The 57,671-nt window shown below is 50.3% G+C and carries 51 protein-coding genes (2 of these 51 running past the window's edge); 39 read left to right on the top strand and 12 right to left on the bottom strand.

Features of this window, described 5'->3' with window-relative positions; genetic code table 11:
• A protein-coding gene (locus tag ACX93W_RS18195; RefSeq protein WP_459393799.1) for an Rpn family recombination-promoting nuclease/putative transposase crosses the window boundary here: on the bottom strand, positions 1-8 show its 5' portion. It extends 1,048 nt beyond the left edge of the window; only the first 8 of its 1,056 coding nucleotides appear in the window; its start codon is at positions 6-8; its stop codon lies beyond the left edge, outside the window.
• Between the two features lie 190 nt (positions 9-198).
• Positions 199-510 carry a thioredoxin family protein gene (locus ACX93W_RS18200; RefSeq protein WP_459393800.1) on the bottom strand — a complete coding sequence of 104 codons (312 nt, stop codon included), beginning with the start codon at positions 508-510 and terminating at the stop codon, positions 199-201.
• 352 nt (positions 511-862) lie between these two features.
• On the opposite strand from ACX93W_RS18200, the gene ACX93W_RS18205 reads away from it, so the two are divergent.
• The 3 genes from ACX93W_RS18205 to ACX93W_RS18215 all read left to right on the top strand — a co-directional run bounded on the left by ACX93W_RS18205 (position 863) and on the right by ACX93W_RS18215 (position 3,256).
• Positions 863-1,654 carry a TerC family protein gene (locus ACX93W_RS18205; protein ID WP_459393801.1) on the top strand — a complete coding sequence of 264 codons (792 nt, stop codon included), beginning with the start codon at positions 863-865 and terminating at the stop codon, positions 1,652-1,654.
• A 33-nt stretch (positions 1,655-1,687) separates the two neighbouring features.
• The gene (locus ACX93W_RS18210) at positions 1,688-2,272 is read left to right on the top strand and encodes a thymidine kinase (RefSeq protein ID WP_459393802.1); all 585 of its coding nucleotides are present in this window, start codon (positions 1,688-1,690) and stop codon (positions 2,270-2,272) included.
• 105 nt (positions 2,273-2,377) lie between these two features.
• A complete protein-coding gene (locus tag ACX93W_RS18215; protein ID WP_459393803.1) occupies positions 2,378-3,256 on the top strand; it encodes a DUF72 domain-containing protein in 879 nt (292 codons plus the stop codon).
• 6 nt (positions 3,257-3,262) lie between these two features.
• On the opposite strand, the gene ACX93W_RS18220 is transcribed toward ACX93W_RS18215, so the two are convergent.
• A complete protein-coding gene (locus ACX93W_RS18220) occupies positions 3,263-4,087 on the bottom strand; it encodes a S1C family serine protease (RefSeq protein WP_459393804.1) in 825 nt (274 codons plus the stop codon).
• Between the two features lie 245 nt (positions 4,088-4,332).
• Here ACX93W_RS18220 and thrC point away from each other — a divergent pair, with 245 nt between their 5' ends.
• Positions 4,333-5,730: a threonine synthase gene (gene thrC / locus ACX93W_RS18225; protein WP_459393805.1), complete on the top strand. Its 1,398-nt coding sequence runs from the start codon at positions 4,333-4,335 to the stop codon at positions 5,728-5,730.
• Between the two features lie 139 nt (positions 5,731-5,869).
• Here thrC and ACX93W_RS18230 read toward each other — a convergent pair whose 3' ends face one another.
• Positions 5,870-6,739, bottom strand: coding sequence for a helix-turn-helix domain-containing protein (locus ACX93W_RS18230; RefSeq protein WP_459393852.1), 870 nt, complete (start codon positions 6,737-6,739; stop codon positions 5,870-5,872).
• A 185-nt stretch (positions 6,740-6,924) separates the two neighbouring features.
• On the opposite strand from ACX93W_RS18230, the gene ACX93W_RS18235 reads away from it, so the two are divergent.
• The 6 genes from ACX93W_RS18235 (at position 6,925) to ACX93W_RS18260 (ending at position 13,334) form a co-directional block, all read left to right on the top strand.
• Complete coding sequence (locus tag ACX93W_RS18235; RefSeq protein ID WP_459393853.1) at positions 6,925-7,983, top strand: Gfo/Idh/MocA family protein; 1,059 nt, start codon at positions 6,925-6,927, stop codon at positions 7,981-7,983.
• Entirely contained in the window at positions 7,980-8,837 is an 858-nt protein-coding gene (locus tag ACX93W_RS18240; RefSeq protein ID WP_459393806.1) for a sugar phosphate isomerase/epimerase family protein, read from the top strand. The genes ACX93W_RS18235 and ACX93W_RS18240 overlap by 4 nt, the downstream gene beginning before the upstream one ends.
• A gap of 21 nt (positions 8,838-8,858) precedes the next feature.
• Positions 8,859-9,749 (top strand): sugar phosphate isomerase/epimerase family protein, encoded by an 891-nt coding sequence (locus ACX93W_RS18245; RefSeq protein ID WP_459393807.1) that lies wholly within the window; start codon positions 8,859-8,861, stop codon positions 9,747-9,749.
• Positions 9,750-10,036: 287 nt separating this feature from the next.
• Complete coding sequence (locus ACX93W_RS18250; RefSeq protein WP_459393808.1) at positions 10,037-11,758, top strand: methyl-accepting chemotaxis protein; 1,722 nt, start codon at positions 10,037-10,039, stop codon at positions 11,756-11,758.
• 238 nt (positions 11,759-11,996) lie between these two features.
• On the top strand, positions 11,997-12,929 hold the full coding sequence (locus tag ACX93W_RS18255) for a manganese-dependent inorganic pyrophosphatase (protein ID WP_459393809.1): 933 nt from the start codon (positions 11,997-11,999) through the stop codon (positions 12,927-12,929).
• Between the two features lie 99 nt (positions 12,930-13,028).
• Positions 13,029-13,334 (top strand): DUF6509 family protein, encoded by a 306-nt coding sequence (locus ACX93W_RS18260; protein WP_459393810.1) that lies wholly within the window; start codon positions 13,029-13,031, stop codon positions 13,332-13,334.
• Positions 13,335-13,444: 110 nt separating this feature from the next.
• On the opposite strand, the gene ACX93W_RS18265 is transcribed toward ACX93W_RS18260, so the two are convergent.
• Positions 13,445-13,597: a hypothetical protein gene (locus ACX93W_RS18265; protein WP_459393811.1), complete on the bottom strand. Its 153-nt coding sequence runs from the start codon at positions 13,595-13,597 to the stop codon at positions 13,445-13,447.
• A gap of 248 nt (positions 13,598-13,845) precedes the next feature.
• Between ACX93W_RS18265 and ACX93W_RS18270 the strand changes: the two genes are divergently transcribed.
• A complete protein-coding gene (locus ACX93W_RS18270; protein ID WP_459393812.1) occupies positions 13,846-14,214 on the top strand; it encodes an ArsR/SmtB family transcription factor in 369 nt (122 codons plus the stop codon).
• A gap of 118 nt (positions 14,215-14,332) precedes the next feature.
• On the opposite strand, the gene ACX93W_RS18275 is transcribed toward ACX93W_RS18270, so the two are convergent.
• On the bottom strand, positions 14,333-15,454 hold the full coding sequence (locus tag ACX93W_RS18275) for an ABC transporter permease (protein WP_459393813.1): 1,122 nt from the start codon (positions 15,452-15,454) through the stop codon (positions 14,333-14,335).
• Between the two features lie 4 nt (positions 15,455-15,458).
• A complete protein-coding gene (locus tag ACX93W_RS18280; protein ID WP_459393814.1) occupies positions 15,459-16,388 on the bottom strand; it encodes an ABC transporter ATP-binding protein in 930 nt (309 codons plus the stop codon).
• Between the two features lie 223 nt (positions 16,389-16,611).
• On the opposite strand from ACX93W_RS18280, the gene ACX93W_RS18285 reads away from it, so the two are divergent.
• From ACX93W_RS18285 to ACX93W_RS18360, 16 genes are all read left to right on the top strand, one after another.
• Positions 16,612-17,702 (top strand): IS630 family transposase gene (locus tag ACX93W_RS18285; RefSeq protein ID WP_459393815.1). Its coding sequence is split into 2 segments (ribosomal slippage): positions 16,612-17,127 and positions 17,130-17,702, totalling 1,089 coding nucleotides; the frame shifts between segments, so codons are not numbered across the junction.
• 139 nt (positions 17,703-17,841) lie between these two features.
• Entirely contained in the window at positions 17,842-18,414 is a 573-nt protein-coding gene (locus ACX93W_RS18290) for a GNAT family N-acetyltransferase (RefSeq protein WP_459393816.1), read from the top strand.
• Positions 18,411-19,907 carry a methyl-accepting chemotaxis protein gene (locus ACX93W_RS18295; RefSeq protein WP_459393817.1) on the top strand — a complete coding sequence of 499 codons (1,497 nt, stop codon included), beginning with the start codon at positions 18,411-18,413 and terminating at the stop codon, positions 19,905-19,907. Before ACX93W_RS18290 ends, ACX93W_RS18295 begins: the two co-directional genes overlap by 4 nt.
• Before the next feature lie 190 nt (positions 19,908-20,097).
• Positions 20,098-20,733, top strand: a complete 636-nt coding sequence (locus tag ACX93W_RS18300; RefSeq protein WP_459393818.1) for a PadR family transcriptional regulator — start codon at positions 20,098-20,100, stop codon at positions 20,731-20,733.
• Positions 20,734-20,737: 4 nt separating this feature from the next.
• A complete protein-coding gene (locus tag ACX93W_RS18305) occupies positions 20,738-22,513 on the top strand; it encodes an ABC transporter ATP-binding protein (RefSeq protein ID WP_459393819.1) in 1,776 nt (591 codons plus the stop codon).
• Entirely contained in the window at positions 22,479-24,347 is a 1,869-nt protein-coding gene (locus ACX93W_RS18310) for an ABC transporter ATP-binding protein (RefSeq protein WP_459393820.1), read from the top strand. The genes ACX93W_RS18305 and ACX93W_RS18310 overlap by 35 nt, the downstream gene beginning before the upstream one ends.
• 63 nt (positions 24,348-24,410) lie before the next feature.
• A complete protein-coding gene (locus ACX93W_RS18315) occupies positions 24,411-25,337 on the top strand; it encodes an AEC family transporter (RefSeq protein WP_459393821.1) in 927 nt (308 codons plus the stop codon).
• 206 nt (positions 25,338-25,543) lie between these two features.
• Complete coding sequence (locus ACX93W_RS18320) at positions 25,544-26,248, top strand: ABC transporter ATP-binding protein (RefSeq protein ID WP_459393822.1); 705 nt, start codon at positions 25,544-25,546, stop codon at positions 26,246-26,248.
• Positions 26,232-27,266, top strand: a complete 1,035-nt coding sequence (locus ACX93W_RS18325) for an efflux RND transporter periplasmic adaptor subunit (RefSeq protein WP_459393823.1) — start codon at positions 26,232-26,234, stop codon at positions 27,264-27,266. The genes ACX93W_RS18320 and ACX93W_RS18325 overlap by 17 nt, the downstream gene beginning before the upstream one ends.
• 16 nt (positions 27,267-27,282) lie before the next feature.
• A complete protein-coding gene (locus ACX93W_RS18330) occupies positions 27,283-30,144 on the top strand; it encodes an ABC transporter permease (RefSeq protein WP_459393824.1) in 2,862 nt (953 codons plus the stop codon).
• A 9-nt stretch (positions 30,145-30,153) separates the two neighbouring features.
• A complete protein-coding gene (locus tag ACX93W_RS18335) occupies positions 30,154-31,038 on the top strand; it encodes an ABC transporter ATP-binding protein (RefSeq protein WP_459393854.1) in 885 nt (294 codons plus the stop codon).
• A 581-nt stretch (positions 31,039-31,619) separates the two neighbouring features.
• Positions 31,620-32,381, top strand: a complete 762-nt coding sequence (locus tag ACX93W_RS18340; protein ID WP_459393825.1) for an SDR family NAD(P)-dependent oxidoreductase — start codon at positions 31,620-31,622, stop codon at positions 32,379-32,381.
• A gap of 46 nt (positions 32,382-32,427) precedes the next feature.
• On the top strand, positions 32,428-34,257 hold the full coding sequence (locus ACX93W_RS18345; RefSeq protein WP_459393826.1) for a cache domain-containing sensor histidine kinase: 1,830 nt from the start codon (positions 32,428-32,430) through the stop codon (positions 34,255-34,257).
• Positions 34,254-35,534, top strand: coding sequence for an ABC transporter substrate-binding protein (locus ACX93W_RS18350; protein ID WP_459393827.1), 1,281 nt, complete (start codon positions 34,254-34,256; stop codon positions 35,532-35,534). The genes ACX93W_RS18345 and ACX93W_RS18350 overlap by 4 nt, the downstream gene beginning before the upstream one ends.
• Before the next feature lie 17 nt (positions 35,535-35,551).
• Positions 35,552-36,637, top strand: a complete 1,086-nt coding sequence (locus tag ACX93W_RS18355; protein ID WP_459393828.1) for a LacI family DNA-binding transcriptional regulator — start codon at positions 35,552-35,554, stop codon at positions 36,635-36,637.
• A gap of 34 nt (positions 36,638-36,671) precedes the next feature.
• On the top strand, positions 36,672-37,175 hold the full coding sequence (locus ACX93W_RS18360) for a GNAT family N-acetyltransferase (protein ID WP_459393829.1): 504 nt from the start codon (positions 36,672-36,674) through the stop codon (positions 37,173-37,175).
• A gap of 332 nt (positions 37,176-37,507) precedes the next feature.
• On the opposite strand, the gene ACX93W_RS18365 is transcribed toward ACX93W_RS18360, so the two are convergent.
• From ACX93W_RS18365 to ACX93W_RS18375, 3 genes are read right to left on the bottom strand one after another with little or no spacing between them, the layout of a single operon-like run.
• Positions 37,508-38,677, bottom strand: a complete 1,170-nt coding sequence (locus ACX93W_RS18365; RefSeq protein ID WP_459393830.1) for a glycoside hydrolase family 130 protein — start codon at positions 38,675-38,677, stop codon at positions 37,508-37,510.
• 50 nt (positions 38,678-38,727) lie between these two features.
• Complete coding sequence (locus ACX93W_RS18370; protein ID WP_459393831.1) at positions 38,728-39,936, bottom strand: AGE family epimerase/isomerase; 1,209 nt, start codon at positions 39,934-39,936, stop codon at positions 38,728-38,730.
• Complete coding sequence (locus tag ACX93W_RS18375) at positions 39,929-40,897, bottom strand: glycoside hydrolase family 113 (protein ID WP_459393832.1); 969 nt, start codon at positions 40,895-40,897, stop codon at positions 39,929-39,931. Before ACX93W_RS18375 ends, ACX93W_RS18370 begins: the two co-directional genes overlap by 8 nt.
• 306 nt (positions 40,898-41,203) lie before the next feature.
• Here ACX93W_RS18375 and ACX93W_RS18380 point away from each other — a divergent pair, with 306 nt between their 5' ends.
• The 5 genes from ACX93W_RS18380 (at position 41,204) to ACX93W_RS18400 (ending at position 47,389) form a co-directional block, all read left to right on the top strand.
• Entirely contained in the window at positions 41,204-42,517 is a 1,314-nt protein-coding gene (locus ACX93W_RS18380) for an ABC transporter substrate-binding protein (RefSeq protein WP_459393833.1), read from the top strand.
• A 98-nt stretch (positions 42,518-42,615) separates the two neighbouring features.
• The gene (locus tag ACX93W_RS18385) at positions 42,616-43,506 is read left to right on the top strand and encodes a carbohydrate ABC transporter permease (RefSeq protein WP_459393834.1); all 891 of its coding nucleotides are present in this window, start codon (positions 42,616-42,618) and stop codon (positions 43,504-43,506) included.
• A gap of 3 nt (positions 43,507-43,509) precedes the next feature.
• The gene (locus tag ACX93W_RS18390) at positions 43,510-44,340 is read left to right on the top strand and encodes a carbohydrate ABC transporter permease (RefSeq protein ID WP_459393835.1); all 831 of its coding nucleotides are present in this window, start codon (positions 43,510-43,512) and stop codon (positions 44,338-44,340) included.
• 124 nt (positions 44,341-44,464) lie between these two features.
• The gene (locus ACX93W_RS18395; protein ID WP_459393836.1) at positions 44,465-45,412 is read left to right on the top strand and encodes a response regulator transcription factor; all 948 of its coding nucleotides are present in this window, start codon (positions 44,465-44,467) and stop codon (positions 45,410-45,412) included.
• A gap of 177 nt (positions 45,413-45,589) precedes the next feature.
• Positions 45,590-47,389: an ABC transporter ATP-binding protein gene (locus ACX93W_RS18400; protein WP_459393837.1), complete on the top strand. Its 1,800-nt coding sequence runs from the start codon at positions 45,590-45,592 to the stop codon at positions 47,387-47,389.
• A 219-nt stretch (positions 47,390-47,608) separates the two neighbouring features.
• Here ACX93W_RS18400 and ACX93W_RS18405 read toward each other — a convergent pair whose 3' ends face one another.
• Positions 47,609-48,610, bottom strand: coding sequence for an aldose epimerase family protein (locus ACX93W_RS18405; protein WP_459393838.1), 1,002 nt, complete (start codon positions 48,608-48,610; stop codon positions 47,609-47,611).
• Between the two features lie 139 nt (positions 48,611-48,749).
• The gene (locus tag ACX93W_RS18410; protein WP_459393839.1) at positions 48,750-49,088 is read right to left on the bottom strand and encodes a LytTR family transcriptional regulator DNA-binding domain-containing protein; all 339 of its coding nucleotides are present in this window, start codon (positions 49,086-49,088) and stop codon (positions 48,750-48,752) included.
• Positions 49,089-49,262: 174 nt separating this feature from the next.
• On the opposite strand from ACX93W_RS18410, the gene ACX93W_RS18415 reads away from it, so the two are divergent.
• The 7 genes from ACX93W_RS18415 to ACX93W_RS18445 all read left to right on the top strand — a co-directional run.
• Complete coding sequence (locus ACX93W_RS18415) at positions 49,263-50,411, top strand: lactonase family protein (RefSeq protein ID WP_459393840.1); 1,149 nt, start codon at positions 49,263-49,265, stop codon at positions 50,409-50,411.
• 130 nt (positions 50,412-50,541) lie between these two features.
• Positions 50,542-51,738, top strand: a complete 1,197-nt coding sequence (locus ACX93W_RS18420) for an MFS transporter (protein ID WP_459393855.1) — start codon at positions 50,542-50,544, stop codon at positions 51,736-51,738.
• 385 nt (positions 51,739-52,123) lie between these two features.
• Positions 52,124-53,395 (top strand): DUF2087 domain-containing protein, encoded by a 1,272-nt coding sequence (locus ACX93W_RS18425; RefSeq protein WP_459393841.1) that lies wholly within the window; start codon positions 52,124-52,126, stop codon positions 53,393-53,395.
• A gap of 102 nt (positions 53,396-53,497) precedes the next feature.
• Complete coding sequence (locus tag ACX93W_RS18430; protein WP_459393842.1) at positions 53,498-54,760, top strand: MFS transporter; 1,263 nt, start codon at positions 53,498-53,500, stop codon at positions 54,758-54,760.
• A 149-nt stretch (positions 54,761-54,909) separates the two neighbouring features.
• Positions 54,910-55,116 carry a hypothetical protein gene (locus ACX93W_RS18435; RefSeq protein WP_459393843.1) on the top strand — a complete coding sequence of 69 codons (207 nt, stop codon included), beginning with the start codon at positions 54,910-54,912 and terminating at the stop codon, positions 55,114-55,116.
• Positions 55,117-55,131: 15 nt separating this feature from the next.
• Positions 55,132-56,526: an S-layer homology domain-containing protein gene (locus tag ACX93W_RS18440; RefSeq protein ID WP_459393844.1), complete on the top strand. Its 1,395-nt coding sequence runs from the start codon at positions 55,132-55,134 to the stop codon at positions 56,524-56,526.
• 826 nt (positions 56,527-57,352) lie between these two features.
• Positions 57,353-57,671, top strand: partial view of a glycoside hydrolase family 78 protein gene (locus ACX93W_RS18445; RefSeq protein ID WP_459393845.1) — the 5' portion only. Its footprint extends 5,468 nt past the window's final position; the window shows 319 of its 5,787 coding nt (coding positions 1-319); the start codon lies at positions 57,353-57,355; its stop codon lies beyond the right edge, outside the window.

Genomic DNA, 57,671 nt, shown 5'->3' on the forward strand with positions numbered 1-57,671 from the left:
GCTTCCATCTCCGTCATCTCCCATTTTGGAAATAAGTAAGAACATATGTTCTGTAAGGGTAATATACCATATGAATGGTGGAAATGGAACAAGAAGATGGAGCGAGGCAGTTATGAATACCCGTTTAACATGAGAAGAGGCAAAGTTTGAACAGGGCGTCTTCTCAAACACACCTTGACCTTGCCTTGCAGAGATGATTCAGCCCTTGAGCCGCTCATACAAATAACCCGCCGATTGCATTGCGTATTCCTTCCAAAGAAGCGTGCCGTTTTTGACCAGGACCAGACAAGGCACGCTCTGGATCTTCCACTCAAAAGCAAGATTTGGCGCAAAATTAATATTCATTTTGACGACAGGATGACGAATTCCGGCAGCTTCCACAACCTCCAGCATACGTTCGGCCACCTTGCATGTACCGCAAAGAGGCGTGGTGAATAAAATGGCGGCTGCCCCAATGTGCTGCCGGGACAACTCGATGACTTGTTTTTCGTTCCATTCTGATAAAGGCATTAAACCGGGCTCCTTCCGATTCTTCAGCATCCCTTTGTTATGGTTTAAGATACACAAAAACACCTCCATGCTTCAACCTATTCATTAAACAAATATTTTTTATAAAAAAATGAAACGCCCCCCATTGAAGATGCGTATCACACCCTGTACAATGAAATTTGTATACCACTCCAAAGGGGAGTAGCTGCCACAGTAAAGTCGTCATTACGAGAAAACTTTTCTCCGGCTTTATTGGCAACGCCGACATACTGGCGTTGTTTGCGAGACCTTTGCCGTTCCAAGGCAAAGGTCTCTTTGCGTATTTTGGGACAAAGTGGAGAAAAGTAAGAGGAAAACGAAAGGGGAAAAGATCATGGATTGGGGATTATTGCTGGAGTATGGTTGGGTTCTGATCGTTTTGGTGGCGCTGGAGGGACTACTCGCCGCGGATAATGCGCTTGTATTGGCCATCATGGTTAAACACTTGCCGGATAAAGAACGCAAAAAAGCTTTATTTTACGGTTTGGCGGGAGCGTTTGTTTTTAGGCTTGCTTCGTTGTTCATTATTTCCTTCCTGGTTGACGTTTGGCAAATTCAAGCTATCGGAGCGCTGTACCTGCTGTTTATAGCCGGTAACCATATATTCCGTAAGGTTATTGTCAAAAAGGGAGAAGCTAATGCGAATAAAGAAAAAACCAAGGAGAAACAAAGCGGTTTCTGGATGACTGTATTCAAAGTAGAAGTTGCGGATATCGCATTTGCTATCGACTCCATTTTGGCCGCAGTAGCGCTTGCGGTTGCATTGCCGAGTACAACGCTGCCTCGGATTGGCGGCATGGACGGCGGACACTTTATCGTTATTTTCCTTGGCGGCTTTATCGGATTGTTGATCATGCGTTTTGCAGCCACACTGTTCGTGAAGCTTCTGGAAAGCAGACCAAGCCTGGAAATCGCGGCTTTTGTCATTGTTGGCTGGGTTGGCGTTAAACTTGCCGTGCATACGCTGGCGCATCCTTCTCTGCATGTCATTCCGCATGATTTTGCCGAATCCACAGGCTGGAAGCTGTCATTCTACATCGTTCTGGTGCTGATCGCTGTTTGCGGCTGGTTTTTGTCCGGAACAAAAAGCGGCAATAAAGACAAGGAACCCTCAAAAGCGGTATAATGAATCCACAGATGAATGTGGAGGAGATTATAGTTGGCACAGCTTTATTACAAATACGGCACGATGAACAGCGGCAAATCGTTTGAAATCATCAAGGTGGCGCATAACTATGAAGAGCAGGGCAAACGCGTGCTGATCTATTCCCCCGCGATCGGGGCCAGAGGCAATGCGGATCGCGTCGGCTCCCGGGTTGGATTTGAACGAGAGGCCATTCCCGTGGAGAATGACACTAACCTGTTCCAAAATGTGCAAGCCCAGGTTGCAGCAGCCGGCCGCATCTATTGCGTGCTGATCGACGAAGCCCAGTTTCTGAAGCGCCATCACATTCTTGAACTGACCCGGGTTGTGGATGAGCTTGATGTGCCGGTTATGGCGTTCGGGCTCAAAAACGACTTTCAAAATCAGCTTTTTGAAGGCAGCTACAATTTGCTTGTGCAAGCGGACAAAATTGAAGAAATCAAAACGATTTGCTGGTACTGCGACCGCAAAGCAACGATGGTCATCCGGTTTCGCGACGGACAAGCCGTGGATTCCGGCGAGCAGATTCAGATTGGCGGCAACGAAGACTATAAGCCGGTTTGCCGGAAATGCTACTATAGCGCGTTCCGCCAAAGTTGAACCTTCATCAAAAGCCATTATCGTCATAGCAAGAAACAAGGCTGCCAGGGGCGCTTTAAGTCCTCCTGGCGGCCTTGTTCATCTGTTTGGAGGTGAAGCGGAGTCATGGGTATTTATATCGGTCTTGCGGGCTGGGGAGACCAGGATTACATCTATCCTGCGGGGACTAAGCAAGGGGAGCGGCTAAATGTGTACAGCAGCCATTTTCCCGTTGTCGAGGTCGATAGCACCTTTTATGCCATCCAGTCGCCGGAACGGTTTGCGGGTTGGGTTGAGCAGACGCCTCCGGATTTTAAATTTGTTGTAAAAGCCTATCAAGGCATGACCGGGCATCAACGGGGTCCAGAGCCTTCCAAGCAAGAAACCGAGGAAATGGCAACGGCTTTTAGAGCCATGCTGCAACCGGCGATTGAGGCTGGAAAGCTGGCTGCCGCATTATTTCAATATCCGCCCTGGTTTCAATGCGTAAGCGGCAATGTGAGGCAGCTGCGGGAGATGAAGAGCAGGATGTCCAACATACCCTGCGCTCTTGAATTCAGGCATCAAAGCTGGTTTCGTGATGAGATGAGAGAAAAAACGTTGGCCTTTATGAGCGAGGAAGGTTGGATTCATAGCATTTGCGACGAACCTCAGGCGGGAGAAGGCAGCATTCCCACCGTTCTGAAGACAAGCAACAGCGATCTTGCCGTCGTACGGTTCCATGGGCGCAACCACTCCGGCTGGAACAACGGGGGAGCGCCAAACTGGCGCGAGGTCAGATATCTTTATTGCTACTCCGAGGAAGAATTGCTGGATTGGAGAAACAAGCTTGTCGACTTGCAGGAGCAATGCCGCAACATCCATGTCATTTTCAATAATAATTCTGGCGGAGATGCGGCCGGCAATGCCAAAAGACTGATGGAATTGCTGGAGCTGAAGCGACCCGACGGCCTGGCGCCGTTCGCCAAGCCGCCGGAGGGGCCGGAGCAATTGGAGCTTTTTTGATCACCTTCAGTCCCCTAGTTCCTCTATCAGTTTCACTACATATTGGATTGGAACGGCCAAACCCAGCTTTTGTCTTTTGCCGTCCTGCTGAATATCCTGCGTGGCGAAAACGACGCCAACAACGTCGCCATCTTCGTTAAGGACGGGACTTCCGCTGTTGCCTTTGAAGACGGGCGCATCAATGGTCATGACCGGCTGCTCCCAGCCTCCAGGCTGGGTCAATCCTACAATAGATCCTTTGTTGACGATGCGGCTGAAAAATAAAGGATTGCCGATGATATGCACCGTTTCACCGATCTGCCAGTCCTCCGCAGGCTTCAGCGCCGGGAATGCGTCTCCCTCTTCTGCCCGTTTCAAAACGGCAATATCGATAGAGGGATCGCTGGCAATCAGCTCCGCGCGTACGCCGGATTCTTCCAGTTCAGACTTTACCATCAACGACTCGCCGCTACCCGCGACATGGTGGTTGGTGACGATGTAACCACCGTTCAGTTGAAAGCCTGTGCCTTTGCTTTTGCCCGAGCTGACGGAAACGATTGAATCCTTATGAAGCGCGATCGTTTCATCTTTGCTGAGCGTATTGGATACAATCAGAAAACGGATGGATTCCCAGCTGTACACCTGCGGCCAAAAAGCAAGCACGTTGACCCCTAATGCCGCAACAATAAGCCATGCAACAACTTTACGGACCCATGTCCTGCGGTGCTTCTCATCCTCGCCGTCTCCCTCATCTTCCTCCTCGTCCCAAAAGCTTTCGTCGGGCTCAAAAGGTTCTTCTGTTCCATCCTTCTCGTTCCAATAGTCCGGGTCTTTCCCGTCATGATTTCTCAACCTGAATCCCCCATTTGAATAAAGGTATTGTCCTCTATTATAGCATTGCGGTACACTAACGGAATAATAGAACCGTATCCAAAAGCATAAAGACCGCGTTGAAAACGAAAGATAAGGCTGGTTAAGGTTGGATGGCGGGCGAGGCGCTTTTAAAAAGGGAATTCATTTTCAGGCCAAACGGTGATAAAATGCTAACAAGAGCTAATCCGCGCAACAGGCGGCGGTATGTAGGAGGATTATAAGAAATGAGATATATCAGTACTCGGGGCAAGGTAGAACCCGTCGGATTTATTGACGCTTTTATGATGGGCTTGGGAGATGACGGCGGCTTGCTTGTGCCGGAGCAGATTCCGGCCGTTTCGCAGGAAACGCTGAAGGAATGGCAGAAGTTATCCTATCAAGAGCTTGTACTGGCGATTTTTGAGCTTTATACCAACGGTGAAATTCCGCAAAATGAGCTTAAGGAGCTGGTGGAGTCCAGCTATTCCACGTTCCGTCATTCCGAGGTTACGCCTGTTAAGCACATTCGCGACGATCTGTATTTGCTTGAGCTGTTCCACGGCCCTACTTTTGCGTTTAAGGATATTGCGCTGCAGCTTATGGGACAGCTGTACGCCTATGTGGCAGGCAAAGACGGACGGAAGATTCATATTTTGGGCGCCACTTCGGGCGATACCGGCGCTTCTGCCATCCAAGGCGTAAGAGGCAAGGAAGGCATTAAAATTTGCATCCTGCATCCAAATGGCAAAGTGAGCAAAGTGCAAGAGCTGCAAATGACAACCGTTCAGGACGACAACGTGTTGAACCTGTCCGTCAACGGCAATTTTGACGATTGCCAAGGCATCATTAAAGACCTGTTCGGCGATTTGGAGTTCAAGTCGGCCAATCAGCTGGCGGCGGTCAATTCCATCAATATCGTGCGTATTTTGGCGCAGACGGTTTATTACTTTTACGCGTACTTCCAGGTGGCTAAAGCAACCGGCGAATGGAAGCCGGTTAATTTTAGCGTGCCGACAGGCAACTTCGGAGATATTTTTGCCGGTTATTTGGCGAAGCGGATGGGGCTGCCGGTTGGCAAGCTGATTCTCGCGACCAATGAAAACAATATTTTGGAGCGGTTTATTCAGGAAGGCGTTTATATGCCGGGCGATTTCCGGGCAACCTACAGCCCTTCGATGGATATTCAGGTAGCAAGCAACTTCGAGCGTTATTTGTATTACGTGCTGGATGAAGATGCTGAAGCCATTGATAAGCTGATGAAGGCTTTTAAATCCGAAGGCGAAATTTCCATCTCGCAAGAGGCGCTTGCCAAGGTTCAGTCGGAATTTGCGGCGCATGGCGTATTTGGCAAGGAGTGCCTGAATACCATTTCTGATTACCAGGGTAAATACGGCTATTTGCTTGATCCGCATTCCGCTTGCGGCGTTGCTGCGGTCGACAAATACGCGGCTGACGGAGCCATTAACATTTCGTTGGCGACGGCGCATCCTGCCAAGTTTAATGAAGCCATCGTTTTGTGCGGCATCCAGCAAAACTTCCCGTCGGAAATTCAAGCGTTGTTCGACAAGCCTCAGCGCCAACAGCTGGTGGACGGCAAACTTGAAGATGTGGCGAAGGAGCTTGTCCAATTTTATAACGCATAACACGAGGCCTGCCAAGGAACAGCAGGTTCGTTGATTTCTTTTAAAAAAAAATGCCAAATAGCCGTTTCACGGGATGCATGTTGCATTCACTCGTGAAACGGCTTTTTTAAGCTGACTGATGGATAGATGGGAGTGGTCTTCATTTGGCGCTGTTCCGTAGGCTCGACGGGGCAGCTTTTTTATGCTTCTTAAAGGCGCGGCTAAAATAATAAATGTCGCTAAATCCCGTAAGCGCGGCGATTTCCGAAACCGTCAGCTCCGTGTGCCGCAGCAGATAGTCCGCCCGGTTGAGCCGGAATGACAGGATATATGCCGATAGCGTGCGGCCCGTCATTTCCTTGAACAGCCGGCTGAAGTGAAAGCGGCTGAGTCCGGCAATCGAAGACAACGTCTCCACCGTCAACGGCTCGTGGTAATTTTCGTCAATATAACGGAGCACGGGATCAAAACGCTTCAAGTTTTTTATCCGTTCTGCGTGTTCCATCTTGGACAGTACTGTGGGTGCATGCATGCGGACCAGCAAGGCCAGCAGTCGGTAAAGCAGCGATTTCACCGCAAGCTCGTATCCAAACGCCTGCTCGTCAAGCTCGCGAACGATGCTTTCGATACAACCAGCGATTTCATCGTTGCCGGAAATATGGTTGCGGAGCAATAAGCGGCTTTGTCTGATGGGTTCCAGAAACCGCATTTCGGCAGTATCGCTGAATGAGCTTTGCAGCAAGGTGGGGTCAGAGATAAGCGCATAGTAGAACAAATCATCGCAGCCGCTAATGCCATGATGCAACTCATTGCTGTTAACGACTATCAGATCGCCCGCCTTGGCGGCAAAATCGGCCGAGCCGCATTCAATTTTGGCTTCTCCCCGCACAATATAAAGAAACTCCAGATGCTCATGCCAATGATGGGGAAAGAGCTCCGTTCCTGCATGCAAACAGACCGTTTTATGCACCTTGACGGGGAAACGGGGATCCGGCATATCCATCGGCTCTCTTAAGCTTTCATCCTGCATAAGCAACGGTCATTCGCCTTCCTCTCGTATAGCACAATATTACAAATAAACCGCACGGTGTGCCATGGCTGTAGTTTCTGTAATCATTATAATACGAAGTAAGAGGATAGGGAAAAGGCAAAGCCGGTTCAAACGTTTCAGAATAGGCTTGAGAATAGGTTTCAGCATATCAGGAGGTGTTCATGATGAGTAAAATCAAAGTAGGCGTAATCGGAACGGGTTCCATTTCATCGATGCATCTGAATGCGTACGACGGGAATGAACATGCAATTCTTTATGGCGTTTGTGATCTAAACGAGGAGCGAGCAAAGGCGGCGGCCGAAAAATACGGAGCAGTCAAGGTCTATACCGATTATCGGAATTTATTGGCGGATGCCGAAATAGAGGCCGTAAGCATCTGCACCTGGAATAACAGCCATGCCGAAATCAGCATTGCCGCCGTGAAAGCGGGCAAACACGTGCTGGTCGAAAAGCCGCTTTGCCGGACGTTAGAGGAAGCGCTCGCCGTCCAACATGCAGTCCAGGAAAGCGGGAAAATACTTCAGGTCGGCTTTGTGCGGCGTTACGATAATAATGCCGCGCTGCTGCGCGATCTCGTACAATCCGGCGAATTCGGCGACATTTATTACGCCAAGGCTTCTTCGCTGCGCAGATTAGGCAATCCCGGCGGCTGGTTTGCGGATATGGAACGATCTGGCGGCGGGCCGCTGATCGATATCGGCGTTCATGCCATTGATTTGTGCTGGTATTTGATGGGCAAGCCCAAGCCGGTTTCCGTCAGCGCGAATACATACCGCAAGCTTGGAAACCGATCCAATATCAAACTTTTGAGCTTTTATAAAGCGGCCGATTATGATGCTGCTCTGAATACGGTCGAGGATATGGCTAACGCGTTAATCCGCTTCGAAAACGGCGCTTCCCTGATGGTTGACGTCAGCTTTACGCTGCATAGCAAAAAGGATGAAGCGTCGATCAAGCTTTATGGAGACAAAGGCGGCTTTGAGGTTGATCCCGAGGTATTGATTGTGAGCGAAAAAAACAATACGATCATCAACAGCGTGCCTCAGACCGATCATTCCGGTTTTCATTTCGACAGCGCGTTTCAGAATGAGATCGACCATTTTATTGAAAACATCATCAATGGCACAAAGCCGCTTAGCCCGGTCGAAGACGGCGTCGAAATGATGAAAATACTTTGCGGCATTTATGAATCCGCAGCCAAGGGCGAAGAGGTGAAGCTATGAAACTCGGCATCAGCACATACAGTCTGCATTCCGCTTTTGCATCCGGCGAGCTGACCTTGAAGGGCGTGATTGAAACGATAGCGGAGCTTGGCGCGGAGCATGCCGAAATCGTGCCGCTGGGGTACGATTTTGTCCAGAAGCCGGAATGGATCCAAACCGTTGTTGATACGGCCAAAAGCTGCGGCATCGAGCTGTCCAATTATGCGATTGGCGCCAATTTTGCAAATCTGGACGACGACGCCTGGGAGAAAGAACTGGATCGGGTCAAAATAGAGGTGGATCATTGCGCGGCCCTCGGGATCAAGCGGATGCGGCATGATGTGGGCTCTTCCCCGGATTTGTCCATTGCCCATTTTCTGGAGCAGCTTCCGCGTTTGACGGAGGCTTGCCGCCGCATTGCGGATTACGCCGCAGGTTTCGGCATTACAACAAGCGTGGAGAATCATGGTTATTTCATTCAGCACAGCGACCGGGTTCAAGCTTTGGTCAAGAGTGTTAACCGCGATAATTTCAAAACAACGCTGGATATCGGCAATTTCCTTTGCGCGGATGAAAATCCGCTAGTCGCAGTTGCCAACAATGTCAAGCTGGCTTCTATGGTGCATGTCAAAGATTTTTACGTCCGCGAAGCAGGCCGCGATCCCGGAGAAGGCTGGTTTCCGTCCTCTGGCGGCAACTGGCTGCGCGGAGCCATTGCCGGCCACGGCGATATCGACATTCCCGCCGTGCTTGGCATAATCAAAAACAGCGGTTATGACGGTTATATTTCCATTGAGTTCGAAGGCATGGAGGAATGCCGTAAGGGCACCCGTCTAGGCTTTCAATACGTCAAAAAGGTTTGGGAACAACTATAATTTAGAGCAGGAGTGAGGGAAATGGCAAAACCGGTTATCGCCAACAATATTGGCGTTATTGTGGACAGCTTTGGCGTAGGCGTCAAGGAGGGGTTAATTAAAGCCAAGTCCGCAGGCGCCGACGGCGTTCAGATTTATGCAGTTAAAGGCGAGTTTGAGCCAGCCGCTCTTTCCTCGGCCGCACGCAGGGAATGGAAGGCCTATATAGCGTCTTTAGGTCTTGAAATATCGGCGCTGGTTGGCGATTTGGGCGGCCATGGTTTTCAGGATCCTGCGCAAAATCCGGCGAAAATCGAAAAGTCCAAGCGGATTTTGGAGCTTGGCATGGAGCTTGGAACCAACATCGTCACTACGCATATCGGCATCGTGCCAAGCGATCCCAATAGCCGCATTTACGAAAACATGCATCTTGCCTGCGAGGAGCTAAGCCGTTTTGCCAGCGACATGGGCGCTTATTACGCTATCGAGACGGGGCCGGAAACAGCGGCACATCTGAAGGCGTTTCTGGACGGCCTGGGTACAAAGGGAGTTTCGGTTAATTTTGACCCTGCCAATATGGTAATGGTGACCGGTGATGATCCTGTTCAGGGTGTGTACACGCTTCGGGATTACATCGTGCATACGCATGCAAAAGACGGCATCAAGCGCGCGCACATCGACCCGCGCGATGTCTATGGCGAATACGGCTATGAAAAAGAGCTGGACCATGCCAAAATCGCTCAAATGGCGGAAACCGGCGCAGCGTTTCTGGAGGTGCCGCTGGGCGAAGGCGGAGTGGATTGGGACGGCTATCTGAATGCATTAAACGATATCGGTTATAAGGGGTATTTGACGATCGAGCGGGAAGTGGGGGGCAATCCCGAAGCTGATATCCGGCTTGCCGTCGATTTCCTGAAAGCGTATAGAGCCTAGCGGGAAAAATCGTTACCACGCGGGCTGGCCGGTTAGCAATCAGAGCTTTTCGATCAGCCGATATGGCGGCATGCATGACAAATTGGTTAAAGCAGATGGCTAATCAGTTGCACTAGAGCGTTTTTTTCGGCGTCCATTCGGGACGTTTGGGAAAGGCGCTTTTCTTTTTCTCCCTAAAAGTGCAATCCCTCTTAAAAAATAATGTGACAAATGTCGCAATTCCTGTAAAATAAGGACGTGCATAATATATCGGATCATGCCGTGGCATCAGGACAAGGGGGATGGCTTTGAATAGGCTTTTGACGAGAATGGTACTGTTTTTCTCCTGCTTGATTATTGCGACGGGAGGCATATTGGGATATGTGATTTATCGCTCTTCCATGAAATTGGTGGAGGAATCAATAGGGGCGCAAGCCAGGCTTGTGGCTGAAAATGCGGCTGCCGGCATTGACCTCAAAGCCTACAGCAGCTTAAACGTTCAAGACGGTGAAACGGAACTGTACAGGGAGCTCCGGGAAAAGCTGAACACGATCAGAGAAAATAACGGTCTTAAATATTTGTATACGCTGGACAGAAAAATAGAAAACGGCGAAACAACCTATTTTTATGTGGTGGATGGAGCACCCGTTGATGCGCCGGAAGGCGAATTTTCGCCGCTTGGCTCTCCGGAAACGAATTTATACAAAGGGATGCTTCATGCATTTGCCGAAGGAACGCCATTTGTTGGAGAATTGACCAATGACGATGATTATGGCGCAACCATAACAGCATACGTGCCGTTGTACGGGGAAGACGGGGGCATGCTGGGGATTATCGGAGCGGATTTTGACGCAACAAAGGTTTATGAGCTGATAAAAAAAAATACATCCACAACGATTATCGTTGCGATCTCGGCTATTGCCGGAGGCATCGTTCTTGTTTATTTGCTGGCGCATTATTTGACCTCTCCGCTGGGTAAGCTGACCGCGCAGGTAGCCCGGGTGAGGGAAGGAGATATGACGGTGCATATCGCGGTGGACCGCAAGGATGAAATCGGCCATTTGGCGGAAACGTTCAGGCAACTGGTTGCCAACACACGAACGGTGATCGCCGGCATTAAGAGCAGCTCGGACAAGCTGCTGAACGCATCGGAGGAAATGGCGAGGCATGCCGGAAGCACCTCGGAGGCCAGCCGATTGATCGCGGAAAGCATGCAGGACGCTTCCGGCGGCGCGGAAATTCAGGTAAACCGCACCGTGGACATGGCCGGTGCCGTGGATAATATGGCGGGAGGCATGGGGCGTATTACCCAGTCTGCATCAATTGTATCCGATATCGCGGAAGAAACCGTAGCTCTGGGACAGCAAGGCGGAGAAACGATCAGGCAGGCAATCGCAGGCATGGAGCGCGTCCAGGAGATAACACGCAAAATGAGCGGGGATATGGAAGGACTGAAGCAGAGAAGCCGGGAAATCGGCGAAATTACGACCATCATGTCCGACATTGCCGCCCAAACCGACTTGCTGGCGTTGAATGCCGCCATCGAAGCTGCCCATGCGGGGGAAAACGGGAGAGGTTTTGCCGTTGTGGCGGAGCAGGTGCGAAAATTGGCCAACCAGTCGAGAAACTTCAGCGTGCAAATTGCCGAGCTGGTCTCCGGGACGCAGGAGCAGACGCTTACTGTATCGAGCGAGATGGCGGTAAGCCTGGAAAACGTCAGCATTGGCGTGGAACGAGTCCAGGAAGCAGGGACTGCTTTTCAGTCTATCATCGACGGGCTGCAGCAGGTGAATGTACAGCTTAGAGAGGTGACGGCGGCGTCACAAACCATTTCGGCCGAATCGCAGGAGGTTGCCGCATCCGTCGAAGAGATGGAGCAGATATCGCGTCGCGCTGCGCTTCACTTCCAGAGCATTGCGGATAATTCAGCGGTGCAGCTCGCCTCCATGAACGAGGTGGCTTCTTCCGCCGACGGACTGAAAAGGATGTCTGGAGAGTTAACCGAACTAAACAAACGTTTTGTGGTTTAATGAGGTTCGAAAAAGTACACCTACTGAAAAACGAGCTTTTTGAGCTTATATTTAAGTATACCCAATGATATTTCCTGCGAAAATCATGGTATGGGTATAGGAATACATTGAACTTAGAGGTATAATCAAAGTTAGAAGTTCTTAAAGGAATGTACAAGCTGGTTTGTTGTAAAAAACAAAGATCTGTATCGGCAGCATGCCAATGACGGATCAATAAAGAGAACAAGGAGCCTATATCATGTCCAAAACACTTATTTTCGGGCATAAAAACCCCGATACCGACACCATTACTTCCGCTATCGTTTATGCGGATCTGAAAAGCAAGCTGGGAGCTGATGTTGAAGCAGTTCGCCTGGGCGAAGTTAACGGCGAAACGCAATACGCGCTGAACTACTTCGGAGTGGAAGCGCCACGCCTCGTTGAGAACGTTGCCGACGAAGCTAAAGACGTCATTTTGGTTGACCATAACGAGCGCCAGCAAAGCGCCAACGATATCGACAAAGTCCGCGTAGTGGAAGTTATCGACCACCACCGCATCGCCAACTTCGAAACGGCCGGCCCGCTCTATTTCCGCGCTGAGCCTGTTGGCTGTACGGCTACCATTTTGAACAAGCTGTACAAGGAAAATGGCGTCGAAATCACAAAAACGATTGCGGGCTTGATGCTCTCCGCGATTATTTCCGACTCCCTGCTGTTCAAATCGCCAACCTGCACGGAGCAGGATGTTGCAGCGGCACGCGAGCTTGCGGCTATCGCTGGCGTTGATGCTGAATCCTACGGATTGGACATGCTTAAAGCCGGCGCCGATCTGAGCGACAAAACCGTTCAACAGCTGATTTCGCTGGATGCAAAAGAATTTTCCATGGGCAGCTACAAAGTGGAAATCGCTCAAGTCAACGCCGTTGACACAAACGACGTTTTGAGCCGCCAGCCTGAAGTCGAAGCTGCGCTTAACGGCATTATCGCCGAAAAAGGGCTGGACCTGTTCCTGCTTGTTGTGACGGATATCCTCAATAACGATTCCATCGGTCTGGCGCTTGGCGCCAAAGCCGAAGCCGTGGAAAAAGCGTACAACGTGAAGCTGGAAAACAATACAGCTTTGCTGAAGGGCGTTGTATCCCGCAAATCGCAAATCGTGCCAGTGCTGACGGAAACGTTTAGCGCTCTGTAAAATATCCTATACTAAAAATCAAATTAACCGGTTGAAGCAGTCCGGAGCTTCGCAAGAAGTTTTCCGGGCTGCTTTTGCCGTTTCTGGAGGGACAACCCTATGTTTAGCATTACGGAATACAGCGTGGAAAAAATGAAGGACCCTTTTGGCATTTTAACAGGGGAACGGTATGAGCTTTTGTTGAGTCTGGAGGTAGAGGAGGACGATGAGCTTTACCATGAAGAAGGAGTTTCGCTGCGCGTTGTGTTCCTAAAGGATGGAGACAGGCAGGAAATTGCCAAATACGAGTTTCAAACGACAACAACCGGCAGCTACATCGACATGGAGATGGAAGAAGATGAGCTTGCGGCGGTTTCGGACTTTTGCCGGGGGCAGGTATCGGAGCTTGAAGGGGCTAGTCAGTAGACGGTGTGAATATGGATTTAAAATAGCATAGACAGCGGCATTGTTCCGGAGCCGGGCTGAAATGCCGCTGTTTATATATCCCGGAATGAGTGCATAAGCGGCTTTTCAGATTAGAGATGCTCTTTATTCACCTGCTCGTTACGTATCATCTGCTCCAGTTTTTCCACAAGAGAGTCGTGCAGCGGGTCCTTTTTTCTAAAGCTCCAGCGCTGCATGGCCTTCAACGCTTTCAGCAGGTATATTTTTTCCTTCAATGTAAACATGATGCATTCCCCCTTAGTGAAACTGGCAATCGTTATTCTCTATTATAGAGGAACTGCCGTCCCGAGGAAATGCTATCCAATGCTGTCCATCGGTCAGCCGCCGCTGATTACCTGCCTGCGGCGCTTCTCGGTCTTATGGCTGCGCTTATGGTGCCGGATGCTCGCCGTTCTCGGTGCTTGTTAGTTCACTGGTGGCGACGCTTATCAGGGAATGTTATAATGGGCTGTAAAAAGGACGGGGGTGCCTGATGACAAACGAAACGTTATCGGCTTCATGCGATGAAACCTGTGCGGGCACAAACGCCGATGTGTCCAGCGTAAAGGATAAGCTGGTAGATGATACTACCGCTACGGAGCTGGCGGATCTGTTCAAGGCGCTTGGCGACCCGACGCGGATTCGGATTATACATGCTCTTTTGCAGTCGGAGCTTTGCGTGCATGACCTGACCCAAGTGCTTGGCATGGGCCAATCCGCCATTTCCCATCAGCTCAGGCTGCTGCGGAATATGAGAATCGTCAAGCGGCGGAAGGTTGGCAAAACGGTCTTTTATTCACTGGATGACGACCATGTGGAGCAGCTGATTGTGCTGACCCTTCAACATCTGAAGCATAACTGAGGATGGCTGTGGAGCAGGGGGCGCTGCACGGTTCGTGCGATTACCTCGATACAAGCCGGCTTCCGGCAAAAATAAGCCCCGAAGGACCGTTTCAAGGTCCCATCGGGGCTTTTACTTGCTATCGTACTGACGAGATGGATTTGCTCTTATAGAGCTGGGCGGCAAGCACAAAGCTTACGATGCCCCATATGGCCATAAGACCTATTCCCGTCCAGAAGTTGGCGGAGAAAATATCGGTAGCATAAATCATGCCATCGCGCAGGCTTTCAACAAAGTAGGTAAGCGGCAGCAGCTTTGGCACGACCTGCAGCCATTCCGGGAGCGTCTCCACGGGGAAAAATACGCCGCTTAAAAACATCATCAGCATGCTTACGATGTTGGCGATCCCCATGTAGGCCTCCATCGTTTTGCTAAAGGAGGAAATCAGATAACCCATGGCGTTGAAAACAAGCGCCCCGCCAAAAAAGGCAATCAGCAGCGTTAGCGGATTGATGTCCAGATTGGCTCCAAAGCCGATGACGCCCACAAGCGTCAACAGTACGATTTGAACAACGCCCAGCATCAGGCGGACGATCATGCCGGATAGTCCGAACAGTCCCATTCTGGCCGGAGTCATATGCAGCCGTTTAAGCAAGCCGCGTTTCCGCATATCGACTTGATCCACCATGCCGAACAAGCCGCCTTGGGCTATGGCAAGGCCGATCATGCCAGTGAGCAAAAAGGCCTGGTAGCTGATGTCGTCCGAAGCGGATGTGATGGATTTCATCGAAACGCTGTATTGAGGCTCTGCTCCAAGCACGGCAAAGTTCATCCCCTGAACCATTTGATCCAGAATGCCGGCTACAGCTTGCGTCGTAGCTCCGCTCTCCCGTTCCATATTAATGATGAGGCCGATTTCCGCCGTGCCTTCCTGGGACGGAAGAACGATCAGCGCATCGATATCCTTATCTTTGACCCATTCTTCGCCTTGCTCAAGACTTACGGGGGATTCATCTTTCAGCGTCAACACCGGAACGCCCTTGAGGCCTTCCAGCAGCATGGCGGAGGAAGCGTTAGGCTTCTCGTCGACAACGGCAATTTTGGCCTGAAAGCCGTCTCCTAAACTGCCGCCGCCAAAAATAATCATGAACAGGACCATCAAAATAACAGGAAAAAAGATATTCCAGAACCATACCTGCTTTTCCCGAAACATCATTTTGACCTGAGCGGAAAACATACTGGAAAATTGCTTAAAAGCCATCTTCTTAATCCCTCCATTCCTTTCCTGTAAACGCAATGAACACATCCTCCAGGCTCATCTCGCGAATGGAGATTTGCTCGACCCGGTAACCGTTCTCCTTGGTGAATCCGAATAACGAATAAAGCGTGTCCTCGGGATGAGTGGTCCAAACCTGCAACGAGTTGCCTTCGCGAACGGTTTTGGTTACGGTGTCCAGTCCCGATGCGGCTTGCTCCGTTGCCAATGCGGCTTCTTCTCCGTCCGTAAGCGTTAAGCGGACTTCGCGCTCCTTGGTAAGCCGGTCAATCAGAGCACTCGGTGTATCCAGCGTCACGACGCGTCCCTGATCCACAATGCACACGCGGTCGCTAAGCTTCTCGGCTTCCTCCATGTAGTGGGTCGTTAATATCGTCGTTTTGCCGATTTCCTTCAGCTTCAGAATAATGTCCCAAATATTGCGCCGTGCTTGGGGGTCCAGTCCCGTCGTGGGTTCATCCAGAAAAATAATGCTAGGATCATTGATCATGGCCAGCCCAATGGCCAGCCGCTGTTTTTGGCCTCCCGAGAGCTTTCGCACATGGCGATTGCTTTGCTCCGTCAAGTTAACCATCTCCAGCACTTCGCTGACCGGTTTCGTATGGGTATAAAAGGTTGCGAACAGCTCCAGCGTTTCCTCCACGGTAAGCAGATCGAATAATGCGCTTGATTGCGGCTGAACTCCGATTTCCATTTTGATTTGTTCCGTATTGCGGTTCCAATTCAAATCGCCAAAGGCGATTTCGCCTGAGTCGGGCGGCAAAAGCCCTTCAATCATCTCCAGCGTTGTCGTTTTACCTGCTCCGTTGGGACCGATGATCGTAAAGATTTCGCCTCCTTCTACGGCAAAGCTGATATCGCGTACGGCATGAACGCTCCCGAACGATTTTTTTAACCCGCTGACTTTCAGTACCGGCATTTCTGCTTCACTCCTCCTGCTTGATTTATAATCGGTTTGTTCTCTTTTACCATTATAATCTAACACTTTCCGGGCATGCTCCGTCCTCGGCTGCAAAGTAACTAGGTCTTGGGACTGAGCTGTCAGTACTTACTATATAAGTTCAACTAAAGTTTCTTAAAAACTGGAATGGATTTCCGCCACGCACGTCGAATAGTTAAGGAAACAATGGAGACGGTGAGTGATGATCTTGGAAATCCAACCAGCAGACCAACAAACACTAGAAACACGGCTTAAACAAGAGAAAAATCGTCGGATGTATGAACGCTACCTGACGATCTACTTACATGTTGTGAAGCAGATCCCGGTGACCGAAATAGCAGAGATCATTCGCAGAAACCCTGTAACGGTGAACACCTACCTCAGATCCTATCAAGAAAAAGGATTGGATGGCTTGGTGATGGGGATCTCTACAGGTGCGCCTGAACAATTGACCGCCCAGCAGCAACAACAACTCAAGCAGACCATCATTACGAAATTCCCACACGAAGTTGGTTTTCCGGCCAAGCACAATTGGACGCTGGCTTTGGCTGCTGCTTATGTAAAGAGTGAGTTTGAACGAAGCTACACGATCGCGGGCATGGCTAAATTACTGCATCGACTAGATCTGCGATTTACTAAACCGACTTATACGCTCGAAGCAGCCGATGAAGCCAAGCAGAAGGAGTTTGTCCGTGAACGGTTTCCTGAGTTAAAAAAAGACTAATGAATGACGAGATCCATCATTTACTGTTTGAAGACGAAAGCATGATTCGAGACTATCAAGCTTTACAACAAAACTGGTTTGAGAAAGGCAAACAGCGGATCATTCCGACCACTGGCAAACATCGCGGTGTGAAACTACTCGCGACGGTTGACTATGTGAGTGGTAAAATTGTATGGCGAGAAGATGAACAGTACACAGCGGAAACGTTTTTGACTTTCCTGAAAACCGTCCTTACCCATTATCCTGCAGGCAAGATCGTGATGGTGCTGGACAATGCCCGTATTCATCATGCGAAATTACTGCAACCTTTTCTGGATGAGCAGGATGGTCGCTTGGAATTCGTCTTCTTGCCCCCATACAGCCCGCAGTTTAACGTTGTGGAAGGGCTATGGAAATGGCTGAAAGCTGACGTCATCAACAATGTGTTTTATCATACGGTCGCCGAGATTCGCAAGAATGTGAAGATCTTCATGGACGAGATTTCCAAAAATAAATGGGCTATCATTGACCGTCTGTGTGTCCGCATGGAATCTTTCTTGCAGAAGCTTATTGAGCCTGAAAATCATTAGTTGAACTTATATAGTTAATTATTCATATTTATTTAAAAATGTAAAAGAAGGATTCTAAATGTTTTTGTCAAATAAATAATTCATGTAGAAATGTTATAAAGAAAAATATAGAAATGAATGGGGAGATAGTGAGGAATTCATGTTCAAGACAGTGGAGAATGAGCTGGAATTAGCGATGTTTAACGGAATTTGGACAACAGTATGGATGGAGAAGGGATTTGAACTCGAGTTTTCAGATACAGTCCTTGACCGTTATATTGTGATGACTGATGAGGGACACTGCATCGGCACTTCCGAGATCAAGCCTTATGACCTGCAAAACAGCGAGATCAACAAAACTGCTCCTTTCCATTTACATCCCAAAGTCATTGGCGAAGGATCGTCCGTCGCTGAAATCGACAAAATCGCACTGCTAGGAGCATACAGAAGCAAAGGGAACTATTTGTCGGCCTTGCTTTCATCAGCTGTCCATTGTGCGGAAAAACGCAATATCCGATATTTTGTCTCCCTGCTGGAGCCCGTTTTTTTGCGGGCATTGAAAATCACGTTCAAAATTCCGCTGGAGCGAATCGGCGATCGGCTTTTTTACAAAGGAGATTTTGTAGTACCCGTTATATTCGACATGGAAGCCATGTATCGCAACAAGCAGCATTATGAATGGCTGGTTGACCCGAAGACAAATCGCATAATAGAACAGGTGGATATTAGATGAAACATACCATGACGGTACTAGACAAACGGAATCGCCTGCAGGTCAACATTATATGGGGCTTGCTTGCACTGGGAATTTTGACCGACTTTGCAATTGGCCTTGAGCTTAAAGTCATTTTGCTGCTTGCCGGTGTTGGAGCCTTTACAGGCGGAATCGCTACCGCGATGACCTATCTCAGAATCGGCAGCCGTTTTGTCAAATACGTGGTGCCGTGCAACCTGACGATCATCGTATCGCTGTTAATTTTGTCGGATCCAAATCCTATCGTCAGCACTTATTTTCTCGTCTACGTTAATCTGGCGATTGTGTCCCTTTATTCCGACTATAAGCCGATTATTTTGACCGGTGTACTTGGGGCAGGGTTGAGCACGTATTTGTTTCTTGATCCTTTTTATAAGGAAAGGTTGTTTCCGGGCGAGGGCGAGTCTTTGGTTTTACTGTTCCTGTACCTGGCTTTTGCGACAACGGGAATGGCGATTTCGGCCCGTTTCAGCGCCAAGCTGCAGAAAGAGGTCACCGAGCGGCAGAGCGAAGCGGTTAAAGCGCAGCGGTTGTCTGAAAGTATTTTGGAGCAATTAAAATCGTCAATCGGCATTTTGACGAATTTTAGCCGCGACCAGCAGCAGCATGTGCATTCCACTGGAACGATCTCGAGGGAAGTAACGGGTACTTTCAGCGAAATGACGGCGGCGATCGAGAAGCAAACGGGCAGTGTCGTATCCATAAACGAATCGGCTCAGGAAATTGAAGAGTTTATGGGCCGGCTGCGGGACGGGGCTTCCAGTCTTCAGCATTATGCTGAACAAAACGTCAGCTTGACGGATCAGAACAGCGCCGAGCTGGAGAAGCTGGCGGCCGAGATGGCGTCGCTGGGAGCCATTATGTCAAAAACGGTTTCAAGCATGGAATTGCTGCAGCGCCATAATGAACAGGTCACGGCCATCGTGAATACCATTAGCGACATTTCGGAGCAAACCAACCTGCTGGCCCTTAACGCCGCAATCGAAGCGGCGCGCGCAGGCGAACATGGCCGAGGCTTTGCCGTCGTATCCGGCGAGGTGCGCAAGCTGGCGGATCATTCCCGTAAGTCTACGGAGGAAATCGGAAGTATTCTGAGCGAAATTCGGACGCAAATTGACGAAGCCTATGCAGGCGTAACGAAAGGTCAAGAAGCGGTCAAGCAAAGCGACGAGGTTACGCGAAAGTCGGTAGAGCTGTTCCAAGGCATTAACGGCAACGCTCATCAGGCTAAAGAGCATTCAAAACAATTAGGAGAAGGTTCGACACGCCTCTACCAGCGTTACGGTAAGCTGGCAGTTGAGTTGGACAGCATCGCGGCAACGACGCAGCAAAACATGGCGTCGGTGGAGGAAGTGCAAGCGAGCATGGAATCCCAGAACCAGAAAATTGCAGTGATGGTTGAGGAATACGGGAAGCTGGATAGCCTCGTTTCTGAATTAAAGACTCTTTCGGAGCAAAAACCGAGCGCCTAAAATGTGTGTTTAAAAAGCTCGTTTTCAGTAGCGCGTAGACGGCCCGCTCTATCATTCCTTCAGGGAATAGATAGGGCGGGCCTTTTTTGTCCGATACAAGTTTGTTCGAGTATAAAAGTATTGCGCGTTAACGATATATCGTATAGAATTCATTTTATTACGATATATCGTTAAGTGAAGGAGCATAGATATGAAAGAAGAGTGGCGCGAGGAGGAACGGCTATTTTTACATCTTGGCGGAGAAAGGGAAACGAGCGGATCGGGCAGGCGTTATTTTAGCCGTGGAGGAGTTAAGTTTGCGCTGCTGGAGCTGCTGGAGGGGGAAAATATGCACGGCTACCAGATGATGAAGGCGCTTGAGGAGCAATCCGGCGGAACGTATCAGCCCAGCGCGGGTTCGATTTATCCCACACTGCAAATGCTTCGCGATCAAGGATTCGTGGAATCCAGCAAACAGGACGGGAAACGGGTTTTTCAAATTACTGCCGAAGGGCGGGCTTATTTGAGCGAGGAGAAAGAGAAGGCGGAGGGGCCTCACCTCTGCGAAGGGCATTGCAAGCCGCACAATACAAATGCCGGAGATGCCGGAGATGACAATTCCGGAGGAGTGGCTGAAGGAGAGGGAGAACGAGTCGGCGGAAAAAGAAACCGCAGATTAACGCCTAAAGGCAAGGAGCTCCTTCATTTGCTGAAGGCGGCGGAACGGTCTGCGATCGGCGATGCCGGAAAGGCAGAGGAGCTACGAGTTATTTTGCAGCAATTGAAAAAGTCTTTAGCTCTTCTGATAGAGGGGAGCGACACCGCGCCGGAAGGAAGAGGGGAGTAAAAATTTGGAGAATAACCCGCGACTGTTAGTCCATTTTTTCCGACAGGCATGGCCGGTTTATGCGCTGTCCTTGTCGCTGCATTTTATTGCCAATCTGATTCATGTGTATTATCCCAGAGTGCTTGGACAATTTGCGGATAAGCTGCAGCTCGGCGAGTTAACCCGTTCTCTGGTATTGGATTACAGCCTGCTGCTGCTTTTGATCGGCATAGGTCACGTGGTGTTCAGCGGAACGGCTACTTATCTCGTTATGCACGTAGGCCGGCGTTTTGAGTCGATTTTGCGCGGCAAGCTTTTCCGGCATTTCACCGGAATGAGCGAGCGGTTTTATTCCGGCAATGGCGTCGGCAAGCTGCTTAGCTATTTTATGAACGACGTTTCGGCGGTTCGGGAATCCATTGCGATGGGGTTTAACGCCACATCCAATGCGGTCATGCTGTTTGTCGCGGCTTTGGTTATGATGATCACTAGCGGCATACCGCTGTATCTGATTGCGGCATGTATCGCGCCAATGCTTCTTATTCCGTTTATCGTCGTCAAGCTTGGGCCCGTTATCCGGTCGCGTTCGCGCGAGGTGCAGGAGTCTCTGGGAGCCATGACGGATATGGCGGAGGAACAGTTCGGCGGCATCCGGGTTACCAAAAAGTTTGCGGTGGAGCCCATTATGAAGGGACGATTCGGCCGCGCTGTGGATCAAATTACAGCCAATCAATTGCGGCTCGTCAAGGTGTCCTCTTTTTTTCAGGCGTTGATTCCGCTCCTTGGCACAATGGCGCTTGTTATTGCATTGGCGGTGGGCGGCTACTTGGCCATTAATGGAGGGTTATCGCTGGGAAGCTTTGTTGCTCTGACCCTATATGTGCGCATGCTGATGAATCCGCTTCAGCAAATCGGCAACGTTGTCAACTCCATTCAGCGCTCCCGCGCTTCTCTACAGCGGCTCAACGAACTTTTGTCCCAAAGTCCGGACATTGTTGAGGCGGAAGGAGCCGTAACTGTAGATTTGGCAAAAGCGGACATCACGTTCAACAACTTGACCTTTGCTTACGGGTCGGAGGGCCGCCTCGTATTGAAGCATATTAATGTGAGCGTTGCCTCCGGCACTACGTTGGGAATTGTCGGACGAACGGGAAGCGGCAAAACGACCTTGATGAAGCTGCTGCTGCGCACCTACGATCCGCCGCCTGGATCAATAACCTACGGGGGCGTAGATGTCAGAGATATGGCGCTGGAAAATTTGCGTGAAGGTATCGCCTATGTGCCGCAAGACGGATTCCTGTTCAGTACCACTATCGGCGACAATATCGCATTTTACCGTCGGGACGCGGAGAACGAGCGGGTAGAGGAGGCGGCCCGTCAGGCCAGCATCTTTCAGCAGATCGCGGAACTGCCCGACCGCTTCCAGAGCAAGCTGGGAGAACGCGGCTTGACGCTTTCCGGCGGGCAGAGACAACGGACCAGCCTGGCGAGGGGATTGATCAAAAAAGCGCCCGTCATGATTCTGGACGATAGCGTCAGCGCGGTGGATGCCGTTACGGAACGGGAAATCCTGTCTACCATTGCCAAAGAGCGCAAGGGTAAAACCACCATTATCATCGCCCACCGAATCAGTTCGGTTAAACATGCCGACCAGATCATCGTGCTGGACGAAGGAGTTATTGTGCAGCGGGGGACTCATGACGAGCTGCTGAGCAAAGACGGCTTTTACCGCGAGCTGTACGCCATACAGGAGGGGGGAATGAGGCATGGGTCCCAAATGGGCGAACAGAGGGAGGCGTAACGAGGAGCAAGGCAATGACGGCGAAAATAAGCCGAAGCCGCAATACGTATCTGCTTTCCGCGCGTTATCGGGTTATATACGGGAGCATGCCCTCGGATTTGCCGCCGTGTTTGGCTGTACATTGATTGCGATATTATCGGATTTGCTTCAGCCTTATTTGATGAAGATAGCCATCGACGATAATTTGTTGGCAGGCGTCAACGATTACAAGGGTTTGCTTCTTATCTGCATTGTTTATTTCGCTTTGTCGGCAAGCAGCTTCTTTTTCACTTATTTGCAAAACAACTTGCTGCAGCGAATCGGGCAAAGCATTGTCGCAACTGTCCGCAAGCGGCTGTTCAGCCATATTTTAAAACAGTCGATGTCCTATTTTGACCGTATGTCCGGGGGAAGCCTGATTACTCATGTGTCGAGCGATACGGAGGCATTAAATCAATTTTTTAGCCAGGTTTTGCTTAGCCTGTTCCGGGACGGGTTAACCCTCGTCTTTATCATTGTGATGATGTTTCAACTGGATGCCGAATTGGCTACGTATTGCCTGTTTATTTTGCCGGTAATATTCGTGATCGCGGTTCTGTTCCGCTCTTATATGAGGGAAACGTACCAACAGGCTAGAACCAGGCTTTCGCGTTTGGTGGCGTTTGTAGCGGAAAATTTGGCGGGAATGAACCTGATTCAAGTGTTTCATCAGCAGAAGGAGCAGGAGAGGCAGTTTCAGGAACGAAACGGCGTATATTTCAAAGCCAATATCCGGGAAGTCCGGACGCATGTGCTGTTTGGACGGACCTTTGAAATCTTAAGCACGTTGTGCATCGCTTTTGTGACCTGGGTTGGCGGCTGGGCGGTGCTGGGCAAACAGATGGAGTTTGGCGTACTGTATGCGTTTATAACGTATATCCGCCAGTTTTTTAATCCCATCAACACCATTACCCAGCAATGGAATACGCTTCAGTCGGCTACGGTCGCGGTTACGCGGATATGGTCCGTGCTGGACAGCAAGCCCGTCGTTAATGACCGCGAGGAAGGGACGGCCGAGGTCGAATTGGATCAGGTGAAAGGCAACATCCGGTTTGACGGTGTGACGTTTTCTTATCGCGAGGGGCATCCCGTTATAACGGATTTGAACCTGGCTATCAAACCAGGCGAGTTAATCGGAATCGTAGGGGCGACAGGCGCGGGCAAAAGCTCTCTGATCAGCCTGTTATGCCGCTTCTATGATGTGGACCGGGGCAACATCAGTATAGATGGAATCGATATCCGCAGCATCCCCCAGCGCAGCTTGCACCGAATGGTCGGGCTGGTGCAGCAGGAGCCTTATCTGTATTCCGGCACCATCATCGAAAACGTGACTTTGTTTGATGATAGCATAAGCCGTGAGGATGTCATTGCGGCCTGTCGGTTTGTCGGCGCTGACAGCGTTGTGGAGAGGTTGAGCGACGGTTACGATACCCGGCTATCGGAGCGGGGAAGCGGATTATCCGCCGGGGAGCGGCAGCTGCTTTCTTTTGCCCGTATCATCGTATTCCAGCCGCCGATTCTCATTTTGGACGAAGCGACAGCTAATCTGGATTCCTATAGCGAAGAACTGATTCAGAGGGCGCTGAGCCTGGTTTCGGCAGGAAGGACCACCCTTGTCATCGCGCACAGGTTGTCCACCATAATGGGAGCGGACCGGATTTTGGTCATGAACAGAGGCAAAATTGTCGAACAAGGAAAACACCGGGAGCTGCTGGCAAGGGGCGGTTATTACGCCAAGCTTTATTCTCATTCGCAAGGTGGAGGAGAAGCCGCTCAGTATGAATCATTGACAGAGAAGGCAGATGCTATAAACTAATGATAGTATGTGTGAGGCTTTCAATAATCATCATGAGCGGATGAACAGAAAGAAGAGACGGCAATGCCTATATTTTTTCATATTTTGTTGACCAACGTGCTGCCCATGAGCATCGTCATTGGCCTTGGGATCATACTTCAGCGCTGCTTCAAGCTGGATATCAAGACGTTGACCAAACTGAACTTTTATTTATTTTCACCGGCTATCATGTTCAAATTGCTGTACGAAACAGAGATTTCATACGGCCTGATCGGAAAAGTGCTGCTGTTTTTCGTGATGCTGGCTGTCCTGCAATATATCATGGTAGAGATTGTGATCCGGCTGCGGGGCTATTCGCCCGGCATGAAAAGCGCCATGCGCAACAGCGTGTTGTTTTACAACAGCGCAAATTACGGAATTCCGCTGAATCAGCTAGCGTTTCATGGACTGAAGGAAACGATGGCGATCCAGGTTATTATCATGATGATGCAGGCGCTGCTGCCCAATACGTATGGCGTGTACAACGTGAACGCGCATAAAGCGGATATGCGGAAGGTATGGCGGACGATTTTTAGCATGCCGATTATTTATGTCATTCCCATCGCCTTTATCATGAGGGGATTGCAAATTCCTATCCCGCAGCCTATCGAAACGCCGATTACCTATTTGTCAGGCGCTTTTATCGGCACGGCGCTGATTACGCTTGGCGTTCAACTAGGCAACATGAACTGGGTTGTCAAAAAAACGATGGCATTTGATGTGTCCATCTCGGCTTTTCTGCGGCTGGCGGGCGGACCGCTTGCGGCATGGTTAATCGTGATGCTGCTGGGGATCGACAAGCTGACTGCGGCCGCTTTGATCGTGTCCTCTGCTGTCCCGACTTCGCTGAGCAGCGTATTGCTGGCAGTGGAATTCGATAACGAAGCGGAGTTTGCGTCCCAGTCGGTTTTTGTATCCACTGTGCTGAGCGTATTAACCGTAACGGCGGTTATCTTCTTTTTGCGTTTATAAGGATGGAATAACGGGGAGGCCCTTTTGTGTCGCAGAGACAGATTAGGGCTTCTCTTTTTTGCATTAGGGGGGATTACGTATTTACGCGACAAAACTATTGTGCTGCTGTAGCTCAGAGGTTAAAATGGGAAAAGATGATAAATGAAACCGGATACATCAGGGTGTGTCCCTTGAAGTTTTAAGACACCCCCTAGCTGGATGGAGGGATGTTTTTGGAGCAAGTCGCAACCACTGCCCCTATTATCGTTGCAAACGCTGTCAAGCGGTCTTTTGGACGCGGAACGGGGGCCGTGCATGTACTAAAAGGCGTTGATCTTTCTATCGGACAAGGCAAGCTGATCGCGTTTAAGGGCCGTTCCGGCTCCGGCAAAACAACGCTGATCAATTTGCTCAGCGCGCTGGACAGGCCGAGCGAAGGGGAAATTATTTTTCAGGACAGAAAGTTGTCCTCGCTGGGGGATAAAGAAAGAGATAATATCCGCCGCAAGGAAATGGGGCTGATCTTTCAATCGTTTGCCCTCATTCCGCTAATGTCCGCCTACGAAAATATTGAATTTGTGCTTCGCGTCGCGGGCGTTCCCGCCGGGGAGCGGAAGGCGGCTGCGGAAGCGTCGCTGGAGCAGGTTGGCTTAAAAGGCCGCATGCATCATCGGCCCTTCGAGCTATCGGGCGGAGAGCAGCAGCGTACGGCGATTGCCAGGGCCATCGCCCACAAACCCAAGCTGCTGCTTGCGGACGAGCCGACGGCGGAGCTGGACAGCCGCACGGGCCTGCAAATTATGAAGGTTTTTCGCGGACTGGTGGAATCCACCGGCATGACCATTATTATGACGACGCATGACCCCGCCATTATGGAAATCGTTGATCATGTGTATGAACTGGAGGATGGTAGAATTGTTGTTCCATCGTAACAAAACCTTCAAAGCCTCGCTGCTTGCCATGGCGCTGGGGACTGCTCTGTTGTTGTCGGGCTGCTCGCTGCTGCCCGCCGAAGAAGAGACGTTGCTTCCGCCGCTGGTGAAGCCGCCGCAGGAAAGCTACAGAACCGTTGAAGTGAAACGCGGCGATATTGCCAAGGAAATCAAAGGAAGCGCAACGCTGGAGTCCTACTCCTCCGAGGCGGCCAAGTTTACGGCCGAGGGCGGTCGCGTCAAGGAAGTAATGGTCAAGCAGGGCGATCAGGTCAAAACGGGAGATGTGCTGATCCAGCTTGATGTGGGAGATATGGACATTAACGTCAAGCAGCATGAGCTGAATATGGTCAAGTCCAGGGCGGCTTTAAAATCCGCCAAGCTTTCGGAGGATGCGGACAATATCGCCATTGCGCAGCTGCAATACGAAATCGATCGAATCAAATATGAGCGTCTGCTGGAGGCTTACAACAGCAAGCAGCTGCTGGCGGGCATTGACGGCCAGGTGACGTATTTGGCCGAGATGGAGGAAGGGCAAGGCGTAGCTCCGCATGAAACGCTTGTTATACTGTCGGACCCCTCCAAGCTGAGAGTCGCTTTTCAGGGGAGCACATCGGCTGATGTCAACATGGTGTCCGTTGGGCAAAGGGTAGAGCTGGAATTCAGGGACAACACCGTTGTGGAGGGCAAGGTGACGCAAACGCCGGCGTCCGCTCCATTTTCCGATGACCCCGTGATTAAGGAACGCAATTCCAAAATGATTTTTATTGATGCGGAGCTGCCTGAAAGCGCGGAAATCGGCGGCAGTGTCAATATCCGGATTTTGCTTCAGGAAAGCCGCGATACTCTGGTCATTCCTCGCAGCGGCCTGCGCACCTATCTGGGACGTAACTTCGTCCGAGTGCTGGAGGAAGGCGACAACATCCGCGAAGTGGATGTAGAGGCTGGCATTTCCGGCTCAACCGAGGTTGAAATTACGGCGGGGCTGGAAGAAGGCATGCTGGTCGTGCTGCCATAATATACGGAGGTTGGTCATGGCATTATTAATTATGATTTTTCGCAAAATGGTGCAAAACAAGTGGCTTGTAGGCAGCTTGTTTCTTGGCATTTCCATATCCGTGGCGCTGGTCAGCAGCATGCCGATTTATTCCCAAGCCGTGCTTACGCGAATGCTGGTTAAGGATCTGGAGCGTCTGCAGGGAGATACGGGACAATATCCCGGGGCCCTGTACGGTCATATGTTTTTCTCCGACGAAAAACCGGAGGAAATCAGAAGCAAGTACCAGCGGATGGACGATTATATACGCGGGGACGGGGCGGCGGGTTTTGGGCTGCCTGTGCTGGAGCTGAACAACGAGCTTTACGCGCTTTCGCTCAAAATGAAGCGGGCCGATGATCCCAAACCGCTTACTTCGAACAATATGCAGCGGATGACCGTCAAATCTTACGAAAACCTGGAAAAGCATGTTGAGATTAAGGATGGGCGCTTGCCCTCCCCCGTTCCGGTTGACGGCGTTTATGAGGTCATGGTAACCGAACGCGCGCTTAACCATTTTAAAACCGTGCTGAATACAGAGTTTTCACTGGAAGACGAAAAGCTGGAACAGCCGATCAAAATGAAAGTCGTCGGCGTTTTCCGCAAAGCAGCGGAGGATGATGTTTATTTCCGCTATGGCAATCTAAGCGACATGAGCAGCAGCTTTATGATGCCGTACGAGTCCGCCAAGGAGCTGCTGCTGGAGCAGCAATCGCTGCCAATCGGCGGCACGGGCTGGCATCTGGTAATGGATTACAGCAAGATGGAGCTGGACAGCATCGCCCGTTTTCAAAGCAGCTTCGACGCCATCAAGCTGGAGCTGAACAAAAAGGTCTATCTCTACCAGATGGGATTGGAATCGCGAGCGTTGTCCACGCTGTCTCAATATACGGAGCGGGCGGAGCAGCTGAAGACGCTTATGTGGGCGCTTAATATTCCCCTGCTCATTATGCTTGCCTTCTATATGTTCATGGTGGCCAATCTGATCACGGAGCGGCAAAAAAACGAAATCGCGGTCCTGAGGAGCCGCGGGGCCGCCAGATGGCAAATCATTGCCTCCTACTTTGCGGAAGGGCTTCTGCTGTGCGGAATCGCCTTTGCGGCAGGTCCCTTTCTGGGAAGCCTGCTGACCAATGTGCTGGGCGCTTCCAGCGGCTTTCTGGAATTCGTTCAGCGGGTAAAACTGCCGGTGCGCATAACGAAGGAGGCTTGGGAATACGCCGCCATTACGGCGGGAGCCTGCTTGCTGATCATGATGATTCCCGTTATAGCGGCCACGCGCATTTCCATCGTGGGACACAAGCAGCAGCTGGCAAGGCTGCTCAAAACGCCGCTGTGGCATAAGCTGTTCCTGGATGTCATCGCGCTGGGCTTGTCGTTGTACGGCCTGTACAATTTCCGCAAGCGGCAGGAGGACTTGCAGGCGTTGGGGCTTGGGGCGGAGGATCTCAGCATTGATCCGCTGCAGTTCGTCATACCCGCCTTGTTTATTATGGGCGGAGGTTTGCTGCTGCTGCGCCTGTATCCCTGGCTGCTGCGGCTTGTGTATTGGATTGGACGCAAATGGTGGCCGCCGTCTCTGTATGCCACGCTTATACAAGTGGGGCGTTCCAGCAGCCAATACCAATTCCTAATGATCTTTCTTGTTATGACGATTGCGACGGGTGTATTCAGCGCGTCCGCCGCCAGAACGATTAATGAAAATACGGAGGACCGCATCAGCTATGCGGCTGGCGCGGACATGATTCTGGACGTCAATTGGATCAATGACGCCCCTCCTCCCGAGATGCCCGGCGGCGCTCCTGGTTCCGGGGGAGCGGTGGCATCCACCGGGAAGGTTAATTATTTGGAGCCGCCATTCGAACCGTTCCGCAAGCTGCCCGGAGTGGAAAGCGCAGCCAAGGTGTTCGTGCAGCCCAAAGCTGATTTTTTCTCCGGCAATGAATCCGGGTCCGCCGTGCTGATGGGGATTGATACCGATGAGTTCGGGCGGACGTCATGGTTCAGAGACGGCTTGCTGGACCACCATTTCTATGACTATTTGAATTTGCTGGCCGCCGACACCAAAGGCGTATTGATTTCCCGAAGCCTGGCGGAGCAAAAAGGGCTGAAGGCAGGCGATGCGATCTGGATCGGCTGGACAGAGGTGACGCAGCAGCCGTTTACGGTATACGGCATCGTGGATTATTTCCCGACCTTTAATCCCAACCCGCCGACCGCCGGGGGCGGCGCCGCGCCGATGCTCATTGTGGGCCATCTGTCGCGCATTCAGCTTCAACTGGCGATTGAACCATACAAGGTTTGGCTGAAGCTGGAGGACGGCGCATCGGTTCAGGAGCTGTATGACGGCATCGCCGAAAGCGGGCTGGCGGTGACGAATGTGGAAAATACGCGGGACAGCCTCGTGCGCGCCAAAAACGATCCGTTCCTGCTGGCGCTAAACGGCGTGTTGACCCTTGGGTTTGTCTTGTCGATTCTGGTCAGCTTTATCGGCTTCCTTTTGTACTGGGTGTTGTCGCTGAAGGGTCGCATGCTGCAAAACGGCATTCTGCGAGCCATCGGCCTGTCGCTCAAAAGCTTGATCGGCATGCTGGCGGCGGAGCAAATTTTGACCTCCGGCGTTGCGGTGGCGATTGGCATCGGCGTAGGCAATACGGCCAGCAAGCTGTTTGTGCCAAGCTTTCAAATTGCCTTTAATCCCAGCAGTCTGGTGCCGCCGTTTATCGTTCAGTTCCAGACGGGAGACATGCTGCGCATTTATGCGTTGACGGGCTTTATGCTGATTGCGGGGCTGGCAATACTGGGCTTTATGCTGTCCAGACTGCGCATCCATCAAGCGCTCAAGCTGGGGGAGGACTAGGCTATGGCAATGATCCATTGCGAAGGATTGGTCAAAATATACAAAACCGCAGATCTGGAGGTTTTTGCGCTGCAAGGGCTCGATCTGCAAATTCAGCAGGGCGAGCTGATGGCGATTATCGGCAACAGCGGAAGCGGCAAATCAACGCTGCTGAACATGCTGGGAGGCCTGGACAAACCAACCGCTGGCAAGCTGATGGTCGACGGCAAAGATCTGCTGAAGATGAAGGAGCGCGAGCTTGTGCGCTACAAGCGGGAAAGCGTTGGTTTTGTCTGGCAAAATAACGCGCGCAATCTCATCCCTTATTTGACCGCGCTGGAAAACGTGGAGCTGCCCGTTCTGCTGACGGGCCGCCGCAAGCGCTGGCGCGCCAAGGAGCTGCTGGATGCCGTTGGGCTGGGACACCGGGCGAACAACAAGCTTTACCAGCTGTCCGGCGGCGAGCAGCAGCGGGTTGCCATCGCGATTGCGCTGGCGAATCAGCCAAGGCTGCTGCTAGCGGACGAACCGACAGGTTCGGTAGACGCCAAGATGTCGGAGCAAATCCTGGATTTGTTCCGGGAGCTGAACAAAACGATGGGCATCACGATCGTAATCGTGACGCATGATCCGGAGCTGGCCAAAAAGGTAGACCGCGTTGCGGCAATCCGCGACGGCAAAATTTCCTCCGAGATGCTTCGACGCGTTTCCTATGCGGAGGAGATGGCCGAGCTCGAGGAGCTTGAAGGCGACGGCACGCATGTTGAATACGCGATTCTGGATAAAGCGGGACGTCTTCAGGTGCCATCGGATTATTTGGAAAAAATCGGCGTAAAGCAAAGCAATAAACTAAGAGTGGAGCTAGGTGACGGGCGTATTGTTCTGCTGCCCCCGGAGGAGACGGAGGAAGAATAGCCGACGGCGCTGGACGCTAGGCTATTAGGCAGCACTGGACCAGATGATTAGGCGAGGTTGCCTACCTGACGAACAAATTCGTTAGATGAGCGATGCTTCCCTGATCAACAAATCGGCTCGATGAGCGAGCCCTCCTATCCCTCCTCTGTCGCTTGCTGGTTCACACATAATCAAAGTCCCAAAAAGCTTTCCGCCGCTTGTCTAACTGTGAAAACAGAGAGAAGCGGCGGATGGCTTTTTTTCTCTGGTCCCATAAGTATCTTCGTTATCAGGTTTTGGATGCCCTATAAGTTCAAAAATAGAAACAAGCGACAGGCCAGAGTGTGAATAGTTCTGGAGAAAAGCATATGCTTGCGATGCGATGTTCTTCCAGAACGTTTCAAGCGTTCGTTTGTGTTCCCGGATTCCACCATTAGATCCTATTATTCAGTGGAATCTGGGAACAACTACAATAGGAAGAACTTTTCAAATGGCGGCCACTCCGCTGAAATTCTCTTATAACTACAGAAAACAGTTGACATTTTGGTAGCATAACGAATAATAAAAAATATAACAAAACTAATTTTACGGGGGAGATTGGATTGAATATCGACCTTTTGGGAAAAACAGCTCTGATTACGGGAGCAACCGGCGATTTGGGCAGAGTGATGGTGCGGACACTGGGAAGCTGCGGAGCTAACGTTGCCGTTCATTATAACAGTAACGCCGCCAAAGCGGAGGAGCTTTGCCGTGAGCTGGCCGCGTCGGGCAGAGAGGCCATTGCCGTGCAAGGCGACATCACGAGCGAGGAAGCTGTAGCAGCTATGAAGGAACAGATTAAATCTTCCTTGGGACATGTCGATATTGTGATCGCCAACGCGGTTATTCAATATCCTTGGAAATCGGTGCTGGAGCAGCCTGCAGAGGACTATGTGAGCCAGTTCCAGTCCTGCGTGCTGCAAAGCGTGTTTCTGGCAAAATCCTTTGTTCCTGATATGATAGAGGCAGGATACGGCCGTTTTATCGGCATCAATACGGAAAGCGCCATGCAAAATTTGCCGGGGCAATCCGCTTATGTCGCGGGAAAACGCGGTATGGACGGCGTATACCGCGTATTGGCGCGCGAGGCGGGACCTAGCGGCATTACCGTCAATCAGGTCGCTCCGGGCTGGACCGTAAGCGACAGAGACCGTGAAGCCGGCACCGAAATCAGCGAAGGCTATAGCCGCAGCGTGCCGCTGGGGCGCAGAGGAACCGATCAGGAAATTGCCAACGTTGTTGCTTTTTTGGCATCTGATCTGGCAAGCTTTATTACAGGAGCTTACGTTCCGGTAAGCGGCGGCAACGTAATGCCGGCCATTTAACGCCATGGGCCTAAAATCTGCGGGTACTTTTTTTGGAAATCTCAGAATGGAGCGCAAGCTGTTCCTTGTTTTTCTGCTGCTGACGGCGCTTCCGCTTACCTTTATCGGATATATTACCTACAACAACTATTCCCGCTCGCTGGAGGAAAAAACCATTCTGTTTTCCACCAATATGCTGGACAGCATGATGATCCGAATCGACGATTACATCGAGGATATGGTGCGGATTTCCTCCGTCCCGGCATACCAGGATGAAATCAGGCAAAATCTGATGCGCTCCAATCGCTATTACGAGCAGCGCGGAATCGCCAACGGACAATCCGGGGGCGATGCGATACCGGACGAGTTTAATTTGCTGCTGTCGATTCAACGCGGCATTGAAGGTAACATTTCGTTTATTAATCAAATCAAGCGGGGGGCCAACTCCGTTTACATTTTTGATCAATTCGGCAATGTCTATTACGCGACCTCAAGCGGCGGCGTTCGGCTTAACCTGAAGGACAGCTATCGCCTTTGGCTGGATAGCGCGGAGGATTCCGGCGGCGAAGCCAGGCTCATCAGCACTCAGCGGTACATCAGCAATTTGCAGAGCGAAAAGCATGCTTTTACCGTTGTGCGCAAAATTTTCGACAAATCGCTGCAGCCTATCGGGCTGATTGCGGTTGACGCCAATATGAGCGTCATTGAAGACGGCATACGGGAATTGGACAGCGTCACCAAAGGCAGCTCCTTTATCGTGGACGAAGAGGGGATGGTTGTATACGACAGCAACCCTGCCGTTATGGCCACCAGCATGTCCCAGGACTACGCCTTCAGGATGGCGGAAGGGGAAAAAGGCAGCTTTTACGGCGAGCGGGACGGCGTCAAACGATTGTATATGTATTCCACCTCGCCGAACACGAAGTGGAAGGTCATAACATCCATTCCCGTAAGCGAGCTGACCCGCGATGCAGTGCTGGTGCGAAATGTAACATGGGCCGCAATGATCGTGACGCTGCTCGTTGCCATGCTTATTTCCTTTTTTATGGCTTATGCTCTTACCAATCCGCTGCGCAAGCTGATGCGCCTGATGAAGAGTGTGCGGGAAGGCGATCTGGATGTGCAATTCCAGGTAAAATACCGTGACGAAATCGGGCAGCTCGGCAACCAGTTTAACCGGATGATCGGACATATCGGCCAATTGATCCGCGACATTTACCATATGGAGACCAAAAAGAAAGAAGCGGAGCTGCAGGCGCTGCAAAATCAGATCAATCCCCACTTTATGTACAATACGCTGGAATCCATCCGAATGACCGCGGAGGTCAACGATGATCAGGACGCTGCGGATATGCTGGAGATTTTGGGCAAGCTGCTGAGATACGGCATCAGCGATTTGCATGAAGAGGTTACGCTGGGCGACGAAATCCACCATGTGCGCAACTACGTGGAGCTATTGAACTACAGATATCCCGGACGTTTCCGCCTGGCAATCGATATTTCCCCTGAGCTGCTCCATTATCCGGTCATTAAGCTGGTGCTTCAGCCCATCGTGGAAAATGCGGTTTACCATGGGATGGACCCCGACAAGCCGATGATGATCATTGGCCTTGCCGGCAGTCGCGACGGACAGGATGTTGTTCTGACCCTTAGCGACGACGGCATCGGCATGGAAGAGGAACGGCTGGAGGCGTTAATTGCAGGTTTGCAGGGCGAACGTCAGTCGGAAGGCTGGGGCAGCGGAGGAATCGGTCTTCGCAATGTTAACGAGCGGTTGAAGCTGCACTATGACAGAGGATATGAGATGACCATAAACAGCTACCTCGGGAAAGGCACGGTTATTACGCTGAGGCTGCCGTTATCTGATGGTTTGGGTGAAGAGGAGGACGAGGCATGAGAAGCAAGTGGACGATTTGTTTGTTAATTGCCGCAATGTCAGCGCTGCTGGGGAGCTGTCTTTCTTCGCCGGATGTCGAAGCGCCGTCCGCAACCCCCGCCGATGATGCAGGGGGCAAGGAACGACAACTGGTCGTGCTCACCAACCGCGTCGATTTGATCGATAACGGAGTTTTTGGACAATATGCCCGGCGCTTTGAGGAATTGCATCCCGGGGTATCCGTCCAGTTTGAAGGCCTGGTCAACTATACCAGCGATATCATGCTAAGGCTTTCGACGCGGACGCAAGGCGATGTTCTGCTGCTGCCCAACAATTTGAAAAACGAGGATTTGTCCCGCTATTTCGAACCCCTGCAGGAGGACGTTTTTTACGATGCGCGTTTTGCGGATTTTAAAGCTCATGACGGCTTGCGCTACGGCATTGCGGCCGGAGCGTCTACGACAGGCATCGTTTATAATAAAAGGGCGTTTGCCGCTGCCGGCATACGGGAAGTGCCAACCACGCTGGATCAGTTTTTTGAAGCGTGCAGGCAGCTGAAGGAAGCCGGCATTGTGCCGGTTTATCTCAATTACGGCGCGCAATGGCCGTTGATGATTTGGGGCGAAGATCTGGTCAGCTATATGTCGGGCGACCCCGAATATTTGAACAAAATGGCATTTAGCGACGAGCCGTGGAGCCTTGACAATGCATGGGGCGAAGCCATTATGATCGTACGATCATTGATCCAGCAAGGCTACGTCGAAGAATCGCTGATGGCCAATCAATGGGAAATCAGCAAAACCGAGCTGGCTGCCGGCCGGGCAGGCATGTATCTGATGGGCAACTGGGTGATTAATCAGGTGATCGCCGCGGGCGCGGAATCACAGGATATCGGATTTTTCCCTTTTCCGTACAACAATGAGCCTGTCCATCATGCGCCGCTTAGCCCGGATTGGTTTGTCGGCATCAGCCGGTTCAGCAGTGAAAAAGAGCTGGCGGCGGAATGGGTGCAATTTTTTGTGCATGAATCCGGTTATGTAGATGATTCCGGCTTTTTGCCAGTCGAGGAGAGCAGGCAGTCGTCGCTGCCGCAGCTGGAGCAATTTCTGTCGTTTCAGCCTATTTTGCTGGAAAAAAGCGTCCCTAGCGATAAATTGCTGGAGATAGCGGCTTCGGCGCAAATCTCGCTTTGGTCCGGCGAATATATTCAGGAGTGGCTTGCGGAGCCGGAGCTGGGTAAGGTTTTTGACGAATACAACAGGCGCTGGAAGGAAGCGCGCCATTTGAGCGAAAGCTAGAGGAGTAGAGAAGGCTTATGTCCAAGAAAGTAACGATGCAGCAAATCGCGGATTCGCTTGGCGTTTCCAAATTCGTTGTGTCCAAAGCGTTGTCGGGCAAAGACGGCGTAAGCGAGGCAACAAGAGAGCGGGTCATACAAGCGGCGGCCCAGCTGGGTTATTTTACGCAAAAAAACGCCTACATGAAATCGCTCAAGCTGGAGGAGCTGCCCAAGGTGCCTAAAGCGAAACGCCAATCCGTGCTGGTCTTGATGCCTAACATCCGCTTTCAGACGAAGGAATCCCTGTATTGGGGCCGTATTTTGGACGGTATCACCTCACGGCTGGAGGAAGACGGTTACGGGATGGTAATCGTGTCGGAGCAAAGCGTGGAGCATTTGGTTCATTTTCTGAATCCAAACGGCATATTGGGACTGATCGGGGTAGGCGAAATTTCAACGCCGCTTCTGCTTGAAGTTCATCGTATCGGCATGCCGATGGTGCTGGTGGATCATGAGGATCATCTGATCCCCAGCGACACGATTTTTGCCAACAACCATGAAAGCATGTACCGCTTGACCAAACATTTAATTGGCATCGGGCACAAACGTCTGGCGTTTATCGGCGATACCCGGTATTCACGAAGCTTTTATGACCGGTTTTTGGGGTTTCGCAGCGCCATGGAAGAGGCTGGTTTATGGAATGGATCAGTTCCAGGGAGCGGGCAATTAATGAAAGAGCAGCTTGTGGAAGCGCAAGGATATGAGCAGGGGCAGTTTCAGGAGACGGCGCTAAAATGGGCCAAGGAGCTGCAGCTCAAGGGATCGCTGCCTACCGCACTGGTTTGCGCCAACGACACAATAGCGATCGGAGCCGCTTTTGCCATGGAAAGCCTTGGTTTGGCCGTTCCCGACGATATATCCATTACGGGATTTGATAACATAGATGATGCGTATCGTTACAAGCCGGCGCTTACAACGGTTCATGTGCCCAAAGAAAACCTGGGGCGGCGGGCCGTGCAGCGGTTGCTGGAGAGAATTGCCGCCAAGGATGAGCCGCTGGAAAAAATATTGCTCGCCAGCGAGCTGCTCTACCGCGGCACAACAACGCGGGCGAAGGACTGATTCCTTCGCCCTTAGCGCAATGGAGGACACAGAAGTGCATGTACATACTCAAAAATATGAGATCGTTTTGACGGAAAAGCATGATGTTGAGAAAATAGCCGGCATTTATAATTCCAACCCTGCATTTTTGCAAAGTCATATGTCGAGAACAAGCGTGAAGGCGGAGTGGGTGGGAAATGAACTCGAGGAAATGAAAGAGCAGGGGTTTGCCTCCTGTAAAGCGGTGGATACGGCAACAGGCCGTATCATCGGAATTATCGATATCAAATGGGATCAAGCCGAGACCTACTTATCTCTGCTTATGCTGCACAGTGATTTTCGAGGCCAGGGATTGGGGGCCGATATGTATTGGCAAGTGGAGCGGCATGCGTTGGCGCAAAACTGCCATTGCATCCGAATTGATGTTGTCATTAAGGATAATGACAAGACGCTTGAGTTTTGGAAACGGCTGGATTTTGTTCCTGCGGAAAACCTGGAATTAAACTGGACCGGAACGCCGTTGCCCGCAGTTTGTATGCGGAAAAAGCTTGCTAAATAGGGGACGTTACTGTAAATCACATCGTAATTCCTTCTATGAGACATCATTTATCTGTATCAAGCAGGGGCTGTCCAAAAAGTCAAACGCTCTAACGGACACGGAAGTCCGTTAGACGCGTAAAACGCAGATTTTGAAATTCTAACGGACATCCTTGTCCGTTAGAGCCCCAAAATGGGTAATTATTGGATAATTTTCACTGTAACGGACATCAATGTCCGTTACAAACGCAAAAAGTTAAAAAATAAGCGCTAACGGACACGGATGTCCATTAGCGTTTTTATTTGAATCAGATACGCGGATCGGCTTTTTGGACAGCCCCTTTTGTTTGGTTTCTACAGACCCAGGTTGCGGTTGATCAGCTCGATGCGCTGCTGAACGCAGGCATAGGAGCGGAGCGGGTCGGACGGCGTGCCGAGTACATAATCAAGCAGCCTGTCAACCGTGCTTGTTGCGACATGGCAGCGGGTATCGGAGGAGGCATAGTAGATGTAAACCTCTCCGTTTTCCAGAGCAACCGCGCCGTTGCTGAATACAACATTGGATACGTCGCCGATACGCTCTTCGCCTTCCGGAGCGATCAGATGGCCGCCCGGGCTGGCGATAACCTTTTGCGGCTCGTTCAGGTCGGTCAGGAACGCGTAGAGCACATAACGCAAGCCTGCTGCCGTATTGCGAACGCCGTGAGCGATGTGCAGCCAGCCCTTTTCTGTTTTGATAGGAGCAGGGCCTTGGCCGTTTTTCACTTCCTTGATGGTATGGTAATAACGCTCGTCAATGATGATTTCTTGCTTGATTACCGCGTTTTCAATGGTATCCGACAAGCCCCAGCCGATGCCTCCGCCCGATCCGGTATCGATAAAGCCGTCTTGGGGACGCGTGTAGAAGGCGTATTTGCCATCAATAAATTCCGGATGCAGCACGACATTGCGCTGCTGGTTGGAGGCCGTTTTCAGGTCCGCAAGACGCTCCCATTGCTTCAGATCCTTCGTACGCGCGATACCGCATTGAGCAACGGCGCTGGACAAGTCGCCGCGAGGCGCGTCGGGGTCCTTGCGCTCTGTGCAGAACAGGCCGTAAATCCATCCGTCCTCATGCTGAACGAGACGCATGTCGTATACGTTGACGTCGGGAGCTTCTGTTTCCGGCAAAACGACGGGATGATCCCAGAACCGGAAGCCTTCCGTGCCGTTTTTGCTTTCGGCAATGGCAAAAAACGATTTGCGGTCATTGCCTTCGACGCGAGCGACCAGATAAAAGCTGCCGTTCAAATGGATCGCTCCGGGATTAAACACGCAATTGACGCCAAGCCGCTCCATAAAGTAAGGATTGGTTGCCGGGTTAAAATCGTATTTCCAATGCAGGGGAGCATGCGCCGCTGTTAATACGGGATGTTCGTATCGCTCATAAATGCCGTTGCCAAGGCGCTCCGCGGCATTGGGACGTGCTACTAGCGCCTCATATTGCTCCGTCAATTGTTCCTTGCGTTGTTCAAAAATCGTCATTGTTACAACCTCCTGAGTATGTTGTGTGGTGCCGTGCAGTGTAATTTGATTCAGTGCGCGCTGCCGCCGCGCAGGCGTTCAATCATTTCGAAGCAGGCGCGGCTGTTATGGTACGGACATTTCCATGGGCTGACTTTTTCGATATTGCCGCTTGGCGAACCGTCCCTCTTGACGCTCCAGATCCATTCGCCATATTCCTTGTCCACCAAGTTCGACTCGATAAAATGCCACGACTTGCGGGCTGCCTCCAAATATGGACTGGCTCCGGATAATTGATAGGCATTATAAAAGCCCACAACCGCCTCCGCTTGCGGCCACCAATCCTTGTCTGAATCCAGCAGCTTCCCGGGCTCCGCTTCGTTGAACAACCCCCCGTCCTCATCAACGCCTTCGCGCAATGTGACTTCTGCCATGGCAATGGCGATATCAATACTTTCCTGCAACAGCTCCAGGTCCCCTAAAACCTCGGCGGCTTCGTGAATCAGCCAGCTGCCTTCAATATCATGGCCATAGGAAATATGGCTATTCTGGCTGTTCCATTCCATATCGAAAAAGAGCTTGAAGTGGTAGGAGTCGTTATCGACGATATGGCGGAGCATAACAACAATCAGCTCCCGGAGCTTGTCGCGGAGAGCAGGTTCAGGCCATACCCGATACAGATTGGTGTATGCCTCCAGCACATGAAGATGGGTATTCATCGATTTTTTGGTGTTGAGATCCTTGTCGCTCAAGCTGTTTTCGTTCGTTTCGCTCCAGTCTCTGGCCAGCGCTTCTATATATCCCTTGCCCGCGGGATCATAGCTGTGGCGCTCCAGTACATGAAACAGCTCCGCCGCCTTGGTCAAGGCGTCTTCATCGCGTGTTGCCCTGTAATATTCCGAAAATGCGTAAATCGCGAAGGCCTGCCCGTAAACTTGCTTTTTGGATGATTTGACAGCCCCCTTGCAATCCAGCATCCAATAGAGTCCGCCGTGCTGAGGATCGGTAAAATAGCGTGTAATATAGCGGTATGCCCGGTCGGCCATTTCCAGATAGCGCGACTCCCCATAAAGACGGAAAGCGGTGGAGAAGGTCCACAAGATGCGTGTATTCAGCACCAAACCTTTGTCAGCCTGCGGATTAACGGTCAAATCCCTGCTGATAAAGCCGTAAAATCCGCCGTTTTCCTCGTCGACGGTATGCTCCAGCCAAAACTGCAGGATGTTATCTTTTAATTCCGCCTCGATTGCGGCCAGCCAATCCTTGTTTTGTTCAACCATGAACAGTCAACCTCCCTTGCAGCTTGGACTGAAAATAGTCCCGTATTACGCCCTCGGCCTCTTTGCCGTACATGCAATAGTCGTCATTGGCGGATGCTTCGTTTTCCTCATACAGCTTCGCGGGCCAATCCCACAGCATAAAGCCGCGCACCCATTCCCGTTTGCCGCAGCTCTCCAGCATAGCTTCATAAAATTCCCGCTGCGCCGATTCGCTCGGGCCTCCAATCAAGCCCCAATCATTGGGCAAAAGCGGCGAGCCTTCCCGGCTGGGACAACCAGCTTCCATAAAGAAAAAAGGCTTATTCCACTTCTCCGCCACCGCTTGGATCCGGTCAAGCTGCCGTTCCCATTCATGAACCGGGTAATAGCCGCTGGAGGCAATCATATCGACGGCGTCCCACCAGCCAACATTGTCCTCCTGGTACTTGTCGCAATTGTAAGTGACAATGCCGCTGTAGATGGCTCTGACCTTGGCGATAAGCTCGCGCCATTCCTTTTCCCGGCGGTCGGTCTGGACCATTTCACAACCTATGCATAACATTTCGCAGCCGGTTTGCTCCGCGATGGCGGCATAATGCAGAATAAATGCGGTGTAAGAGGTAAACCAGTCGCTCCATTTGGGCTCGCAAGGCACATCCTTGTCAAAAAAGTTGATATGGGCCCGCCATGTGCCGTTTGCGCAATTGACCACAGGCTTCAGGCAGACATTAAGCCCTAGCTGCTTGGCCTTGGCAATAGCCGCGACTACCTCGTCGTCTGTGACGGTGGGATGTTCACGGTAGCGGATTTCGGTTGCTTGCGGGTGATCCTGAAGCGCGGCAAAGGTGATGGCGGTCCAATTCACAGAAAGCCTGGAAGCCATGAGCTCCATGGATCTCTCCGCTTCCTTGCCTTTCCAAGTCCCCCGAACGCCGGTCCATCCCCAGGTCATGCCGGCGATATAAGGAAAGTGTTGCGTCATTTTTTGACACTCCTCCAATTTGTTATCGATAATATAGCTCTTGTTATATAACAAATTAACATCAGTGCTAACTGTTTGGCAATAGCTTTGGATTATTTCACAAAAGTATCATAGAGAGAAGGCGTCAAAAGAGTATTGCAGACAATAAATCGTCCAAAAAAAAGCGCTTTTTCGTCATGATAGCGATTTCATTCCATGTCATTTGAGAACCAGAAATGATAGCAGAAACCATTTTTCTCTAGCGTGAACTGGAGTACACTGAAAATGAAAACGGAACCAAAAAACGATTTTAAGGGGGAAAAAGCAGTGAAAAAAAGGATTAGCCTCATTGTTTCGATTTTTGTTATGCTAACAACATTGGCTGCTTGCAGCGGCAATGGAGGTTCGACAAGCAACGGTAATGAGCCCGAAACGAGCAAGGAACCAACTGCTTCCAATCAAGGAGCCGGAGAAGAGGCCGCTGGTTCGGATATTTCCGGCGAGGTTGTTTTTTTGACCCACCGTACAGACATGGTTGACACGGAATACCTGGATTACAAAAAAAGGTTTGAAGAGAAATATCCAAATGTCGACCTTAAGTTCGAGGGTATCCTTGACTACGACGCAACCTTGAAGGTGCGCATGGCTTCCGGGACTTTCCCCGACCTGGTCATGATTCCAACCATCCCGAACAACGAATTGTCGGAGCATTTCGCCCCGCTGAACGATATTGAGTTTTCCGGCGACATTTATTTTGCCGACCTGAAGGCTTATGAAGGCAATATGTACGGCGTTTCCTCCGGTGCTTCCACTGTAGGCATCGTATATAACAAAAAAGCGTTCGAGCAAGCAGGCATTACAGAAATTCCGCAAACCTATGACGCTTTCCTGGAAGCGGCGCAAAAGCTGAAGGATGCGGGCATTATTCCACTGGCTTCCAACTTCAAGGATAAGTGGCCGCTGGATGCATGGGTCTACGACGTGCCAACGCTGTTTGCAGAAACGACGGCTCACCAGAACAATCGTGCGGAAACCGACACGCCTTATACGATGGACAATGAATACGGCAAATCGTGGAGCATGCTGCGGGAGCTTTATGAAAAAGGATTCCTGGAAAAGGACATCAACTCCACAAACTGGGAGCAATCCAAAAAAGACGTAGCGTCCGGCAAATTCGCCATGTATTTGCTTGGCAACTGGGTTATCAATCAGGTAATTGAAAACGGAGCAGCTTCCGAAGACATCGGATTTTTCCCTTTCCCTGTCGACAACTCCGGCAAGGTGAAAGCGCCGCTTAATCCGGATTGGTTCTATGGCGTCAACAAGGATGGCAATGTTGCGGCGGCTAAAGCATTCCTGAAGTTCCTGATTGAAGAATCCGGCTATGACGATTATTCCGGCTTTATCCCGACACTGAAATCGAAGGAGCCAAAGCTTGCTCAGCTGGCTGAATTCAACGGATACAACCCGACGTTTTACGAGCCGGTTCAACCTGTAGACGCCGCTACGCAAATTCAGAACAAAGCTCAGCTTGACCAAGCTGCCGTTGTTCAGGAATTCGTATTGTCAAAGGAGCCTCAGAAGGTTCTGGATAAAGTAAATGCATCATGGGCCAAGGCCAAAAAGGATCTGGGGCTGTAGAAAAAAGCCCGGTTTAAGGAACGGGAAGGCTGATTGCGGCCATCCCGTTCTTGCTTCCGGGCAAAACAGGCGCGCATCCAGGAGAGGAGAGAAGCAGGATGCTGGGAAAAATGTCCCTGCGGTCGCAAAAAAGGCTGCTATTGTTTTCATTCGTCACCGTACCTCTGCTGCTGCTGATTACCTTTGCTTATTACCCGGCAATGGAACTGATCCGGCTGAGCTTTACGAATTGGAACGGCATTAGCGCAAACAAGGCTTTTATCGGCTGGGCTAATTATAAGGAAGTATTCTCCAATCCCGATATATTCGGGGTGTTCCGCAACAACGTCGCTTATTTTGTAGTAGGCATCGTGCAAAACATCGTCGCTATCTATTTCGCGGTGGTGCTGAACAGCAAGCTGAAGGGGCGCAAGTTTTTCCGGCTGCTGCTGTTTTTGCCCTATATTTTGAACGGGGTGGCGGTAGCTTATCTGTTCGGCTACGTATTCGACACAACAAGCGGCTCGCTTAACTATCTGCTGGGTCAGCTTGGCTTCGACAAGCTGGCGGAAACGAGCTGGCTCGGGAATACGTCGATCGTCAACTACTCGCTGGCTTCCATTGGCTTCTGGCGATTTATGGGCTTTAACATGGTCATTTATTTGGCTGCACTGCAGTCCATTCCCAATGATCTGTACGAAGCCGCGTCCATCGACGGCGCAAACGGCTGGCAGAAGTTTTTCTACATTACGCTGCCTAACATCTACAAAATTATCGAGCTGAATTTGTTCCTGACCGTCACCGGCGCGCTCGAAGTGTTCGACCTTCCTTTTGTACTGACAAAAGGCGGCCCTGGCGGCGCAAGCGAAACCTTTGTTATGAAAATCATCGAAACGGCATTCCAGTTCAACAACTACGGCTTGGCTTCCGCGATGAGCGTAGTGCTGCTGCTGTTCGTTATTATCGTATTGTCCATTCAGCGTTACCTGCTGAATCGAAAGGGGGAATAAGGCATGGGAAAAGCTTCGCGCGCATGGTCTTTTGTCAAATATTTGAGCATTGCCGTGGCTGTATTCGTCATCTTGTTCCCGCCGTACATTATTGTTGTGAACGCCTTTAAAACGTCAGAGGAGTTTTTTGCCAAAACGGCGATTGCGTTGCCTGACAGCTTCCTTTATATCGATAATTTTATTCAGGCCTTCAAAAAAGCGAATATGCCTCTTGCCTTCGGCAATACGCTGTTTATCGTGGGAGTTACGCTCCTTCTGAATATCCTTATCGGCTCCGCGTTTTGTTATGCGGTTGGCCGGTTCCAGTTTAAATTCAGGGGCGTGCTGGTGGGGCTGTTTCTTTTTGCAACGATCATTCCTCAGATCACGACGCAGGTCGTCAATTACAAAACGATTCAAATGCTGGGGCTGACCAATAATCTGATGGGACCTGTGCTTCTATACGTTGGGGCGGATATTTTGCAGATCTACATTTTTCTGCAGTTCATCCGGAATATTCCCTACGAGCTGGATGAAAGCGCGATGCTGGAGGGCGCTTCGTTGTTCCGCGTGTTCCGGTCGATTATATTCCCGCTGTTGGGACCGGCGACGGCCACAATCGTTATTTTGAAAACCATTTCGATTTATAATGATATGTTTGTGCCGTATCTCTATCTGCCGCGGCCCGAGCATGTCGTCGTATCGACCTCGCTTATGCGATTTTTCAGTATCAACAGCGGCGATTGGCAGATGATCTCGTCAGCGATTCTGATCATTATGATTCCGACGGCGATTCTGTATCTGTTCCTGCAAAAGTATATTTTTGCCGGCGTTACAAGCGGCGCCGTCAAGTAGCTTGGGTAAGCTAACGGGTGTGCCTTCAGGTGTTGCGGGAAAACAAAGTAGTTGTGTTTGAACCGCAACTTGCTGCAAACTGGAGTAAAACCAGAAAGCCGGCAGTTAGCGAGGGGTGATGAAGATGAAGGTCATGATCGTCGACGATGAAGAAATGATCAGGCGCGGCCTGGAAAAGATTTTGGGCAAAATGGGGCTGGACATTGAAGTGGTCGGCTCTTATGGAAACGGCATGGAGGCTTGGAATCACCTGTCGCGGCTGGATGATCGCGGCCTTGATGTATTGATCACCGATATCAAAATGCCGATGATGGACGGCCTGAAGCTGGCTGAAAAAATGCAGGGCAAACCGGTGTCGCTTATTGTGTTAAGCGGCTTCAGCGAATTCGAGTATGCCCGCAGGGCGCTGCGAAGCGGAGTGGTGGATTATTTGCTCAAGCCGGTGGACAAAAGCCTTCTGCGAGAGGCGCTGCAAAAAATTAAAGCCGCCCGAGGCGCGGAGCCGCTTTCGATGACGGGGGTTCAGCGGCAGGAAGGCGATTACCGCATTGGTTCTGAATCGCCTCCCGGAGGAAACGGGGGCTCCGCTGAATTGTCGTTAGGGCAAATCGACGATGGAGGCAAGACTCAGAACTTTGCCGGGCTAAGCCCTAATAACATTCAGGGGGCTGGAGGGGCGTACGAAGAAATTTATCTTGCTGAGTCTTCCGGCCGCCTCCAACAGGCGTCGCAGCATCTTGCGCGGGTTCATCCCGCCGCCCAGCAAATTCGTCAACTGCTTGAACGGGAATACGATAAAAATCTCGATATGGATATTTTGGCCGAAATGGTGGATATGAGCGCCAATTATTTGAGCAGATTGTTCAAGCAGGAGACGGGAATGACCATTACCGACTACCTGATCCATGTGCGGATCGACAAGGCCAAGCAATATTTGCTGGATCATCATCACTTGAAAAATTATGAGATTGCCCAGCTTGTGGGATACAGCGATCCCGTTTATTTCAATAAACTGTTCAAAAAAAGCGTCGGCATTACGCCAAGAGAATTCCGAACGCAAGGCGGAGCATAATGAAACCTCTTTGAAGCCTGTCTCACAAGCCGGGGCGAGTCCCCGGCGACAGCGTTTCGCGGAGGTTTTTTTTATGATAAAAAATCCCCCCTTTACAGAAATGGAAGATGGACGTAAGATGAAGGCCGTAACGGACAAAAAACAGAGAGCTTCCGTATCGGAAGGATGGAGACGATCATGGCGAGCACAACAATGAAAAGGACTGCCAAAGCCTCATTACGAAGAACGTTTGAACAAGCAATCTCCGAAAAGGATGCAAGCCCGCTTAAATTTTTGCTGGCGGTGTACAAGGGCAATTTTGTGAATTTATGTATTTCCTTATTGTTTCTTGTGGTCAAAAGCTCGCCCATTTATGTGCTGCCCATCGTGACGGCAAACATTATTAACATTACGACAAAGCCGGATCAATATCCGGTGAGCGCAATCTGGATTAACTTTATCGTCATTTTGGTCGTCATCGTGCAAAATATTCCCACCCATGCCGCGTTTATCGCTTTTATGAGCAAGGCGATCCGTCATGTGGAGGCGGGACTTCGAAGCGCAATGGTGCGCAAGCTCCAGCAGCTTTCCATCAATTCGCATCGCGAGCTGCCTGCCGGCAAGCTGCAATCCAAGGTGCTGCGTGACGTTGAAGCTATTGAAACGATGTCCAAGCAGATTATGCTTGCGCTGCTTCCTGCTCTGCTGAACATTATTATTGCGTTTGCGATTACCGCGACCTATAGTCTGCTGATCGCAACCTTCTTCATCGTGACTATACCGATGTCGGTGCTGCTGGTCAGCCTGTTCCGCCGCAAAATACGCAACAACAACAAGGAGTTCCGCAGGGAAATCGAGCAGATGTCCTCTCGCGTGTCGGAGATGGTGGAGATGATTCCCGTCACCAAGGCGCATGGTTTGGAGAAGGTCGAGATCGCCCGAATCGACTCTACGCTTCGCAATTTGCAAGGTAAGGGCTATAAGCTCGATATCGTCGAAGCTTATTTTGGCGCCTCTAACTGGGTGTCGTTTCAGGTTTTTCAGGTTTTGTGTCTGCTGTTTACCGCTTATTTGGCTTATATCGGGCAAATACCGGTGGGCGACATTGTGCTGTACCAAGGCTTTTTTGGCATGATTCTGGGCTCCGTTACGGGGCTAATGACCGTTTATCCCCAGCTAGCCAAAGGCTTTGAATCCATTTCCTCGATTCGCGAAATTTTGGCCTCCCCCGACATCGAAGATAACAAGGGGAAAAAGAAGCTGGAAGAGGTGGAGGGACATTTTGTTTTTCGCGATGTCGAGCTGTCTTTCCCTGATAGCGAGCATCATGTGCTGGAGCATGTCGATCTGGAGGTGCAGGCTGGCGAATGCGTGGCCTTTGTCGGCGCGTCGGGAGCGGGCAAATCAACGGTGCTGAATCTGGTTATCGGTTTCCTGCATCCCACAAACGGAACCGTATTGATGGATGGGCACGACTTGAGCGAAGTGGATTTGCGCACGTACCGCAAGCATCTTGCCGTTGTTCCTCAGACCAATATTTTGTTTTCCGGCACGATACGAGACAACATTACATACGGGCTAAAGGATATTACGGACGAGCAAATTCAGCGGGTTGTGGAAATGGCGAATTTGACGGAGCTAATCGACAGGCTGCCGGAGGGGATTCATACTCATGTAGGCGAACACGGCGGAAAGCTGTCAGGCGGCCAGCGGCAGCGTATCGCCATCGCCAGAGCGCTGATTCGCGATCCCAGAGTCATTATCCTGGATGAGGCGACCTCGGCGCTGGACAATGAATCCGAATTCCATGTGCAGCAGGCCATGCGCGAGCTGATCAAAGGGCGCACCACGTTTATCGTGGCGCATCGCTTATCGACTATTCGCGATGCCGATCGGATCGTCGTTATGAAGCATGGGCGCATAGTAGAGGTTGGCACATTCGATGAGCTGATGGAGCTCAAGGGAGAATTTTATAACCTGAAGCAGCTGCAGTTGTAAACCATTATGAGTTTTGCAAAATAAAGAGGAGCCTTTGATCCGTTTTAGCGGCGGATTTAAAGGCTCCTTTTGTTTGGGAATCGGATTGCCTGCGTCAAGGCGAATCGTATGCAATGCCCATCTTTAAGGGGATTCTCATACAACGCCAGTCTTCAAGATGGAACGCATGCAATGCCAGTCTTCAAGGCTCATCCCATGGTGGCGCGTCACTCTCCGATGTTAGGCTTTGCGCAGATACAAGCGGCTGGCAGCTTGCCAGATGCCGCCTGGCTCCAGCGATACAAGGCCGGTTTCCTCGGCTGGCAGATCCACATTTGGCGCATTAACCAGATTCAACTGAGGCTCCGGACAGAAAAAGCCCGGCGTAGCGTCGTTGTTCCAGATCATCCATTGCTTGTACGACGGGCTGACATCATACACCAATACAACGCCTTCGCGGGTATCCGTCAGCTCCATGCTGTTGCGTCCGTTGCGTGTTGCAGAGGTATAATGGTTATCCATGGATTCCCAATAAGGCGAAAGGCCCGTTGTTTGCATTTGGATCTCTTCCTCGCGCAGAGGCAAATGACGGCCCGTAGGCAGCATCCGCTCATTCAATTCCCAGCGCTTGCCTGTTGTCAGCGTAAAGCGATAGTCTTCGGTTGTGCTCTCAGGCGCAAACGGCGCGTTGATAGCGGTATGGAAGGCGATCATGCAAGGCATCGGCTCGTCTCCCTCGTTATGTACGGAAACAAGCTGCTGCAAACCTGTATCGCTCAAGCTATAACGCAGTGCGATCGTAAAGCGGTGCGGCAGATAAGTGTAAATAGGATGGTTTTCGTTAACGGTAATGCTAAGGACGGCATAACTTTCCGTTTTGCTCGTTCCGAAATCGTCAACCTTCCATTCCGCTGTATGGAAAAAACCATGCAAATGATTGCCTGTTTTTACTTCATTAACAGGGAAGTTATACGTTTTGCCGTTCCAGGTGAAGGTCCCGTCTTCGTAACGGTTAGGCGGGAACAAAACAGGGATGCCGTGTACGCCCGGGCTGGCGCGGAAAACATTCATTTCGTCGGCTGACGGCTCGCGCAAAATGCGATATCCTTTTTCCGTGTCGCGGAATGCAATCAGGTTTGCCCCCACTTTAGGCAAAATAGCTGCTTCGCTGGTTCCCCAATGCAGCCATACCGCATCCTCATCATGAAACGATCCAAGACTAGCTTGTCCTTGCTGGCTCATGTCAATCTTCTCCTTCTCTTGCCGAAAAGTAAACGCTCACTTTCTAGAATAGCAGGGTGGCGGCAAACAAACAACCGCCCTGTTTCCAGAGGGGAAACAAGGCGGTATTCGGCAGCAAGATATGGCGGTTATTCTCCCCTTAGCTCTTAAGCCGCTGTGTAAACAATTGCTCGATTACGTATTGCTTGCGCCGGTTCACGTTCAATTTCTTGGCGTCTGAATACATGGTTCCGAAGTAGATGGTGCCTTCGGCAATGGATTTGATTTTGGAAATATTGACGTAGCAGTTGGAGCTTACCTGATAAAACGTGGGTGCGCTTACAAGCTGCTTCAGCTCGGCGGCAGTCATTTTTTTAGTTCTATTGTAGTTTCTGCCGTGAAAACAAACGAGCCCCTGAACGCCGGTTTTGAAATAAAGAACATCCGACTCCACATCAAAATTTTCATAATCATTGCGCTCCTGCAGTGCCACAATCATCCATCGTTCCCCCTTTTAGGATACCTCATGAATTGTTAGCGCTTACATTATAGCATGCCATTTATGGAATGTGAAGAGCTTTTTATAAGAAAACCGCTATAGAGTGCTCCTTGAGATAGGTTGCGTTGAATGGAGTTGGTGAAAAATGCATTGTGCCTGCAAGCAGCTTGTGCTATGTTCACTTTAGTTGTAAAAGGTTTCGAGATCGCATCGAAAGGAATGGTTGGTTTGATTAAAGAACATTTGGGCTGGAGCGGCCTTTTTTATGTCGGATCTTATGGGAAAACCGATGAATATACCATCCACGTCTGCCGGTTGAATCAGGAGAACGGAGAGCTTGCGGTGCTTCAGAAGCTGGATGACGCGCCAAATGCGTCGTTTCTTGCTCTGCATCCGTCAGGAGATATGTTGTATGCCGTTAAGGAGCTTGCGGAGCATAACGGAACGCCAGGCGGCTCGTTAATCTCAATTCCGGTTGATCCGAATACGGGGTTGTTGGGAGACATCGGAGAGGATTTTCCTTCCTTTGGAGCGCATCCTTGTTATGTCAGCGTGGCAACGGATGGGACGATGGCTTTTACGGCTAATTATTCCGGCGGCAGCGTCGCCCTGCACCCCCTTGGCGAAAACGGCATCCCGACTGGCGGCGATGGGACGGCCCATTACATTCATGAGTGCAAACCAGGTCCGGTTGCCGATCGCCAGGAGGCGCCGCATGCACATTGCATCATTCCTTTGCCGGGCACGCCGTTTCTATATGTTGCGGATCTTGGCATGGATGCTGTAGTTGTGTACCGTGTTACGGAGACGGCTCGTTTGGAGCGGGTAGGCGAGTGTGATTTGACGCCGGGAAGCGGACCGCGCCATCTGGCCTTCCATCCTTACGAACCGTTTGCTTATGTAACCAATGAGCTGGCTTCCGGCGTGACGGTGCTCCGAGTGGACCGTGAAAGCGGGCTGCTGACCGTTTTGCAAACCGTTGCCTCCATTCCGGAGTCGTATGATGGCTACAATGATTCCGCGGATATTCATCTTTCGCCGGACGGCAAATTTTTGTACAGCTCCAACAGGGGGCATGACAGCATCGCTGTTTTTCAGGTAGAAGACGGGACGGGACATTTGACGCCCCTCCAGTTTCATAGCAGCGGCGGCGTTCAGCCGCGCAATTTCGGCATAACGCCAGGCGGTGATTTCCTGCTGGCGGCCAATCAGAAAAGCGGCAATATCGCGGTGCTTCGCATCGATAAGGTAAAAGGCACGCTGACGGCGACAAGCCAAAGCCTCCAACTGTCTTCGCCGGTTAATATTACGTTTGGACGGTAAGATAAGCCGCGATAAAGCTCATCAATTAATAATCGTTAAATTGAAAGGCAGGTCCTACATCTTGTCATCACCCGCATCGGCCCCCGGTGGAACAACCGGTAGCGCACTGCGCAAGGCCACTGTATACGCTATGCTGTTTGCGATCAGCTCCGTCCATTTATTGAATGACGCGATGCAAACGGTAGTTACGGCGTTGTTTCCTATCTTTGAAGATGCGTTAAAGCTTTCCTACGCCCAAATTGGCTGGATTGCATTTACGCTTAATATGACTTCATCCGTATTGCAGCCTATAGTCGGCATCTGGTCGGACAAAAGGCCAACGCCATGGATGCTGCCGGTTGGTATGTTTTGCAGCATGATTGGCATGGCCGGGCTGGCGTTTGCGCCAAACTACGGCTTGCTGCTGCTTTCTGTTGTTTTTGTTGGTTTGGGCTCCGCCGTTTTTCATCCCGAAGGTTCGCGGGTTGTACATCTAGCCGCCGGGGGACGTCGGGCGTTTTCCCAGTCCATTTATCAGGTGGGCGGCAATTTTGGACAATCGCTAGGCCCGCTTATGACGGCCGCGATATTTGTTCCGCTAGGACAGCGCGGAGCAGCCTGGGGGATGCTGCTTGCGGCTGCGGCAATCGCTATTTTGTTCCGGGTCGTGCCTTGGTATGCGGCCAAGCTGGCCGAACATGGCGGTCAAGCGCCTCGAAAAGCAGTCAAACCAGGTAATGCGGCATCTGCCTCTGGAACGGCAGGAGCTGCCGGACAAAGCAGTGCGATCAGCCGAAATGTTGTATTGTTTGCGATATCAATTCTGCTGCTTGTTGTATTTGCGCGCTCCTGGTACGGGGCGGCAATCGGCAGCTTTTATCAATTTTTTGCCAGAGATGAATACGGCTTGTCCATTCAAGCCGCTCAAATTCCGTTATTTCTGTTTATGCTGTTTGGCGTTGCAGGAACCTTTGCGGGCGGATTGCTGGCTGACCGGATCGGCCGTAAAAACATGATGCTGATTTCTATCCTTGGCGCTGTGCCGTTTGCGCTGGCGCTTCCTCACTTGCCCCTGTTCTGGGTTTATCCCGTTATGGCGGTTATGGGCTTTATCCTGCAATCCGGCTTTTCCGTCAGCGTAGTGTACGCACAGGAACTGCTGCCTGGCAAGGTTGGCATGGCCTCTGGCCTGATAACGGGTTTGGCGTTTGGCATGGGGGCTCTGGGCTCCGTTGTGATCGGCAACCTGGCTGACGCGCATGGCATGGCCGACGTAATGCTGTTGGCAAGCTTCCTTCCGCTGATTGGTTTGTTGGCAGCGCTTCTGCCGAGAGACAGAAGGGAATAGCGACGTCACTTGTGTCATGCCGGGTGGCATACACATCGGATGGCATACAAAAGAATGGCTTGGCAAGCTGCTTGGAGTAGTCTTACTCGGAGGTTTGATACAGTTCGTCCGATGTTAAAATAAACAAAATTCGGTTTTGTTTATAATTTATACGGATCGTTACTCATCACTCAAAGATTACCCTTTGTTTCTGCGTCATATAGCCAATTGAACTGATTTTCTTTGTCAGACCAGTGCTGGCATGCCTTGATGAAGGTGTGCCGGACACTGGTTTTTTTCTTGGGCATCGATATGACGGGAAAGATGATGTTGTAATTTTATAAACGAAATGATATATTGTTTATAAAATAATTGAATTATACTAAAAATGTTTGGTGGTGCTTCTATGGAGGTTCAGGATTTGCTGTGGGCGGCTTCTTCCGAGGAGTTGAAAAAAGGGATAAGCTTTGACCCGGGAAAAATGCAATATCTGTGTTTGGTTTGTGGCGAGTCATTTATGAAAGGCGAAATTTTTAAGCTTCCTGAAGCGGAGAGGTTTTTGGATGCAGAGGCGTATGCAAGCTGGCATCTTGCTCAAACGCACGGTTCCATGCTGGAGGTGCTGCTGAAGCTGGACAAAAAAGCGACGGGACTGACCGATTTGCAAAAGGATTTAATCCGGCAGTTTGCATCCGGCATGAGCGATGCCGAAATCGTTCGCCAAAGCGGCTCGGGAAGCGCGTCGACCATTCGGCATCATCGCTTTACGCTTAAGGAAAAGGTGAAGCAGGCGAAGCTGTTGATTGCTGTTATGGAACTGATGGAGCAAGGCGGTTCGCCGGATCTATCTTTTGTTGAGGTGCATCGGACCGCAACTCAGGTGGATGATCGTTACGACATGACGCAGAAGGAATACGGGGAATGGATCAAGCGTTATTTTCCTGAGGGTCCCGAGGGGCCGCTTTCCGAATTTCCGCGCAAGGAAAAACGCAAAATTGCAGTGCTTCGTCATATCGCATCCTTTTTTAAAGCAGGTGTGCGGTATCGGGAAAAAGAGGTTAATGATCAGTTAAAAGTCTTTTACAAAAAGGATTATGTGACGTTGAGGCGTTATCTGATTCAATATGGCTATTTGGATCGCGAGGAGGACTGCTCCTTCTATTGGGTGAGACAGGAAAGCAAAGGAGGTTCGGCAATGCAAGTGAAGGATACAAAGAAAAGGACAAACAACGACGAAGAGTCTGCGGAGAAAAATCTTCAAGCTGGAGCGAAACCAAGCAAAGAAGCCCGCAAGCAGTTGACGGCTCAATACCAGGAGCGCAAGCGAGAAATGGGCGTTTATCAAATTAAAAATAATGCCAATGGCCGGGTGTTTATCGAAAGCTCCACTAATTTGAATGGTGTATGGAATAAAGAACGATTTACGCTGGATCACGGCTCTCACAAAAATAAAGAGCTGCAGCGGGAATGGACGGAATTTGGCGGAGAGCAGTTTTCGTATATCGTTCTTGAGACCGTTAAGACAAATGACGATATCCGCTATGATTATAGAGATGTGACCGGCGAGGAAGTAAGCGACCCGGCAAACGTCGTACGGCAATACAAAAAAGAAGCAGACCGGCTGAAGAAGCAATGGCTGGAAAAGCTTCAACCGTATGGCGAGCAAGGTTATCATTAGCGCCAAGCGCTCCGAAAAGAGGTGTTTAACGGTTAATAAAGGCCCTATCGTAAAAAGGGCGGATAAATGCCTCGTATTCGGTAATTGGGAGTGGAAGTTCACATGGTAAAGGCAAGGCAGAATGCAGAGGGTGGAAGCAGCCTTTTGCGCAATACATTTTTTCAAACGATATTGTTATCCAATGTTTTGCTTCAGATCGGGATATGGGTTCGGAACTTCGCCATTCTGATGTACGTGACAGATAAAACAGGGGATGACCCTGTGGCGGTAGGTTTGATGGGATTTGTGGAGTTCCTCCCGATTTTTGTATTTTCATTTATCGGCGGTACGTTTGCAGACCGTTGGAAGCCGCGATTGACGATGATCTGGTGCGATATCCTATCTTCGATTTCCGTATTTGCGGTTTTGCTGACGATTATTTTTGGATCATGGCATATGGTTTATTTGGTAACCTTCCTTTCGGCGGTGCTTTCGCAATTTTCGCAGCCGTCGGCCATGAAGCTGTTTAAACAGCATGTCAAACCCGAGCAGATGCAGTCTGCTATGGCCTTGTTCCAATCCATGAGCGCCATTTTTATGGTAGTGGGTCCGTCGCTCGGCGTCATTTGTTATCAACGCTTTGGCATTGAAGTTTCGGTCGGCATTATGGGGGTTGCATTCCTGCTTTCCGCACTGGTGTTGTTCCGAATTCCGCGTGACAAGGAGTTGGAAAAGGTTCCTGCCGCAAGCGCGCGTCAAATCTGGGGCGAGTTATCCGCGGGAGTATCCTATGTGTGGAAAAGCCCGGTTTTAAAATCACTGGGAGGCACGTTTGCATTGGCGGGCATTGCGGTTGGCACGGTGCAAACATTAAGTCTTTTCGTAGTTACAGAGCGGCTTGGCCAGGATAAAGGGTTCCTTCAATACATGTTAATGACAAACGGGGCGGCCATGCTAATCGGCGGTGCGCTGGTCATGATGGTGGCCAAAAAAGTACCGCCGCAAAAGCTGCTTGCGATCGGCATGTTAATCAGCTCGCTGACGATGGCCGGAGTAGGATTATCGACTAGCGTACCCGTGACGCTGGGGCTGCAATTTATTAGCGGATTAGGTTTCCCGTGCATTCAAATCGGCATAAGCACAATGATCCTCCAATGGTCCGATGAAAAGTTTGTGGGCCGCGTCAATGGCGTTTTGACCCCAATGTTTATGGGCATGATGGTCATCATGACGCTGGTGGCCGGCAATCTTAAAAAGATTTATCCGCTTGTGGGCATCTACTGCGTCGCCGGGTTTGCCATGCTTCTGGGCATGCTCCTGCTTGTGCCGCTGTTTAAACACAAGCCCCTGCCCAAGGCAGAGGCGGTTCCCGAGGTACAGGTTTAAGTTATGTCGAAGGGTTGTTGTTAATGCTCTTGAAATCATTGACAACAGTTGTGATCTGGAGTACCATTAACAGCATTGAAGTCGTCAGAAACTACCAATGGTTTATAGCGAAGCACGCTATTCCCTATCGAAGGGAGTAGTGTGCTTTTTTGCGTTTTGGATCAGGTTTAAATTGGGGCAGGCTGCAGGCGACAGTTTACTTATTTGTGGAAATTACTTTTGAAAATACCTATTGTATTCCTTGGCAAAAGAGTAAAATAGATTTGGAAATGAGTGAAAAACATGGAACAAATGAAGCTTTATTATACGAAAGTACATATTTTTCTATATTGATAAATTTAAAATGGTTGAAATGACAGAGGGGGATTACTATGAAAAAACAAATGAAAAAACTAATGACCTTTGTAATGGCATGTACACTTTTATTGAGTTTAGCAAGTAATTCAGTTACATATGGTGCGTCTGACTCTGACGTCTTTAAAGATATCACTGGACATTGGGCAAAGGCTCAAATTGAACAGGCTGTTGCCAAGGGATATGTGGCCGGTTACCCAAACGGAACGTTTAAGCCGGATGCGCCGGTTACGCGGGCGCAGTTTATTACGATGCTGGTTCGTGCGCTGGGATTGGAGCATGGGCCGGAGGGCAGCACTTGGTACACGACCTATGTTAAAGCGGCGAAGGAAGCTGCCATCTACCAGGGCGACGCCGATTTTGCAGAGTGGAACATGAGCAAGGAGATCAGCCGGGAGCATATGGCGTGGTTGGCGGTGAGGGCGGCGGATGGTTCTTTGGTGACTGTGGAGAGTTCCGGAATAACAAAACAGGCTACAACAAATCACTGGCCAATGAGTGCAACTGAAAACGTCATTAACCGCACAGAAGCCGAGATGCTGGACTATTATCACGGATTTTTGACTAGCGAAGCTTTCAAGAAGGGCATACTGCTTGGTTTCGGCGGAAATGAGATTGGTTTGGAGAGAACTACTACACGCGCACAGTCTGTTACGGTTATTGAGCGTATTCTTGACATTCGTGCCGGAAAGAAATTGACCACGGATAAATACGCTATTGCTGAAAGCGAGTTGAAATGGCTCAAGACAAATCTCTTTATTGTTGCCCCTCATATTTTTGATGATCAAGGGGAAATTGCTTCTACTGAAAATGCTTCATATATTTATAAAAATTCAATGAAATTGGACTGGCTAAAAGAAAATTTGGTGCTGAAGAATGCTTATTTTCATGCTGAGGTCAATCAGATCGTTTTAGTTAATCTTGGTGATCCGAAAGATCCGAATCGTAAACTGCTACCACCAGCAGCTAATATGGGTGTCAAAAACAACTCCGGCTTGGGAAAAGTACCAAAAGACGCGTTTATAGCAATTGTGAATTATGAAGTAATTGAGAATAAGATGCCAAGCAAATATACGGGGCTTTTACACTTAGGTTTTAGTGGGTATGTGTCAAACGACGCGGTCCTTGTATCTTCTCCAAAAATGTTTTATACAGATACCGAGAAGTATGATCATTTAAACAATTCTCTGTATGATTTTAACCGAAAGCCTACAGGCAAACATACGATGACCTTTATCATTCCAAACTCTAAATTCACACTTGAAAAGCGTCTTGACCGACTAGGAAGACCTATAAACGATAACTTAGGGCGTCAAATAAATGTTTCCCTAGAACCTTTATATTCGCCAGGATCATCTGCTGGCATTCGTTCTACTATTCTTAGTGGAAAGACAACTCATTATGGTAAGTAGAATGGATGGAGGAAAAAGATTGAAGAAACTTGCCATATCTTTCGCTTGGATATTTACTTTATTTTTTGCAATCTCCAGTCATGCATATGCAGAGAATGTAGTCGTTAAATATAGCGCTAATACGTCCTCAGACCGCACCGTGAAAAGTGAAGGGAAAGAGTATTTGTTTAGTGAGGACATGTCCAAAAAAGCAACTTTCTCCATTAACAAAAAAGATGGGTTTCTTATTAAAAGCTTGTACTGGATAGATGAAAATGGACAAGTGCTTCGCGATGTACCTGGGAGCTGGCAAGGGAAAGAAAGTTTTGCGGGTTTAGATACTATACAAGGCCAGGCATTTATGGTTAAAACGGACACTAGCCATGTTTATGGAGGAATTTATTATTGGGATCGATCAGGCGGAAGTAACCTTTGGAAAGCAACTGGAAATGGCACCATAACCGATAGTTCAGCTTGCCCAAACCCTAACTTAACGGATGAATGGGGATATAAACGGTTTCCTAACTGCACAGACTTTGGACTTTCTTTAACTGTAACTAAAGACAGCCCATATTATTTGGATGGTAATAGTAAAAAGGCTGTTATTCCATCAGATGCTATTCGTTTAGATACATTAAAACCCGTTGATGTAAAAGTCGATGATGAAAAACCAATAGAAAGTGTTCATAAGACCTTTGGAACAACAGATAAAGCCACAACGAACTATCTTGAAACGTATACTGCATTAACCAAATCCAGTGTTAGGTTGAATTTTAGTCAAACTTTTGGTCAATATGCCGTCGCTAACAAACAGTATAAAGATTGGGCCAACCCTGGCGCGCGGCAAATGTGGTGGTATGCGGCTTTCAGCGTAAACTTTCAGGCTATGACCTACCGCTATCAGGACAAACAATTGATTGTGGAATGGCAGAGCAAGGATGCGGATCAGATCACGACCAAAGTCAACGTTCGCCATATGGTTCGTGTAGGACCTACCGGAACATATGCGAAGGCAGCGGAGAGTATCATTCCAAAAACATATTTGCCAAGTCAACTGCCGGCTACGCATACTGAGAATCCGGATTCAAGTCATGGGAGAATCATTGGCCGAAATGTCAGTTACAGCGGCTATAGCACGACTGTAAGCAGTGGTGGGGCCATTACAG

Source organism: Paenibacillus sp. CAU 1782, from assembly GCF_054551715.1.

Excerpts from the sequence above, each read along its gene's own strand:
- ACX93W_RS18200 (WP_459393800.1), bottom strand. The coding sequence starts at position 510 with ATGCCTTTATCAGAATGGAACGAAAAACAAGTCATCGAGTTGTCCCGG.
- ACX93W_RS18205 (WP_459393801.1), top strand. The coding sequence starts at position 863 with ATGGATTGGGGATTATTGCTGGAGTATGGTTGGGTTCTGATCGTTTTG.
- ACX93W_RS18215 (WP_459393803.1), top strand. The coding sequence starts at position 2,378 with ATGGGTATTTATATCGGTCTTGCGGGCTGGGGAGACCAGGATTACATC.
- thrC (WP_459393805.1), top strand. The coding sequence starts at position 4,333 with ATGAGATATATCAGTACTCGGGGCAAGGTAGAACCCGTCGGATTTATT.
- ACX93W_RS18230 (WP_459393852.1), bottom strand. The coding sequence starts at position 6,739 with ATGCAGGATGAAAGCTTAAGAGAGCCGATGGATATGCCGGATCCCCGT.
- ACX93W_RS18235 (WP_459393853.1), top strand. The coding sequence starts at position 6,925 with ATGAGTAAAATCAAAGTAGGCGTAATCGGAACGGGTTCCATTTCATCG.
- ACX93W_RS18240 (WP_459393806.1), top strand. The coding sequence starts at position 7,980 with ATGAAACTCGGCATCAGCACATACAGTCTGCATTCCGCTTTTGCATCC.
- ACX93W_RS18245 (WP_459393807.1), top strand. The coding sequence starts at position 8,859 with ATGGCAAAACCGGTTATCGCCAACAATATTGGCGTTATTGTGGACAGC.
- ACX93W_RS18255 (WP_459393809.1), top strand. The coding sequence starts at position 11,997 with ATGTCCAAAACACTTATTTTCGGGCATAAAAACCCCGATACCGACACC.
- ACX93W_RS18260 (WP_459393810.1), top strand. The coding sequence starts at position 13,029 with ATGTTTAGCATTACGGAATACAGCGTGGAAAAAATGAAGGACCCTTTT.
- ACX93W_RS18265 (WP_459393811.1), bottom strand. The coding sequence starts at position 13,597 with ATGTTTACATTGAAGGAAAAAATATACCTGCTGAAAGCGTTGAAGGCC.
- ACX93W_RS18270 (WP_459393812.1), top strand. The coding sequence starts at position 13,846 with ATGACAAACGAAACGTTATCGGCTTCATGCGATGAAACCTGTGCGGGC.
- ACX93W_RS18275 (WP_459393813.1), bottom strand. The coding sequence starts at position 15,454 with ATGGCTTTTAAGCAATTTTCCAGTATGTTTTCCGCTCAGGTCAAAATG.
- ACX93W_RS18280 (WP_459393814.1), bottom strand. The coding sequence starts at position 16,388 with ATGCCGGTACTGAAAGTCAGCGGGTTAAAAAAATCGTTCGGGAGCGTT.
- ACX93W_RS18290 (WP_459393816.1), top strand. The coding sequence starts at position 17,842 with ATGTTCAAGACAGTGGAGAATGAGCTGGAATTAGCGATGTTTAACGGA.
- ACX93W_RS18295 (WP_459393817.1), top strand. The coding sequence starts at position 18,411 with ATGAAACATACCATGACGGTACTAGACAAACGGAATCGCCTGCAGGTC.
- ACX93W_RS18300 (WP_459393818.1), top strand. The coding sequence starts at position 20,098 with ATGAAAGAAGAGTGGCGCGAGGAGGAACGGCTATTTTTACATCTTGGC.
- ACX93W_RS18310 (WP_459393820.1), top strand. The coding sequence starts at position 22,479 with ATGGGTCCCAAATGGGCGAACAGAGGGAGGCGTAACGAGGAGCAAGGC.
- ACX93W_RS18315 (WP_459393821.1), top strand. The coding sequence starts at position 24,411 with ATGCCTATATTTTTTCATATTTTGTTGACCAACGTGCTGCCCATGAGC.
- ACX93W_RS18320 (WP_459393822.1), top strand. The coding sequence starts at position 25,544 with ATGTTTTTGGAGCAAGTCGCAACCACTGCCCCTATTATCGTTGCAAAC.
- ACX93W_RS18330 (WP_459393824.1), top strand. The coding sequence starts at position 27,283 with ATGGCATTATTAATTATGATTTTTCGCAAAATGGTGCAAAACAAGTGG.
- ACX93W_RS18335 (WP_459393854.1), top strand. The coding sequence starts at position 30,154 with ATGATCCATTGCGAAGGATTGGTCAAAATATACAAAACCGCAGATCTG.
- ACX93W_RS18345 (WP_459393826.1), top strand. The coding sequence starts at position 32,428 with ATGGAGCGCAAGCTGTTCCTTGTTTTTCTGCTGCTGACGGCGCTTCCG.
- ACX93W_RS18350 (WP_459393827.1), top strand. The coding sequence starts at position 34,254 with ATGAGAAGCAAGTGGACGATTTGTTTGTTAATTGCCGCAATGTCAGCG.
- ACX93W_RS18355 (WP_459393828.1), top strand. The coding sequence starts at position 35,552 with ATGTCCAAGAAAGTAACGATGCAGCAAATCGCGGATTCGCTTGGCGTT.
- ACX93W_RS18365 (WP_459393830.1), bottom strand. The coding sequence starts at position 38,677 with ATGACGATTTTTGAACAACGCAAGGAACAATTGACGGAGCAATATGAG.
- ACX93W_RS18370 (WP_459393831.1), bottom strand. The coding sequence starts at position 39,936 with ATGGTTGAACAAAACAAGGATTGGCTGGCCGCAATCGAGGCGGAATTA.
- ACX93W_RS18375 (WP_459393832.1), bottom strand. The coding sequence starts at position 40,897 with ATGACGCAACACTTTCCTTATATCGCCGGCATGACCTGGGGATGGACC.
- ACX93W_RS18385 (WP_459393834.1), top strand. The coding sequence starts at position 42,616 with ATGCTGGGAAAAATGTCCCTGCGGTCGCAAAAAAGGCTGCTATTGTTT.
- ACX93W_RS18390 (WP_459393835.1), top strand. The coding sequence starts at position 43,510 with ATGGGAAAAGCTTCGCGCGCATGGTCTTTTGTCAAATATTTGAGCATT.
- ACX93W_RS18395 (WP_459393836.1), top strand. The coding sequence starts at position 44,465 with ATGAAGGTCATGATCGTCGACGATGAAGAAATGATCAGGCGCGGCCTG.
- ACX93W_RS18400 (WP_459393837.1), top strand. The coding sequence starts at position 45,590 with ATGGCGAGCACAACAATGAAAAGGACTGCCAAAGCCTCATTACGAAGA.
- ACX93W_RS18405 (WP_459393838.1), bottom strand. The coding sequence starts at position 48,610 with ATGAGCCAGCAAGGACAAGCTAGTCTTGGATCGTTTCATGATGAGGAT.
- ACX93W_RS18410 (WP_459393839.1), bottom strand. The coding sequence starts at position 49,088 with ATGATTGTGGCACTGCAGGAGCGCAATGATTATGAAAATTTTGATGTG.
- ACX93W_RS18415 (WP_459393840.1), top strand. The coding sequence starts at position 49,263 with ATGTTCACTTTAGTTGTAAAAGGTTTCGAGATCGCATCGAAAGGAATG.
- ACX93W_RS18420 (WP_459393855.1), top strand. The coding sequence starts at position 50,542 with ATGCTGTTTGCGATCAGCTCCGTCCATTTATTGAATGACGCGATGCAA.
- ACX93W_RS18425 (WP_459393841.1), top strand. The coding sequence starts at position 52,124 with ATGGAGGTTCAGGATTTGCTGTGGGCGGCTTCTTCCGAGGAGTTGAAA.
- ACX93W_RS18430 (WP_459393842.1), top strand. The coding sequence starts at position 53,498 with ATGGTAAAGGCAAGGCAGAATGCAGAGGGTGGAAGCAGCCTTTTGCGC.
- ACX93W_RS18440 (WP_459393844.1), top strand. The coding sequence starts at position 55,132 with ATGAAAAAACAAATGAAAAAACTAATGACCTTTGTAATGGCATGTACA.